Here is a 56454-nt window from a genome sequence, read left to right on the forward strand (position 1 = left end):
AGGTCTATGCCGAGAGCATCCATGCTTACCTGGCTCCGGATCCACTCCCCGACACCGATCGCGTGACAAGCTACCTGCGCGACGGGCACGAGTTGATCGACGTAATGGGCGCAGAGCTGGACGTCCTCGGCAGCGGCCGACACCTCGTCGGCGGGGCGTCGGTCATGACCGACGGCGAATGGATCTGGCGCGACGACCTCTGGTTCTACGTAGCGACCTACCACGTACGCCTCCCGGACGACTTCCTCGCCCACATCAGCGCGAACGACCATCACGTTCCTGACCTTCGGATCGAGGACCTTCGCGCGGCGGGCAAGGAAGCGATGCGCATCCTTAGCTACCGTCGGCCGCCGGCCGCATCGCTCCACTGAACAGCGTTCACCCGTGACCGGTGGTCGACATTCAGGCGATGAAGCGCATCGCCCAGGCGTTTGGGCTTCGGGGCCGGGCGACGGATGGCGTCGGGCAGCCCAGATTCGGAGACCGGGCCACCCGGAACTGGATGGCCGCACGCCCCCTCGACGCGCCGGCCGAAGACCACGGACAGGATGTCCCTGACTATCGGTTGCGCACGTAGCCCGGCCGGGCACGCAGGTCACGATCCTGACCGCTCCAACTGACAGGCACCGCCCCTCCGTCGGCATCGCCAGGCGGGGTGACTGCCTCCCGTCGAATAGGGAGCTGAGTCATATACGACATCACCATGCCCGGTGCGCTCTCGGCGGGGGCGACCACGCCCCAGCCCGGTCCGGTGATCAAGAGAAAAGCGTCAAAGTTGATCTCTACAATGACCCGAATCTCTTGATCACCGGGCCACGCTGGGCCGAGCCGGGCGGGGTTGGAGCCGGGATGGGCGTGGGGTGGCAGGGGCGGCAAGGGTAGCCGGTGATGTCGTAGACGACTCAGCTCCGTAGGGGCCGGTGCACCGCATCAGCCGTCACGGCTCACAGCTCCCGGTTACACCGGTCGCGCCCAGGCCAACCCCGGTCCGACTAGGATCGCGGCAGGAACGGGCTGGGTGACCCGCTCCACGACACGTGCAGCGCCTCCCGGGCGCGGGTGGCCGCGACGAAGAGCAAACAGCGTTCGCGCAACAGGTCACTGTCGTGCTGCACCTGGTCGACCTCGCTGGGCGTGACCTCCTTGGTGAAGGGGACCGCCTTCGCCGTCACCCCCACCACCGCGACGCAGCGGAACTCGAGGCCCTTCATCGCGTGCAGCGTGGCGAGGCGTACGCCGTCGGCGTCCGCGCCGGGCTGGTCGCGTACCCGAACGGCGGGGATGCCGGCGGCGGTCAGCTCGTCGTACACGGTGTTGAGCAGCAGGTTGAACCGCGCGCAGATGGCGATCTCGCCGGGCTGGACGCCCTGGTCGAGCCACTTGCCCACCCGCGTCACCAGCGCCGCGACCTCGGCCTGCTGCGTGTCGTGCCCCTGCGCGTGCGGCCGGGTGCCGTGCAGCAGCGACCGGTAGCCAGCGAGGCTGTCCTCGCCCTCGCCCCCGAGGTCGTCGACCCGCGACCCGACCAGCACGCCGGCGGCCCAGGACAGGATCTCCTCCGTGTTGCGGTAGTTGATGCGCAGCCGGCTGCTGCGCCCCGTGACGGAGATGCCGAGGGCGCTCAGCGACACCCGGGAGTCGTAGATCCGCTGGTGCGGGTCGCCGGTGATGAACAGGTCGTCCGGTCCGGGCGCGACGGCGGCACGCAGCACCCGCCACTGCGCGGGGTGCAGGTCCTGGGCCTCGTCGACCACCACGTGGTCGAAACCGTGGACGCTCAGGTCGGCGCCGTCGAGCAGGTGCGCCGCCCGCGCGCACACCTGCAGGTGCGTCAGGTTGCCGGCGGCCGACAGTTCGGCCAGGAACATCTCGATGGCGTCCCACACCTGGTCGCGTTGCCGGGTGCCCAGCGCCGTCCCGCGGCCCCGCCGGCTGGCCGCGCGGTAGTCGTCACGGCTGCGCACGTCTTGGGCGAGGACGACGTGCCGGAACTCCTGCGCGAGGAACTGCTCGGACCAGGGCAGGTCGAGCCGCCGGCACACCCGCCGCCACACCTGCCGTTCGTCGGCGTCCCCGATCGGTGCCGCGACCCGGCCGGCGAGCGCACGCACGCTGCGGCTGGCGAAGGCGTTCACCGTGGTCACCTCGGCCCGCGCCAACTGCTCGTCGTCGCCGAGGAGCAGCGCCAGGTGCTCCCGCAGGGTCGCGGCCAGGGCATTGGTGTACGTGGTGAGCAGCACGCGGCTGTCGGGCGTACGGGAAAGGAGGTGTTTGACCCGGTGCAGCGCGACCACCGTCTTGCCGGTGCCCGGCCCGCCCGTCACCTGCGCCGGCCCCTTGTAGGACACCCGGTAGGCGACGCGCCGCTGCGACGGGTGCAGGAACACCCGCCAGGCGGCGAACGGCTTGTCGAGGATCTCGGCCAGTTCGTCGGGCCGGGTCACCAGCGTGATCCGGCTGGCGGTGTTGGCGATCGCCATCGCCAGGCTCTCGTTGGGCTCGGTCGGGGCGTCGGCGGGCCGGCGTTCGACGACCAGGTCCCGGTAGACCTCGTCGGGCGAGAAGCCCTCGGCGAGATACTGCAGCACCTCGAACTGGTCCTCGGGCAGTAGCGTGCCGAACGCCTCCAACTGCGGCTTGTCGACGATCGTCCGGACGGCCCGCAGCACCTGGTCGTCGATGCCGAGGTCCCGCAGCACGGTGTCGGAGTGTCGGGCGAACAGCAGGGACGGGGCTCCGGCCGCCGCCTTCTCCAGCGCCGGAGTCAGCTGCTCGATGGCGGTGACGTTGCGGACCTCCAACGCCCGCGTCGCCGTGTTGACGGTGTAGAGGCGCTTCGCCGCCCAGGTGTACGCGTCGTCGTGCGGCACAACGTTGAGCAGCAGGAACGTGTCGCTGCCGTCGTCGGGGGCGAGCACGACCCCGCGCCAGAAGTCGTTGATCCGGATCGTACGCATGCGCGGGTCCCGGGCGTTGTGCACCGACTCCAGGTGCAGGCCCTTGTCGGCACGCAGCTCGGCGATGGTGAGCTGCTGGAACTTCTCCATCGCCTTGCGTACGCCGGCCTTGACCGGCTTCTCCAGGACGTCGAAGCTGTGCCAGAAGCTGTTGGCGAAGGCGAGCTGCGGCACGGACGGGACCTCCGGGGCGGTGGATCGGGTCAGGCGGATCGGCTAGACCAGGGCGACTTCGTCGGGGGCGCTGAGCTGCGCTTGGTCGTAGAACCAGCGCAGGTGGTCGAGCAGGGCCTCGCGGGCGTCGGCGTCGGCGAGGACCGTCAACGGAAAGCCCGGCCGCAAAGTCAGCTTGGCAGCGGCGATCCTGACGCCCGGCAACTGGTTCAACCGCTGCCGCAGCTCCTCCCGCAGGGTCACGTCGTCGAACGGCGTGCGGACGCTGAGGTGCTGGAAGACCACCTCGAACTTTCCGCCCGGGTAGATCACGGCCGGCCAGATGCTGCCCAGTTCGTGTTCCCTGCGCCGGGCCATCAGGAAGCAGGATGTCTCCCCGCCGGTGCCGTAGGACAGGGTCCCGCCCAGCGTGGTCCATTCCTCGAGCAGCACGAGCACGGCGGTGGTGACGGCCGGGCTCTGCCGGGCGGTGAGCTGCTCGATGAACCGGTCGGCGTAGGTCCCGCCCTGGCCCGGCCCGGGTCGGGGGGCACGTTCGGGCAGTTCCTCCGGCGTGATGCCGGCGAGCTGCGCCAACTCCTCGACGGTGATGCGCTGGGCCTGGTCGGCGCGGCCGTGCTGGTCGAACGTCACGCCCTCGGCGCGGAGCACGTCGCGCGGGTCGTCGGTGCGGTCGGGTTCGAGCCACTTGAAGTTGCCCGCGACGATCCCGCCGGCCTGGAGCACCCGGTGGGCGTTCAGGGTCGGATGGTTGGCCAGCCGGTTCCCCACCGGTTGCGCCGCCGTGCCGATCAGGGCGGCCAGGTCACCGTAGGTGGTCCACGAGCCGGCCGGCAGCTCGGCGAGGGCCTTCGCCAGCACGTCCCAGGGCACGTCGGACTGGTTGCCGCTTTCCTCGGTGGGGCCCGGCCAGCTGGTGATGATCCGGTCGGCGAGGGTGTCGGCCCGCGCCAGGATCTCCGAGCGACCCCACCGCTGCCGGTCGGCGATGTCCCGGCTCAGCTGGACACCGCTCTTCGCCAGGGCAGTCCGCTTGGCCGCGAACGGCTTGTTGCTCAACTCCGAGTTGTAGCCGGTGAGGGTCAGGTTGCCCAGGGTGTGCACGAGCGCGTCGTGCGCCTCGCCGGGGGTCTCGTCCGTGTCGAGGTCGGCGGCGAGCATCTGCGCCCACTCGTCGCTGAGGGTCTGCGGCAGCACGTGTTCGATGGTCAGCTTCTCCAGCGCCACCGGCTCCTTGCTGCCGTGGGACTCCTCCAGCCAGCGCAGCACCAGGCTGCGCTGGCTGGCCCGGCCGTTGAGATAGAACGGGATGGTCCGCACCAGGGCACGCAGGCTCGCGTCGGTGGCCCAGTGCTTACGGCCCGTCGACAGGTACTTCCGCACCGCCTCGTGGACCGGCAGGTCCCGGTCCATCTCGGTGACCACGGCGAGCAGGATGCGGTTGATGTTCATCGTGCTCCGGCCGATCAGCAGCCGCCGGACGAAGAAGCTCTCCAGGTACAGCATCGCGGCGGCGATCTGCTCGGAGGTCGCGGTGCCCTGGTCCCGTCGGTCGAGCAGGTGCAGCAGCACCGGGTAGACGGTGGTGGTGCCCCACGCGCTGAGCCGCTCCAGCCGCTGCCGTACGCCCGGGTCGTGTTCCTCGGCGGGGTGCAGGATCACCCGCAGCAGCGCGCCGAGCCGGCTGAACCGCTGCACCTCGGCTTCGACGGCCGCTTCGGTGTGCAGCTTCTCGAGGCGGGCCTGCTGCGTCGAGTACGTGTCGCTCTGCTTGACCTTCGGATCGTGGTGCACCAGGTCGAGCCAGAAGAGCAGGACCAGCTCCGTCGGGGTAAACCGCTGCTGCAGCGGCAGCCAGAGCGACTCGTAGACGGCCTGTCCCCGGTTGGGCAGCCGCATGAAGATGTAGTTGCGCAGCAGGTCGGCCTGGGTGAGCGTCAGCCCGGTGTTGTTCAGCGACTCGAAGATCCGGTAGACGTTGTCGCCGGTTCTGGCGGTGATCGCCACCAACGCCAGGCCGGTGATCACGGCGCTCTCGATCTGCTGGACGGTGATCGGTTCCTCGGCGGCGCCGAGGTTGTCCAGCGCCTTGGCGAAGAACCGGTACGCCCGGCCCACCGCGTTGTCACCGCCGGCCTGCGGCGTGGACTTCACGCAGGCCACGTACGCGTCCCGGTCGGCCTGGGTGGGGACCAGCTTCAACCAGCGCTGTTCCTCGAACGGGTTGGTCAGATACTGCTGGTCGAGCCGGAGCCGGTGCTTCTCGCCCTCGTGCTCGGCCCGGTGGTCGCGGATGGCGCAGAGCAGGATGGTCAGCGTGGTGAGCCGCTGCTGACCATCCACCACGAGGTATTCGGCGACGCCGACCGGCCCCATGGTCGGGCTGGGCGCGAGCACCAGCGAGCCGATGAAGTGGGTGGCGTCCGGGTGGTCGACCCGGTCCCTGGCGAGCTGGCAGACGTCGTCCCAGATCCGTTTGAGTTGAATCTCGGTCCACGAGTAGGTCCGCTGGTAGAGCGGCACGTGATACTGCTTCGCCCCCTCCAGCAGAGCCTGCAACGTGGTTTCCTGCGCCGTGACCATCCCGCACCCGTCCCCTTTGGACCCACCCTTGAGCCGGCAAGACAACCAGATCGATGCAGCCGGGGGCAACACGCACGGCAGGTTGCCGCGTCGGATAGCCGACAGCAGGTGGCGGTCACCCGATCGGGCGGCGCGACGGGCACGATCGACCGCGCCCGTTGACCGAAAGTGCATAGCCGGAAAGGAACACCGACGGGCGTTCCGGCACATCCCGCAGAATGCATTCAATTAGCTCGAATAATTTAGGTATCCGACCATTGCCGCAACTACCGCGACTCCACGAGCCGCAGGCATCCTTTCACGACATGTCGCAGCATTCGCGACGCCGCATGTCTCAACAGCAGAACGATTCCAGGGTGAATATGGCGGCGAATGCATCTGGCCTCGTATTCATAGATCCAGATCATGCCGCCTGAATGCCCCCGGAGGAACGATGTCCACTGAAGCCGACGCGGCGCATTCAGCGCCCGCCCGACCCGCCGGCCCGGAACGGCCGGCGTCACCACCGCCCGTCGGCGGGCCGGACCACGCCGGCCCGCCCGACCGGCCGCGCACCAGGTTCCGTGGCGACATCGAGGGAATCCGCGCGGTCGCCGTGGTGACGGTGATGCTGTTCCACGCCGGCGTGCCGGCGCTCTCCGGCGGCTTCGTCGGCGTCGACGTCTTCTTCGTCATCTCGGGCTATCTCATCACCACCCAACTGCTGTCCGAACAGAGCCGGACCGGCGGGGTCGCGCTGATGGGCTTCTACGCCCGCCGGGCCAAGCGGCTGCTGCCGGCGGCCAACGTGGTGCTGGTGACGGCAGCGGTGTTCGTGTTCCTGATGGTGCCCCGTGGCCGGTGGGGTCAGATCGGCGGCGACATCGTCGCCGGGGCGTCCTACCTGTTGAACTGGCGGCTGGCCGAACGCTTCGCGAACCCCGACCCGACGATGCCGCCGTCCCCCGTACAGCATTTCTGGTCGCTTGCCGTCGAGGAGCAGTACTACCTGATCTGGCCGTTGCTGATCCTGCTGGCGGTGGCGCTGGCCAAGGTGTCCGGCGCCCGACTGAAGCCGGTGCTGGCGACGGCGCTGGGCCTGCTGGCCGCCGGCTCGCTGGCCTGGTCGGTGACCACCACCGTCGGCGCGCAGTCCCCGGCGTTCTTCCAGACCACTAGCCGGATCTGGGAGCTGGCCGTCGGCGCGGGCGTCGCCATGTCGGTCGGGGCGTGGGCCCGGCTGCCCAGGCCGGTCGCGGTCGTGCTGGGCTGGGCCGGGCTGGCGGCGGTGCTGGTGGCCTGCCTGTCCTTCACCCCGATGATGGACTTCCCCGGCTACACGGCCGCCCTGCCGGTGCTGGGCACCGCGGCGGTCATCGCGGCCGGCTGCGCCGCCCCGGCCAGGGGCGGGGTGGGGACCGCGCTCGGGGTCGCGCCGCTGCGCTGGATCGGCGCGCTGTCGTACTCGCTGTATCTGTGGCACTGGCCGATGATCGCGATCGCGGCCGCCTACTGGGGACCGCTGTCGACGTCCACCGGCCTGCTGGTGATCGCGCTGTCGACCGTCCCCGCCTGGCTGACCTTCCACTTCGTGGAGAACCGCATCAGATACTCCCGGCGGGTCTCGCAGTCGCCACGGCTCGCCCTGGGCATCGGGGCCGGTTTCTCCGCGCTGGGCGCGCTGGCCGGCGTCGCGCTGCTGCTGGCGGGCTGACCGGGTCCGGCACCGACCGTCCACCCGGTCGGCGCCGGGCCGACGGCCGCGACGTCAGACCGACGGAAAGTGGTACGGCTCAGAATGTCTGATCCTGGCCCGGTCGCTCGTCGGTAGGACGAATGCCGCCCGGCGGCCTGCCGAGCGGTTCCGGCCATGGAGGTTGACATGACGTACGCCTTTGACGCGGAGCTGGCGCCGTGGGTGCCGATGCTGCCCGTCCTCGATCTTCGTGACCCGGCCGCCGCGCGCGAGGTCGGACGGGCCATCGCCGCCCAGCTTCCCCCGCCCGACCTGACCGGCCTCACCGTGCTCGACCGCACGGTGCCCGGCCCAGCCGGCGCTCCCGCCGTCCCGGTGCGGATCTACACTCCGCAGCCGTTGGCGGCGTCGGCACCGGCCGTCCTGCACCTGCACGGCGGCGGCTTCGTGCTCGGCGACCTGGCGCTCGAACACGCCGACGCGGCCGCGTTCGCCACCGGCATCGGGGCCGTGGTGATCGCCGTCGACTACCGCCTCGCGCCCGAGGCGCCCTTCCCGGCGGCGCTGGAGGACAGCTACGCGGTGCTGTGCTGGCTGGCCGGCAACACCGACGAACTCGGCGTGGACCCCACCCGCCTGGGCCTCTACGGCCGCAGCGCCGGTGGCGGGATCGCCGCCGGCCTCACCCTGCTGACCCGCGACCGTGGCGGCCCACGGCTGGCCATGCAGTATCTCGACGTCCCGGTGCTCGACGACCGGCTCGACAGCGTGTCCATGCTCGCCTACGTCGACACCCCGATCTGGAATCGCCCCAGCGCCGAGCTGGGCTGGGCCCACTACCTCGGGGACGGCGTCAGGCCCGGCGACCCGGGCGTGTCGCCGTACGCCGCCCCGGCCCGCGCGGAGGACCTCGCCGGGCTGCCGCCGGCGTTCGTCTCAGGCTGCCAGTTCGATCCGGTACGCGACGAGGGGATGCGCTATGCGCAGCGGTTGGCCCAGGCCGGCGTGCCGACCGAGGCGCACCTGTACCCGGCCACGTTCCACGGCTCCGCGCTGGTGACCGAGGCGGCGGTGTCGCGGCGGATGCGGCGGGACGCGGTGGCCGCCTTCCGCCGGATGCTCTGACCGCCGCCCACGAAGTCGCGGCGCGGAAGCTATCTCAGGGCAGTACGACGAGCCCGGGAAAGCCGTCGAAATGTCGACGGTTCAATGTCAGCAATGGAGCCTCGTAGCGGATCGCCGTAGCACAGATCCAGAGATCGTTGGTCTGCGCCGTCTGCCCCAGCGCGTGGCCGGCGGACTGGGCCTGCGCCTTGAGCCGTCCCCACAACCGGGCCAACTCCTGATCATAGGGGGCCACCACGTAGCGCCGGACGGCCTCGTCGAGGGCCAGGACACGACGATCGCCCCATCCCGCCTTCGCCGCGCCGTAGTGCAGCTCAGCGACGGTCGCAAAGCTGAGAATGGGCATCGAGCCAATCATCTGCTGAGCGAGGTGGTCATCGGCTCCCTGCCAGATGATCGAGAAGGCATCAGTGTCGACGAGGACCCGCTTCACTGGCCTTCACCCTCACCTCTGGCCGAACGCAGCGCCGCCAGAAAGTCGTCCATGTCGCCTATCGGTGCCCCTCGTAGTTCCTCGACCGAACGGACCGGCGTCACGCCCTGCGCTCTGGCGATGTCGTCCAGGCTTTTCGGCTCGGCAGAGTCAAGCCTTCGCAGGCTCGACAGGTGCAGAATGTGGATTGTCGTGCCGTTGGGTTCGAGCTCGACGACGCCTTCCGCCATCACTACCTGGTCCATCGCGTCCAGCACAGCGTCCCGCAGGTCAGAGTCGAAGTCACAGAGGATACTTCCGGCATAGGTGTCGATCCGGCAGCGCAGGGTCGCGGGCGAGAAATCGCCCATGTGCAGGCGGCCGACGATTGTCGATTCCTGGGCGATCTTTTCAAGAGAAGTCCGTCGGACGGCTCGGTGGAGCGCTTCGTCGATCACGAACCGGGTGCGATCGCCCTGCCACAGCTCCACCCGGGTGACGTTCCTGGCACTGATCCCACCGGTCAGGCTTCTGAGCTGATTGAGCACTTGCGGGCCGAAGTGAGGTGGCAGGACCTCCGGTCGCTCGCGGAGACGGTTCGTGCCTTCCTCCAGCACCGTCAACGCCTGCTCCAACACTCCTTCGTCGAGTGAGAGCTGCCCGGTTCGCGCGATGTCCAGCAGCGCCGAGCCCGTTCGAAATCCGACGAAGTCGAGCCGCACCGCGTCCACGATCTCGCGGGGCCGACGGCCGGGGCCGGTGGCCTTGCCGGCGATGCTCAGGGCCAGCAGCTCCAGGGCCGCCTGCAACCCGCTTGCCAGCCGGGACAGCTCGGCGAGCGGGAGGCGACCACCCTCTGTGGCCGGCCCGACCGCCCGCAGCGTCAGGTCGACAGCCGGCGAATCGTCACCCGCCATCGCCACCTCCTCCACCACCACGCCCACCGGTCCAGACAGGGTACGCGCCCTTCGGCGCAGCAGCGGCCGCGACACTGAGCGACACTCCGAACACTGATCGCTCAGCCGTGGTGCACCTCCTCGCCGATCTTGACGATCAGTCGGCGCGACCCCTCCTCGCCCAGCGCCACCGCGTCGAGGCCGGCCCAGACCTGCTCGTAGGCGGCCCACTCCGCCGGCCGGTCGAGATAGAGCGCCCCGGTCAGCGACTCCTGGTAGACCACCGGCGGGTCGGGGTCGACGCGCAGGCCGAGCGGGAAGTCCAGCAGCACGAACGAGCCCGCGACCGCCCCGTCGCACGCCCCGGCGGCGAGCGGCAGCACCCGGATCGACACGTGCGGCAGCCGGCCCGCCTCCACCAGATGCCGGAGCTGCCCGTCCATGACCTCCGCGCCGCCCACCATCCGCAGCAGCACCGCCTCGGAGAGCACCACCTCGAACCGGGGCGGCGCGGGCAGCCGCCGCCGGAGCAGGCCCTGCCGCAGCAGCCGCGCCTCGACCGGCCGGTCCGCTCCTCGGCGGTCGCGCCGGGCCGGGGCGGGCACGTCGCGGACGCGTACGCCCGGGTCTGCAACAGCGCGGGGACCAGCGCCCCGGCGTGCTCGCGCAGCCGGCACGCGGCGGACTCCAGGCCGCCGTAGAGGTCGAGCCAGTCGGGTACGGGATCGCCGTACGCGTGCCACCAGCCCCTCCCCCGCGTCTCGCCGGCCAGGGCGACCAGCCCGGCGGTCAGCTCGCGCCGCGCGCCGTACAGCTCGCACATGGCCCGCACGTCGACCCCGCGTACCACGCCGAGGCCGCTCTCGATCCGCCACACCTTCTGCCGGCTGCACTCCAGTGCCTCGGCGACGCCTTCAGCGTCATGCACGCCTCGGTGCGCAGCTCCCGCAGCGCCCGCCCGAGCTGCCGACACGGCACCGACCCGCGCCGCTGGGCGGGCAGCTGCGCCCGGTAGCGGTCCGCGCGCTGGTTCGGCCGGCCCGCCGCCCGCCGCCGCTCGGGCCACCCGTGGCCGACCGCGCCGTCGCACCGCGAGGTCGCCACCCCATCGGGTACGACCGCCTCGGCGACCCGCCGCCGCCAGCGCCCCGGCTCGGCGTCTTCGTTGCCGACAACTCGGGACAGCACTCGTAGAGTGTCGCCAGGATCCTGAGGCCATAGCCTCCCGGACTCGCCTCAACCACCCTCAGTCCTTTCGCCGGCGGGATCTCGAATCCGGGAGAACACGACGGCGTCAGCACGCCGGTCGGGAAAGGTCAGGAAGCTGTGCAGCACGCCCTCCTGCTCGAATCCGGCAGCGGTGAGAACCCGTCGGGACGCCTCGTTGTCCGGCTCGACCCACGCCTCCACCCGCGCGATGCCCGCGACATCCAGGGCCCACGAAGTAACCAGCGTCGCCGCTCGCCTGGCATATCCATGCCCCCCGCGCCAAGGGGATGAGCCAGTACCCGAGGCCGGCGACACCCGGCTGTGGTCGCAGCATGAGCACAACCGAACCGACGGCCTGGCCGGTCACCGCATCGGCGACCGCGAGCGAAATCCCCTGACCGCCCTCCACCCGGCTCCACTGTCGACGAACGAACGCACACGTCGCATCCACCGAGAACGCCTGTGGAACCGTGGTGGCCTCGGGAATCCGCGGATCCAGGGCAGCCGCCCGGAGGCAATCCAGATCATCCTCGCGCAACCGCCCCCGCTCGCCCCCGTGATCAAGAGAAAAGCGTCAGAGTTGATCTCGACGGTGACGCAAACCTCTTGATCACCGGCCCGGGACGCGGGGGGCGCCGGGGCCCGGCGCGACAGAGACCGGGGTGGGCACAGGGGCGGGGTGGGTGACGGGGTGATGACGTAGACGACTCAGCTCCATAGGACCCGTCCCCACTACGTCGACCGTCGTCTTCCACAACAACGGGGAGGGACGATGTTCCGCCCCTCCCCGCTTCGTGAACCCGCTTCAGGACAGGAACTTGTCCAGGGCCGCCTCGATGGTGCCGCTGTCCGGCGAGGCGTACGACTTCATGGTGATCTTGTTGTACGAGATGAAGCTCGGGCACCGGTTGGCCGGGGCGTTCACGGTGCCGCCGTCGCCGATCTTCTCCGCGGTCTTCGCCGCGTAGAAGGTCATCGTGTAGCGCGACGAGATGTAGGAGATCGTGACCTGCTTGCCGGAGTTGTCCTTGTAGTCGCACTTCTTGGGCGTGCCCTCGCTGCCCTCGTCGACCTTCAGGCAGGCGACCACCGACACCGACGTGAAGTCGGCCGACTTCGCGTAGTACGGCTTCGCCGAACTGACCGACTTTGTCGACCAGAACGTGGGCCGCTCGATGGAGTTCGCGAAGGTGTACGCCTTCGCGCCGGACGGGCCGCTGTAGGTCGCCGCGTTCAGGATCGGGCTGCCGTCGCAGACCCCGGACAGGTCGCTGGAGTAGCGCGCCGTCAGCGCGTTGTTGTTGTTCGGCTGCTCCTGAGACTCGGCCGGCTCGGGGGCGGCCGAAGTCTCCGTGCCGGGCTGGGGGTTGCCGTTGCTCGGGGCCGCCGTCGCGGGGCCGGACGCGATCGGGGTGGGATCTTCGTCGTCGCCAACGAGGGCGAGCCCGATGCCGGCGCCGCAGATCGCGAGGACGACGACCACGGCACCGGCGGCCAGGCCGATGATCAGACCCCGGTTCGACTTCTGCGGCGGGGGCATGGGGGCACCGAACTGCGGGGGCCCCGGCTGGCCGTACGCGGGCTGGCCGTAGCCCGGCTGGCCGTACGCGGGATACCCGGCGGGCTGCGCGGGGGCGGGCGGCCCACTCCACGGGGTGACGTTCGGATCCGGCTGCCCTCCGTACGGAGGGTGATTGCTGCTCATCTGAAGCCCTTATCGCTATCGGCGGGTGCCACGGCACGGGATCATGAAACAGGGTAGTGAGCGGCGCAAATTGTCGCCCCGCCGATCAGGGCGGGTGACCGACGTCGATCACGCCACGTCAGGAGTCATGACTTTCCGTGTCGGGTGGGCTGCGCTGGCGATTCTCCCCCGACGGGGGAATGGGCCCTTTGGCGGCCGGTTGCGGTTTTCGGGAAAGAGGTCCCGCTGCAGGTGGACGACGGGAGCGGTCCCGCCGGCCGAACGGTTCAACGTGTGACGCAGATTACTCAACTCGCTGTCAGGATCGGGCCCGTGGTGACCCACCGGGACAGCCGTCGGGAGGGGGCGGACACGGGGCCGGGCACCGCCGGCGGGTCGGTGCCCTTCGACGGTGCCCGGCTGGGCCAGCCCTGGTTCGGGCCTACTGGAGGTGGGCGCGGGTCAGGACACCGGCTCCCGGACGTCCATGCGTTCCACCAGGCCGTCCCGGATGGTGTAGAGGTGGTGCACCACCTGGTCGGCCAGCACCTCCCCGTCGAGGGTCCGGACAACCTGGTGGACCTCGACGCAGATCCGGCCGTCGGGTTCCGGGGTGATGGCGCGCGGTTCGACCCGGGGGTCGATCGAGTCGAACTGACGCCGCCAGTACTCGCTCACCGCCACCGGCCCGGTGGCGCGGACACCGTCGATCAGGTTGGGCCAGTCGACCGCCGGGCTGAGAACGGTGACGATGTCGTCGATGTCTCGGGCGTTGAACGAGGCGTAGAGGCGGCGGAGCAGTTCCGTCACCTCCGGTTCCAGATTGGTCGTCATGCCCCGAGTGTGGGCAGCCATGTCGGGCAGATCAGGTGAATCATATTATTCGGTGATTTCACATCTTCGGCGCTGCCTTCGGGGTCGGGGAGCGGGGTTCACCCGATACTTCGGCCGGTGCCGGGCCGGCACGCTCAGTAGGTCCCCGCGACCACGGCGGGCGAACGCCGTCGAAGGAGTGGATGTGTCGAGTCCGACCGCCGGCCCGGCCGGCATCCCCACGGTGCCGGGAAAGCTGCCGGGCATCGGTCACGTGCCCCGGCTGCTCAGGAACCCCCTCGCTTTCATGCGTTCGCTACGCGACACCGGCGACCTCGCCTGGGTGCACCTCGGGCCGCAACGGGTCCTGTCGGTGAACTCCCCGGAGTTGGTGCACCGGATGCTGGTGACCGACGGCCGCAAGTACGACCAGGGAAAGTACTTCGACAAGATCCGTCAGGAGTTCGGCAACGGGCTGCCGGTGTCCAACGGGGCCTTCCACACCCGGCAGCGCCGGCTCATCCAGCCCGCCTTCCACCGCGAGCGCATCGAGGACTACTTCCGGGTGATGGCCGACTCCGCCGCCGCCATGACGTCGCGCTGGCAGCCGGGCGAGGTCGTGCCGCTGAAGGCCCAGGCCCTCCAGCTCATGCTGGGGATGGTGGCGAAGACGCTCTTCTCGGCGGACGTCAGCGGCCGGGTCAACGACGAGGTGCAGCGGTCGTGGACGACCATCGTCAAGGGAGTGGCCTGGCGGACCATGTCACCGGTGGAGTTCCTGGAGAAGGTGCCCACGCCGGGCAACCGGCGCTACGTCCAGGCCAGCCGCCGCATGCGCGCCGCGGTCCGGGAGGCGGTCGTCGAGCAACGCAGGACCGGCGCCGACGACGCCAGCCTGCTCACCATGCTCCTGGCCGCGCGGGACGCCGAGACCGGCGAGAGGATGAGCGACGAGCAGATCATCGCGGAGATCTTCCTGATCCTGTTCGCCGGCACCGAGACGGCGGCCTTCATGACGGTCTGGCTCTTCCACGAGCTGGCCCGCGAGCCGGCGGTGGCCAAGCAGTTATACGCGGAGATCGACTCGGTGCTGGGCGACGGGCCGCCGACGTTCGAGGCCATCGGCAGGTTGACCTACACCCGCCGGGTGCTGACCGAGTGCCTGCGGCTCTACCACCCGGGCTGGATGTTCATGCGCCGGACCAACACCACGGTCGAGCTCGGTGGCCGGGAGCTGCCGCCGGGCACGGAGACCCTCTTCAGCATCTATGCCCAGCACCGCGACCCGCGGTCCTTCCCCGAGCCGCTGCGCTTCGACCCGGACCGCTGGCTGCCCGGAGCGCCGCAGCCGCCCGACGACGCGTACATCCCGTTCCTGGCCGGCAAGCGGCAGTGCATCGGCGACGGCTACGCGTGGGCGCAGATGGTGACGACGATCGCCACCATCGTGTCCCGCTGGCGCCTCGAACCGGTGCCCGGGCATCCGGTGAAGGAGCTGCCCCAGGCGCTGATGGCGCCGAGCGAGCTGCCGGTGGTGGTCAGGCCGCGGCCTTGACCTGGTCGGGGACGGCCCGCCGGACCCGGCGCTGGGCCAGCAGGATGAGCACGAAGGCGGCGAGGTAGAGGGCGCTCTCCCAGCCGAACACCACCCGGTAGCCGTGCATCGTGGCCGCCGCCTCGTCGCTCGGCCTGGTCAGCAGGTAACCCGCGACGGACCCCGCGAAGAGGGTGTTCAGCAGGGCCGTCACCATCGAGGCGCCCATCTGCTGGGTGGTGCTCACGACCGCGCTGGCCACCCCCGCGTCCTTCGGGTCGATGCCCAGCAGGACGACGTTGTTCAGTGGGAACAGCGACATGGCCACGCCCACCCCGATCAGCGCCAGGGGGATCAGCACGGCCGTGGGGTAGGGCGAGTCCACGCCGAGTCGGGTGAGGGTGAACAGCCCGGCCGCGCCGACCAGGGCGCCGACGGACATCACCGGCAGGGGTCCGAACCGCACCACGGCGGGCGCGCTGAACTGGGCGGTGGTGATGATGGCGAGGGCGAACGGAAGGAAGGCCAGGCCGGTCTGGACGGCCCCGTAGCCCCTGGTGTTCTGGAAGTAGAAGGTGAGGAAGAGGAACATCGACAGCTGCGCCCCGTTGGCCAGCACGGCGGCGAGGTAGAGCAGGGCCCGGTGCGGCTCGCTGACGATGCGCAGGGGCAGCAGGGGCTGCCTGCTGCGCGCCTCCACGAGGACGAAGACCCCGAGCAGGAGGACGCCGGCGGCCAGCGAGCCGAGGGTGACCACCGAGATCCACCCGTTGGCCTCGGCGAGGGTGAGGCCGTTGGCCAGGCACACCAGTCCGAGGGTGGCGGTCAGCGCCCCGGCGAGGTCGTAGCGGCGTCCCTTGACCGCCGGCGGGTCCGGCCGCAGCGTGGCGGCGGCCAGCACGACGGTGACGAGCACGATGGGAACGTTGACGAGCAGGCACCAGCGCCAGGAGGCGTACTGGGTGAGGGCGCCGCCGAGCAGGAGCCCGACGGCGGCGCCGCTGCCGGAGACCATGCCGTAGACGGCGAAGGCGCGGGCGCGGTCGGCCTGCTCGGTGAAGGTGACCGAGATGAGCGAGAGCACCGCGGGCGCCACGACGGCCGCGAAGGCGCCCTGCAGGGCCCGGGCCGCGAACAGTTGGACGCCGTTATCGGCCAGACCGCCGAGCGCGGAGGCGATGGCGAAGCCGACGAGCGCGGCCAGAAACATCCGCTTCTGCCCGAGATAGTCGACCAGTCGGCCGCCGAGGAGCAGCAGTCCGCCGAAGGCGATGGCGTAGCCGGAGACGACCCACTGCCGGTCGGCCAGGGAGATCGACAGGTCGGTCTGCATCTGCGGCAGCGCGACGAACACGACCGCGAGGTCGAGCACGATCATGAGTTGCGCGGTGGCGACGACCCCGAGGGCCAGCCAGCGGCGCGAATCGGCTGGAGAAAGATCCTTCGAAGACATGGCAACCTCTCACGCCGCGCGATTGGGAGGGCAGGATGTCCGTCTATTCGCTATCGCGCCGCAACGGTGAACCAGACAAGCATCCTAAGTGGATCGGTGTCAAGATTGAGAATTCGTTATGCCGTCGGCAGAATGTCATCTCACGGGATTTCGACCAATGAGGATCACAGTAGAATGGCTTCGGTATCGTCGTAGCTTCAACCGGAGGTAGCCAGATGACCCGCTCGCCCGAGCGCCTGGGAGCGATGTCACCAGACGCACCACTCGGAATCATCGCTCGCGCCGGCGAGAGCAACCTCAGCTTCGACGGCAACCTCTTCAACCGACTGCTCGAGGAGCGCATTATCTTCCTCGGCTCGGAAGTGAACGCGGAGGTGGCGAATCGCGTCTGCGGGCAGCTCCTGCTGCTGGCCGCCGCAGATCCGGTCCGCGACGTCCACCTCTACATCAACTCCCCCGGCGGTTCCGTGGACGCCGGATTGGCGATCTGCGACACGATGGACTTCATCGAGAACGACGTGTCGACACTGGTCGTCGGGCTCGCCGCGTCGATGGGTCAGGTTCTCTCGTCGGCGGGCACCAAGGGCAAGCGGTTCGCCCTGCCCCACTCGCGGATCATGATGCACCAGCCCCTCGGTGGCATCCAGGGCGTCGCGTCCGACGTGGCCATCCAGGCCGAGCAGATGCTCTACGTCAAGCGGGTGCTGCGCGAGGAGACGGCTCGCCACACGGGCAAGTCGGTGGACGAGATCGAGGCCGACGCCGACCGCGACCGGTGGTTCACCGCCGACGAGGCGGTCAACTACGGGCTGATCGACCGGGTCGTGTCCCGCGCGACGCACGTTCCGGACGGGGCCGGCACGCGGGGCTGAGCGATCCCGGGGTTGAGCAACCCCGGCAGCCAGCGAATGGCCGCCGCCGGTCGGACGACCGGCGGCGGCCATTCCTCTGCGGAGCGAGGCGGCTCCCCTGCGGGGAGTCTCCCTCCGCCCCTGGTGCAGGCATCCGGCCGTCGGCCAGCGGCTCAGGCCCCGTCGGCCAGCGCCTCCAGCGCGGCGTCGCAGCAGGCGACGTCCTGCTCGCCGGCCCCGCCGGTGACCCCCAGCGCGCCCACCACCACTCCCTCCCGCAGGACGGGCACTCCCCCGGGCAGGAACGTCAGGCCCGGCTCGGCCGCCAGCAAAGCCGTCCTGACCGGCTCGGGGAACGCCTCGACGGCGACGTGGGTCGGCACGCGGAAGTTCAGCGCCCCGTACGCCTTCTTGCGCGCCAGCAGCCCCGCGCTCGGGAAGCAACCGTCCATCCGCTGGGCGGCCACGGTGGTGCCGGAGGCGTCGACGACCTCGGCCGCGACGACCGCGCCGATCTTCCCGGCGTGGTCGACCACCGCCCTGAGCAGGGTGAGGGCCTGGTCGAGGGAGATGTCTGACATGGTGGACTCCTTGTCCGTCGGGGGCCCGGCGGGCCCATGGCTGATCGGCGCGGGTCGGTGCCGGGAAAGCTGGCGGAGCCGGGGGACCACCCGCCGGGCGAAGATCGTCATGCTCCGCCGGAGGAGCGGTGTCGGCATCGCGCCCAGGATGCCCCCGCCGCCGACGTGGACGGCCGCGCCCGTGTCCCGGAGATGTTCGTAGAGCCGGTCGCGGACGGTGCCGGGCGAGCCGACGAGGACGTGGCCCTGCGCGACGAGGTCGTCGTAGGACGGCGGCGGGAAACCCGGCCGGTCTCCCGCCCACGGCGTGCCGTCGGGCCCGGGGCCGCCCGGCACGGGCGGCGGGACGGCCGGCGTCGACGCGGCAGCGCGGAGGAGGCGTTCGTACTGCTCCCGCGCCTGCTCGTGGGCGGTCCCGTCGTGCTCGGCGAGGTGGACCGGCACGCAGGTCACGACGTCGGCGGGGGCGCGTCCGGCCGCCGCTGCCGCCTGCCGGTGCCGCCGGCAGACGTCGACGACCCAGGACCGGGGGCCGGTGGGCACCACGAGCGAGTGCCCCCGCCGGCCGGTCTCGGCGACGGTCGGCCGACCGGCCTCGGTCAGCAGCCAGACCGGCGGGCTCGGCGACTGCCGGGGCCGCACCGGGGCGTCGACCCGGGGCCGGTAGTGGTGCCGGCCGTCCCAGCGGAAGGGCCGGTCCTCCGCCCACGACCGCACGATCAGGTCGAGCCCCTCCCAGAACCGCTCCTCCACGGTGGTCGGGTCCAGCCGCGACGAGTGGAGATCGGCCCAGGTGCCCCGCACGAAGCCGGCGTCGAGACGTCCCGCCGACGCGAGGTCGAGCGTCGCCAGTGTCCGCGCCAACAGCAACGGGTCGTCGTGCAGCGGCAGCGCGTTGCCGACGACGGCGATCCTGATCCGCGTGGTCCGCGCGGCGACGACGGCGGCCAGGACGTTCGGGTCGCCGGCCCGGGCGTGCGACGCGAGGTGGTGGGCGCCCAGGCAGACGCCGTCGAAGCCGAGCGCCTCGGCCGCGACGGCCTCGTCGACGTACGCGGGGAGCAGGTCGCGGCCCGCGCCGAGGTCCGTGCGCCCGGGTGGCGGACCGGCCGGCCCCGTGAGGAGGTGGTAGAAGCGCATCACCCGCTGCCGATCCCGTCGAGGAAGCCGCCGACCAGGTCGGCGACGGCGTCGGGCCGCTCGACCACGAGCGCGTGGCCCGCCGCCTCGACCACGGCCAGTCGCGAGTCGGGCAGCAGCCGGTGGTAGCGGCGCGGCACCTCGACCGGCACGTACCGGTCGGCGCCGCCCACCACGACGAGAGCCGGCGCGGTCACCCGCCGCAGCAGGCGGGGCAACCGCCGGCTGTACGGCCGACGCCAGGACAGCCGCGCGTAGGCAGCCTGGTCGGCGTGCAGGCCACGCCGCCGGGCGGCGCGGGGCAGCGCGCCCACGGCGGGCAGATCGTTCATGGTCAGCTCGATCAGTTCCCGGTCCGTGGCGGCGAAGGGGTCGACGGCGACGGGCGGCCCGTCGGGCGGGGCCAGGCCGACCGGCGCGATCAGCACGAGCGCGCGCACCAGGTGGGGATACGTCACCGCGAACTCCGCCGCAACCCAGCCGCCGAAGGAGTATCCGACGAGGTCGAACGGCCGGTGGAGGCCGAGCGTGCGGCGCAGGTCGTCGTAGTGCGTGACCAGGTCGTCGAAGCCGTGCAGCCAGTCCGGCAGGGGCGTGTCGCCGCAGCCGAGCTGGTCGGGCGCGACGACGTCGGCGCGTCGCGCCAGCAGCTCGTGGAACCGCAGCCAGCGACCGGCGAGGCCCGCCCCGTGCAGGAACAGCAGCGCGGGCCCGGCGCCGCGGCGGCGGACCGCCACCGGTGTGCCGTGCACGTCGACGAGGTCGGGCCGCACCGGCGGGGGCAGGCGCAGCCGCCGGTGCGTGGGGACGACCATCCCGGTCAGCTCCCGGCCCGCCGCCGCAGCACCCGCATCCGCAGACCCGGCCGGGGCCGCACGATGATCCGCGCCTGAGGCTGCACCCGCTGGCCGCCCAGTGGTGCGAAGTGCCAGCTCTGGCAGATCGTGGCCAGGGCGATGACCGCCTCCATCTGGGCGAAGACGTTGCCGATGCACTGCCGGGGGCCACCACCGAACGGGAAGTACGCGAACTTGGGACGGTCCGGGCCGAGGGCGGTCCCGGTGAGCGGGTCGTCCTCGCCGGAGGGTTCCAGCCAGCGCTGCGGGGCGAACCGCTCGGGGTCGGCCCAGAGCACGGGGTCGCGGTGCACGACCCAGGGGCTCATCATGACCATCGCGTCCGGGGGCAGGCGGTAGCCGCTGAGGACGCGCTCCTGCAGGGGGCGACGCCCCACGGTCCACACCGGCGGGAAGATCCGCAACGCCTCCTGGAACACGGCCGTGGTCCACTTCAACCGGGGCAGGTCCTCCAGGGTGGCCCGGCGGCCGTCGAGCACCTCGTCGACCTCGCGGTGCAGCCGGGCCAGCGCGGCGGGTTCCCCGACCAGCAGGTGCAGCGCCCACGCCAGGGCGTTGGCGGTGGTGTCGTGCCCGGCCATCAGCAGCGTCAGCGCCTCGTCGCGGACCTGGCGGTCGTCCATCGGCTCGCCCGTGTCGGCGTCGCGCGCCTGCAGCAGCAGCGACAGCAGGTCCGCGCCGTCCGCGCCCTCGTCCCGGCGGCGGGCGATCAGCTCGAACACCACCGAGTCGAGCGCGGCACGGCCCCGCCAGAACCGGATGTTCGACGGCGAGGGCAGCCGGGCCAGCAGGCCACCCATCGGCATCAGGGCGTACCGCAGGGGCCCGTCGTTGCGCGGCATCGCGGTGCGGATGGTCTCCGCCTCCCGGCTGCCGAGGGCGACGTCGAAGACCGTGCGGGCCACGATGGACAGGGTCAGGGTGACCATCTCCCGGAGCATGTCCACCTCGCCCCCGTCCGGCCAGTCCCGCACGTGGCGTTCCGACAGCGCCGCGAAGTCCTCCGCGTACCCGGCGATGCGCTGCCGGTGGAACAGGGGCTGGATCAGCCGTCGCTGCCGGCGGTGCAGGTCACCGTCGCTGGTCAGCAGGCCCTGACCGAGCAGCATCGTCAGGGGCGTCTCCCGGCGGCCGGTGGCGGCGCTGCGCAGGATGTCGTTGCCGTAGAAGCGGTTCGCCGTGACGAGCACCTCCTGGATGGCGTGCGGGTCGCTGACCAGGTAGATGGGTCGCTGCGGCAGGGGCAGCCGAACGAACGGCCCGTGCCGGTCGCGCATCTCGGCGAAGAACAGCGGCGGCTGGTTGGCCAGGGTGCGCAGCGCGCTCAGCGGAATCCGCTTCGGGCCCGGCATCGGCGGGGCCGCGTCGACGCGCGGGGAGGTGGTTCCGGTCATGGTCGCCTCTTCCGATCGCTGTTTGACAGGCGTGGTCAGTCGACGGGGCGACGGACCGGTGCGGTGCGCGACTCGTACACCCCGCGGTAGCCGAGGGCGCGGCCGAGCGGGGCGAGGGTCCGGAAGACCAGGTCCTGCAGCCACAGCGGCGGCCCGGCGAGGTAGAGCTCCCCCCGGAAGTGCGCGCCGCTGACCGCCGCCTGGAGGAGGCCGGGGATGCCGCGTCGGTTGGTGCGGCCGTCGGAGGCGAGCGCCCACATCGTCTGCAGGAGTTCGTCGGAGAGCATCGCCGGCCGCAGGGTGCTGTAGAGATGCGCCGAGGCCGAGGTGTGGTTGACGATCCGGTGGGCGACCCCCGGGGGCACGACGTACGTCCGGCCGGGCTCGGCGAGGATCTCCCGGCCCCCGATGCGGATCCGGACCCTGCCCTCCAGGACCTCGAAGGTCTCCTCCTGGCGGGGGTGGACGTGCGCCGCCGCCACGTACCCGCCGGCGGTGAGGTGGTAGTCCGCCTCCAGCAGCTTGCCGTCAGTCTCGTGACGGGTCGAGCGGAACACCGCCCGCTCCCCGGTCATCGTGTTCTCGATCATGTCGCCGGCCCGGGGCATCGGGCACCTCCTGGATCGTGTCGACGTACCTGGTGATGGCATCGGTCCGGTCGGCGGGGCAGAGCAGGGCGACGTAGCGGTCCGGACGGACCACGACCGCCGTCGGCCGCCGCACCCGCAGCGCCTGCGCCACCTCAGGCTGCGGCAGCCGCAGCACCGGCAGCGCGGGCGCAAGCCCGTGCGGGGCCGGCCCGGCCGGGCCGACGAGGAGCACGCAGAAGCCGTCGGGGAGCAGGTCCCACAGCCGGGCGTCGCCGACCGTCACGTTCGGCAGGCGCCCGCCGGGGCCGGGCGCGAAGGGCAGGAGGGGTCGGCGTCCCGGGCTGACCGCCGACTTCCGGTAGCGCTGCGTCAACCCGGCCATCGCCGGCGCCGCGTACCGGTCGACCACGCCCAGCCGCATCGCCGCCCGCCACAGTCCGTCGCGGGCCCCGACGGCCACCGGGGACCGCAGGGTCCCGGCCCGGGTCGCCCGGTCGGTCGCCGCGACGACGGCCGCCGCGGCGGGCCTGCGCTCCAGGTCGTAGCTGGTCAGCAGCTCGGCGGGGCTGCTGCCCCGGCACACCCTGGCGAGCTTCCAGCCGAGGTTGGCCGCGTCCTGCAGCCCCGAGTTGATGCCCTGCGCCCCGGCGGGGCTGTGCACGTGGGCGGCGTCGCCGGCGACCAGGACCCGGCCCAGCCGGAACCGGGTGGCGAGCCCCTGGCGCACCCGGAAGCCGGTCACCCATTCCGTCTCGTGCACCCGGACGGGGACGGCGGCGCGGCGCGCGGCCTCCGCCGCGAGGCGCTCCAGCGGCCAGTCGGCGGGGTCGGGCCGGGTCTTCCCGACGTTCATCGTGATGCGCCACGTCGGGGTGCCGCCGCCCACGCGCAGCGGCACGACGTGCAGCACCTCCCCGGCGGAGAGGAAGTAGTTGACCCGCGTCGGTTCGAGTGCGGTGCTCAGCCGCACGTCCGCGCCGATCCACCCCTCGGGCTCCAGCCGCTGACGCATGGCGATGCCGGCGGCGGCCCGGACGACGCTATCGGAGCCGTCGCAGCCGACGACCCAGCCGACCCGGCGTTCCTCGGTGCCGCCGGGATGCTGCAGGACGACGGTGACGCCGAGCGGGTCGGCGCGCACCGCCACGCACGCGACGCCGCGTTCGACCTCGCCGCCGAGCGCGGCGAGCCGGCGCTCCAGGATCTCCTCGGTCTCGTACTGGGGCAGCACCAGGCCGAACGGGAAGCGGCTGGGCAGGTCGTGGAGGCCGAAGGAGAGCGTCGGGCGGCCGTGCGACCAGGCCGTGGCGCCGGCGAGCCGGATGCCCCGGTCGACCGCCTCGTCGGCGGCGCCGAGGTCGGCCAGGATCTCCAGGACGCGGGGCCAGATCGCGATCGCCTTGCTCCGGTCGCCCCGCCGGACGCGGGCCTCCACCACCGCGCAGGGCACGCCGCGTCGGCGCAGCTCGCAGGCGAGTGCGAGGCCGGTGGGCCCGGCGCCGACCACGAGCACGGAGTTGTCGCCGGCCATCAGACGATCCGGTAGATCTCGTACTCGAGGCCGAGTCCGGGCAGGAACCGGCCCTGGCCGACGAAGAGGGCCTGGTTGACCCACTCGTATCCCTCGCCGCCCGTCTCCAGGCGGGGGGTGATGCGGAAGTAGTGGTCGGTGAACTCGGTGGGGGTGCCCTCGGCGAGCGCCCGGACGGTGGCGTCGTTCATCTCGATCAGGCCGTGGTACTGCGCGTAGAGGACGGCCCCGTCCTCTGTCTCGAACTGGGCGCGGACGTCCATCCGGGCCCAGTTGTCCGAGCCGACCAGGACCCAGTCGGCCCCCGCGCCGACCACCCTGGCCTTGATCCGGGGCCCGCTGAGCTCGCCCTCGACCACCTGGAAGACCATCCGGATCCCCAGCGGACCGGCGCCGACCATGAGGGGCGACTTGAGCTGGGCGGTGCAGCGTGCTTCGAATTCGAGATCCATGCTCACTCCTCGGGTTGGTGGCGGCGGAACACGAGCGAGGCGTTGTGGCCACCGAAGGCGAACGAGTTCGACAGGGCGGCGCGGACCTGCCGGGAGCGGCCGACGTTGGGCACGTAGTCCAGGTCGCACTCGGGATCGGGGACCTGGTGGTTGACCGTGGGCGGGATCCACTGGTGCCGCAGGGCCAGCGCGCAGATCGCGGCCTCCAGGGCCCCGGCGGCACCGAGCAGGTGGCCCGTCATCGACTTGGTCGAGCTGACCGGCAGCGCTGCGGCGTACGCGCCGAACGCCCGCCGGATGGCCACCGTCTCGGCGATGTCGGCCATCTTCGTCGACGTCGCGTGGGCGTTGACGTAGTCGACGTGGCCGGCGGGGAGGCCGGCGTCGGCCAGCGCCGCGGTCATGGCGGCCGCGGCGCCCCGGCCGGTGGGGTCGGGGGCCGTCATGTGGTGCGCGTCGTTGCTCTGCCCGAACCCGCTGACCTCGGCGTAGACGCGCGCGCCCCGGCGCAGGGCCGCCTCGACCGGTTCGAGCACCAGCATCGCCGCGCCCTCGGCGAGCACGAAGCCGTCCCGGCGGGCGTCGAACGGCCGTGAGGCCCCCGTGGGGTCGTCGTTGCGCACGGACAGGGCGCGCATGTTCGCGAAGCCGGCGACGATCGGCGACACGAGGCAGGACTCGGCGCCGCCGGCCACCGCGGCGTCGGCGTACCCGTCCCGGACCAGCCGCATCGCCTGCCCGACCGCGTCGGTCGACGCCGCGCACGCGGTGACCGGCGCCGAGCTGGGCCCGCGCAGGCCGAACCGGTGGGCGACGAACGCGGCCGGCATGTTCGCGATCGAGTTCGGCACGAAGAAGGGCGACACCATCCGGGGCCGGTCGATGTCGACGTGCACGCCCCGCTCGATGCTCGCGGCGCCGCCGATCGCGCTGCCCACGACGGTGGCCGTGCTGTCCGGGTCAGCGAGGCCGCCCGCGTCGTCGACGGCCTGCTGCGCCGCCGCCAGTGCGAAGTGCAGCACCCGGTCGAGGCGGATGCAGTCCTTGCGGGACACCCAGTCGTGCGGGTCGAAGTCGACGACCTCGCCGGCGATCTGCACGGGCAGCCGGGTCGCGTCGAACCGCGAGATGGGCCGGATCCCGGACGAGCCGCGCCGCAGCCCGTCCCACACCGCGTCCACGCCGACGCCGAGCGGGGTGACCAGGCCGATCCCGGTGACCGCCACCCGGCGACGGGTCGGTGTCATCGCGGCCCGTCGCCGTCGAGGCCGAACATGCGTTCCATCCGCATGGCGAGCTGCACGTCGCCCTGCACCCGCAGCTGCCCGTGCAGCATCAGGTCGACGCCGCGCCGGGCGCCGCTGGCCATCTCGACGAAGGCGGCGCTGTCGAAGACGAGCGTCACCGCGGCGGCACGGTCGGCGGCGACGGGCCGCACCTCGCACCCGTGCGGCCCGAGCGCCAGGTCGTACTCGATCGGTTCGGCCGGCGGCCGGCGCACCCGCCAGCGGGCCACCGTCTCCTCGCCGAGGAGGTTGCGGACGAAGAAGTCCGGCATCCGCCGGAACGCGTCGTGCAGCACCTCGGCGCCCGCCGGGGTGCGCAGCCAGGCCACGAGCTGGGCGCGGGTCAGGTCGGCCAGGGCGGCGCGGACGGCCGCCCGTTCCCCGGAGCGCAGGCCGGCCTCGGTCGCCGGCGCCAGGGCCTCCGGGCGCTCGGTCTCGGTCATCGGATTCCCGCCCTTCCGACGGTCGTCGCCGACAGTCCCGCGGCGGCCGTCAACGCCGCCGCCAGTTCCCGCTCCGGGTCCTCGCCGGGCAGCCGGTCGGCCACGTGCCCGTCGGGCCGGACCAGCACCGCCTCCCGTGGGGCCAGCCGGTAGGCGTCGGCGAAGGCCCCGGTGGTGTCGGCGACGGTGTCCGCCGACTCCGGTGCGTCGGCGTCCGTCACGGCGACGAGCACCACCGGCACGGGGCCCGGCCAGGCCCGTACGGCGTGCCGCCACCGGTCGGCGGGCCCGGCCGTGAACAGCGCGAAGCCGGTCGCGGTCCAGTCCTCCACGGCGGCGCGGCGGGTGGCGGAGTCGAGCCAGGCGTGCGGCGCGCGCGCCCCGGGCACGGCCTCCGGCTGGTAGCGCACGACGTCGCGTACCACCTCGGCGGGTGCGTCGGCGGCCCGGTCCGCCGCCGACGGGTACCGGAAGCCGAGGGCCTGCCCGGCGAAGTCGAAGTGGGGCCGGTGCTGTTCCAGCATCGGCGCGAGCGCCGCGACGGCGTCCCGGGCGTCGTCGCCGGCACGGGCCAGGGCCGTGGCGTAGGGGGCGGCGTCGTGCTCCAGGAAGTCCCGCATGAGCAGCGCGTTGTGCTCGCTCTGCCGGGCGTTGAAGTCGGCCACCGGGCGGCGCTCCCGCTCGTAGTCGTCGAGCAGTCCCGCCCCGCCCCAGCCCCGCAGCACCGCCGCCAGCCGCCAGGCCAGGTGGTGGGCGTCCTGGATGCCGGTGTTCATGCCGAAGCCGCCGGTGGGCGGGAAGGTGTGGGCCGCGTCCCCGGCGACGAACACCCGCCCGGAACCGTCCCGCCACCGGTGCGCGGCGGTGGTGCCCATGGTCCAGGTCCGGACCGAGCGGACCTCGACCCGGACCGACGCGCCGACCGCCTCGGCGACGAGGGCCGCGTGGTCCCGGTCGGGGGCGAACAGCGTCTCGTCGGCGTCGTCGCCGAGCGCGGGCACCTCCAGCAGCCACTCTCTGCGCTGCGGGTCCACGGCGATGATCACCCCGTTCACCCGGGGGTTGACGATCCAGTACAGGGCGCTCTCCCGGCCCCGGATCCAGGGGGTGAGGTCGCCGACGAAGTGCACGTCCAGCAGGCGGCCCAGCGGCGGCTGGTGCCGCACCTCCAGCCCGGCCCTGCTGCGGATCCGGCCGTGCAGACCCTCGGCGAGCACGGCGTACCGGGCCTCGACGTGCCCGACCACGCCGTCGGGGCCGCGGTGGGTGAGGCGGACGCCGACGTCCGGGTCGGCGACGAGGTCGGTCACCGTCGTGCCCGTCCGAAGCTCCACGCCGGGGTTCGCGCGCAGCGCGTCCGCGAGGATCCGTTCGAGCCGGTGCTGCGGGCAGATGGTCGGCAGCACGGGGCTCTGCGCCATCATCCGCATCAGCGTGGCGGCGTCGGAGACCAGCTCGATCGAGCCGAGGTGGACGCCCGCAAGGGAACGGACGAACGACACCCGGGGCATGTCCTCGATGGGCACCCCGGCCTGCCGGACGGCCTCCGCGAGCCCGAACCGGCGCAGGATCTCCATCGTCCGGGCGTTGACCATGGTGGCCCTCGGGTGCCGGGCGGGGGTGGCGCGCGCCTCGACGACCGTCGAGCGGATGCCGTGGGCCGCCAGAGCGTGTGCGGCGGCGAGGCCGACGGGGCCGCCGCCGACGATCGCCACCTCGGTACGGGAGTCCGTCACCGTGGGCCTGCCGACACGGTCGGTCCTGCGGCGGCGACGAGCGCCGGCGCCAGGCGGCGGTGCACCGCCCTGGACAGCGCCCCCCGGTTCACGGCGTGGGCCGCGACGAGCACCGGCAGACCGAGCAGGATCGCCCCGGCCAGGGTGCCGACGAAGGCGCCGGTCAGCAGCGCCCGCCCGCCGGCGGTCCGGCGCTGTCGGATCCGGCGCCCCCACCACCCGAACGCGACCCCGGCGAGCAGGTCCCCGGCGGCGATCGGCACCTCCACCGGTGCCGCGTCCCGGCGGTGCAGCAGGTCGCCGACGCGGTGGGCGAGGGGCGCGGCGGCCGGCGTGGTGAGCACGGCGGCGAGTTCCTCGCCCAGGTCGCGCACCCGCGTCAGCTCCCGCTCGTTCACGCCGGCCGCGGGGAACCGCCAGAAGGGGCCCCGGCGGCCGGCCAGCAGCCACCGCAGCGTGGTGACGAAGGTGACCCCGGCCGGCGCGGTGTCGATGGCGGCCACGGTGCCCACCAGCCGCCCGCCCGCCGCCTCCACCAGCCGCCGGAACTCCAGCGCCGCCGAATACCACATGTTGCGGCACGCGACCACGCCGAGCACGTCCCGCCCGGCGAGGTGACCGCTGTCCAGCAGGGACCGGACGGGGATCGACGGGGCGAGGTACCAGACCTGGTAGCCGAGCACCACGAGGTCGCCCGGGGACGCGGTGGGAGGATCCAGGGTGTACGGCACCCGCGCCGCCGGGTCGACCGCCTCGCCGAAGATGCCGAAGAAGCGGCGCACCGGCCACGGGAAGGGGTACGGGGTGACCGGCCGGACCGTGACGGTGTCGACCTCGACGCCCGCCTTCGCCAGCGGGGCCGTCAGGGCACCCAGGACCTCGTCGAGTTGGCCGGTCTGGCTGTAGGAGTAGACGGTCACGGTCGGCGGGGCCGAGGCGGCGTCCGGCACCCGTCAGCCCTCCCCGTCGGCGGTCACCGCGGTCAGGTGCATGAACGAGACGGAGAACCGGCCCGACTCGGGCACCATGCACAGCATGGTGTCGCCGGGGTTGACCAGCCCCTGGGAGAGGATCTCCTCCAGGATCACGTAGATGCTGGCGCACCCGATGTTGCCCACCTGCGGCAGGTTGCTGTACCACACGTCGACGGGCGGGCCGGGGGTGCCGCGGCGGGCCATCTCGCGCAGCACCATCTGCTTCATCCGCTCGCTGGAGTAGTGCGCGGGAAGCCACCGCAGGGTGTGTGGGTCGAACCGGCCGGCCGCGAGCAGCCGCTCGTATTCGTCGATGCCGACCTTCACCAGGTGCGGCAGCAGCGCGAGGTTCTGCCGCAGGGACAGGGCGCCGTCGGCGAGGGCGTCGGCCGGGGTGTCGTAGTCCCACCACGCCTTGGTGGAGGTGTTGTTCGGCAGGCCGAAGTACATGCAGGTGTCGCCGGTGTTCGCATACGACGTCAGGGTGAGCCAGTCGATGCGCAGGCTGACCCCGGCGGAGGCGGGCCGGTCCTGGACGAGCGCCGCGCCGGCGCCGTCGGAGAGCATGTAGCGCAGGAAGGCCATCTCCAGCGCCAGGGAGCCCTCCTCGTCCACCGGGCGGACGTCGCTGTTCCGGATGCTCTTGAAGCTGCGGGTCGGGTTCTCGCAGGCCACGGCGATCGCGTTGCGCTTCTCGCCGACGTTGATCTGGAGGTAGGCGTTCTTCAGGGCCATCATCCCGGAGTTGCACACGCCGTGCGTCGAGACGATCTCGCACGGCGCGTTGCCCAGCTCGCCGTGCACCATGCTGGCCATTCCCGGTGCGATCAGGTCCGGGATGGTGCTGCCGGCGGCGATCAGGTCGATGTCGTCGAGCTGGATCTCCGACCGGGCGACGGCGGCGCGCACGGCCTCGGCCGCCATCCGGGTGTTCGAGTACCGGGTCTGCTGGTTCTTGTCGATCGCGTAGTACCGCGTCTTGATGCCGGCGTTGGCGAGGGTCTGCTCCCGCAGGTTGGACGTCGCCCGGCCGATGACGCCGATGTAGTCCTCGACCTCCTCGTTGGGCACCGGCTCGCCAGGCAGGAAGCGGCCCATCGCGGTGATGTAGGCGGGCATGTGTCACCTCTCCAGGACGGTCGATTCGCCGGCGCCGGCGCCGGCCACGCGGTCCGACATGCGTCGGCGGACGAAGGCGACGACGTCGCCGACGGTCCGGATCTCGGCGATGCCCTCGTTGTCGAGGGCCACCGAGTACTTGCTCTGCAGCGCCTGCGCCATCCCGATCAGGTCCAGCGAGTCGAGACCCAGCTCGTCGAAGAGCTGCGTGGTCGGCCCCACCCGGGCCGGGTCGACGGCGCAGTGGTTCGCCAACAGCGTCGTGACGTCGTCGTACAACTCGTCATCGAGCGTCATGCGCAACCTCCCCCGGTCGACGGCGGTGAGCCGTCGACGTCGTCGTCGTGCGGGCGGGGCCGTGACGCCCCGCGGCACGGGATACAGACTGTCGGCCGGCACCCCGGCCGACCATCCGGAGAACCCCGCTCGGGCACCCCGAATCAGCCGGCGCGGCGTCGGGCGGGGGTTCGGGGTGCCGACCACGCGTCGGGGCGGCCCGTCGCCCGGGTGGCGGGGCGCCGGATGCGTTCCCGCTCCACGGCTCGCGCGAGCAGGGCCCGCGAGGTGATGCCGAGCTTGCCGAAGATGCGGGTCAGGTGGGTCTCCACCGTCTTGGCGCTCAGCAGCAGGGTCGCGGCGATCTGCCGGTTGGTGCGGCCCGCCGCCACCAGCTCGGCGATCTGCCACTCCCGGTCCGACAGCGGCAGGCGCTGGTCGGCCACCGTCGGCACCGGGCCCAGCGGGGTGCGCCGGCCGAGCCGGCGCAGTTCCCTGGCGGCCTCCCGTTCGTAGCGCACCGCGCCGCAGTCCCGGAACTCGTCGAGCGCCACCCGCAGCACGGTCGCCGCGCCGGCCCGGTTGCCGCCCAGGGCCAGCGCCGCGGCCTCGGTGAGCATGTCCCGGGCCGCCTCGACGCGCGCGCCGGCCGCGGCGGCGGACCGGGCGGCGGCGCGGGCGCACTCCGCCGCCGCAGCCGCGTCCCGTCGGGCGAGGTGCACCATCGCCCGGGCCCGTCGGGCGTGGACCGTGGCCATCGGCAGCCCCGTGGCCCGGGCGACGTCCTCGGCGGCGCGGGCCTGCTCGTCGGCCTCGTCGAAGCGGTTCTCGCCGAGCGCCGCCGCAGCGGCGCAGCAGCGCCACGCCCCGTCGCTGACGGGGTCGACGGGTGCCACCCGCCGCAGCGCCACGACCGTCTCCAGGTCGGCGACGACGTCGCCCACGTCGATCCGGACGATGGTCGCCCACTGCTCGGCCAGCGCCCGCGAGGTGTCGTCGTCGCCGGTCGCGGCGACGGCCTCCAGCGCCAGCCGAACCGCGCCGTCGTCGTCGTCGGCCAGCGTACGGAGCTCGGCGGCGGTCAGCAGCGCCCAGGGCAGCACGGCCCGCGCCTGCCCGTCCTCGGCGAGTTCGACGGCGGCCTCGACGAGTTCCGCCGCCTCCGCCGGCTCCCCGAGGGCGAGTCGGGCCCGGGCGGCGATCCAGAGCGCCGGGGCGCGCCACCAGGCGGCCGGGGCGGGCCGCCGGTAGGACAGCAGCCGGTCGACGAGCACGATGGCCTCGGCGTAGCCGCCCATCAACAGTTCGAGCAGCGCCGGGACGAGCAGCGCCTCGGGGTGCGCCGGCAGCTCCCGGTCGCAGACCAGGGCCAGCTCCCGCCGGGCCGCGACGCGGGCCGCCAGCGCCTGGTTCATGGCGTGCTGCTGGAGCTGGCCGAGGCCGACGAGACCGTTGGCCAGGGCACGGGCGGGGGGCGTGCGGGCGTGCTGGAGCGACTCGGCGGCCAGCCGCTGCAGCTCCGCGGAGTCGCCCGCCTGGGCGGCGGCGCAGGCCCCGAGCGCCGACAGCAGCGCCACGGCCTCCGTGTCGGCGCTGTCCGCCTCCGCGCGCAGCGCCCGGACCCGCTCCCGCGTCCTGGTGTGGTGTCCGGTCAGGAGCTCCACCATGGCCAGCCGGCGGGCCAGTTCGAGCCGGCCGTCGGGGCGTCGGCCGGGCTCGTGCGACCAGGCCCGGTCGTATGCGGCGCGGGCCTGCTGCAGCAACCCGGCCGCCGCGGCGGCGTCGCCCTGGCCCAGGAGCGCCTCGTGCCGGGCCACCGGGTCCCGTTCCAGGGCGCGGGCGGTCCGGAACCACTCGGCGGCCCGTGCCGGGTCCACGTCCATGGTCTCCCGCGCGGCCTCGGTCAGGGTGGCCGCCGCCTCCGGGTCCGGCGGGGTGGCGAACGCCGCCAGGTGCACGGCACGCCGCCGGGCGGGAGCGCCGCGCAGCGCCTCGGCGGCCCGTCGGTGGCCGGACACCCGGCGGCCCGGCGAGGCGAGCTGGTAGACCCCGTGGCGGACGATCGGCTGCCGGAAGGCGAACTCACGCGGTACGTCGGTCTCCCTGATCAGCCCGGAGGAGACCAGCTCGTCCGCCGCCAGGAGGGTCTGTTCGTCGGTGGTGCCGTTGACGGCCCGCACGAGTTCCAGGTGGAAGGTCTCCCCCACGATCGCCGCGGACGTGAGCAGGTGCCGCGCGGGCTCGCTGAGGCGGCCGAGTTCCCAGCGCAGCACGGTGACGATCCGGTCGGGAAGGCGGTCGACGGGCCGGCCGCCCTGCTCGGCCAGGGCCCGCAGGTAGCAGGGGTTGCCGCCGCAGAGGCGCAGCAGCTCGGCCCGGCGGCGCGGGCCGCGTACGGCGGTCAGGAACGCCTCGGCCTCCCGGTCGGGCAGCGGCTCCAGCTCGACGGCGACGCCGGGCTGTTCGGTGCACAGGCACAGGCCGACCAGCGGCCCCTCGCATGGCCCGCTGCGCCAGGCGGCGAGCAGCAGCAGCCGGCCCTTGGGCTGCCGTTCGAGCAGGTGGGCGAGGAAGGCCACGGATTCCCGGTCGGCCCACTGCAGGTCGTCGAGGACGAGGACGAGGCCCGACGGCTCGGCGAGCCGCTCCACGAGCGCCCGCATCGCCCGGTGGGCGCGGTAGTTGTTGTCCTGGGCCGCCTGCGGGCAGGTCTGGTCCCGGCCGCTCAGCGAGGGGAAGACCCGCGCGAGGTCGGCCACCCGGTTGTCGCCCAACCCGGCCAGCAGGTCGCCGCCCAGGCCGTCGAGGTAGTCGTCCAGCGCGTGCACCAGCAGGCTGAACGGCACGTGTCGCTCGTATTCGCTGCCCCGGCCCCGGAGCACCAGGAAGCCCTCCCCGGCGGCCTCCTCGGCGACCGCGTTGAGCAGCCAGGTCTTGCCGGTGCCGGGATCGCCCCGGACGAAGGCCCAGGCCGTGCCGGACCCCGCCAGGTCGAACACCGTACGCAGTTGGTCGAGTTCACGACGCCGCGGCGTCGCGGCGGTGTTGTCGATGAATGGCATTGCTCTCCCCCGTCTGGACGACCTCGGTGATGACGTTCGCCGGTGGCGGGGACCGCGCCGCCGGCCGGACGCCGGGACTCACGGCACCTGGACGACCTGGGCGGCGTAGGCCAGCCCGGCACCGAAGCCGACCAGCAGCGCCCAGTCGCCGCGGTGGGCGCGCCCGGCCTGCCGGAGCTGCTCCAGGGCCAGCGGGATGGACGCCGCGGAGGTGTTTCCGGCGTTGATGATGTCGTCGGCGACCGGGGTGTCGGCCGACAGGCCGAGCCGTTCGGCGGCCCGCTCGATGATGCGCAGGTTGGCCTGGTGCGGCACGAACGCCCTGACCTGGGCCATCTCCAGGCCCGCTGCCTCCACCGCGCGCCGGCCGAGCTCCGGAACGGTGTCGATGGCCCAGCGGAACACCTCACGCCCCGCCATCTGCATGGTCGGCCAGGGCTGCTCCGGTCGGTCCCGGTAGTCCCGCCAGCTCGCCCCGTGGGCGATGAGCTCGCGACGGGCGCCGTCGGCGCCCCACACCGTCGGCCCGATCCCCATCGTGTCGCCGGGGCCGATGACCACGGCCCCGGCGCCGTCGGCGAACAGCAGCGCGGCGCTGCCCTCGCGGGAGACCAGGTCGGTCATCCGGTCGACGCCGATCAGCAGCACGTGCCGGACGGTCCCGGCGCGGACCAGCGCGTCGGCCATGCCCACCCCGTAGCTGAACCCGGCGCAGGCGGCGTCGATGTCGAGTGCCGCCGCCCGCCGGGCCCCCAGCCTGAAGGCGATCTCGGGGGCCGCCGCCGGGGTCTGCCGGAGGTCCGACATGGAGGCGACGAGCACCATGTCGACGGCGTCGGCGGAGATGCCGGCGGCGGCCAGCGCCCGGCTGCCGGCCCGGCTGGCCATTTCCGTGATGGTCTCGTCCGCGGCGGCGTGTCCACGTCGTACGACGCCGGTGCGGCGCCTGACCCAGTCGTCCGTATAGGTCGTGCCCCGCACCAGATCATCGTTACATACAATTGTCCGTGGTCGATATGTGCCGATGCCGATCATCCTCGCGCCAGAAGTCGCCAAGGCCACCTACACCACCAATCGCACGTTCTCGGCAAACGGGAATGTGAATCGCCCACGACTTAGCGCCGAATCGAATCGCCCGCTCTGCGGGAGCCCACGATCCGGCTCACCCAGCAAGGAACAACAAAGGGGAAGCGCGGCCTCCGATGGCCACACATGTCAGACAGGACAGCTCAGATTCCCCCCGAAGCTGCACTCAACCTTCGCCAAGTTACTGCCAGCAACCCGGCACTTACGGTGCCGGATGCAAATTTTTCACGATGTGAAATCTGTTCACGCTCTGATAACATCGAAGCCACTGAGGACGGACGCGACGCGCCAAGCCAGGGAATCGACACCTATAACCGTTCAAAATGGCCCGACGGGCCGTCGGATACGCCGTCACGACCAATCATTGACGGAAACCGGACAGTTTCCGCTCACCCGTCGGCCACGCCCTCCGCGCCCATCGGCGTCAACTCGGCCACGGTCGCGCGCACCAACTCGGCGACACCTCCGGGGCCGACGACGATCCGCCCCTCCAGCAGGAGCGAGGCGAGGCCGTGCACGAGCGACCAGGTGGCGAGCAGCGCCGCGGGCCGCCGCCCGGCCGGCACCTCTCGCGCCAGCCGGCCCTCGATGACCGCCATGCACCTCGCGGCCGCGGCGAGCGCCTCGGCGTTCGACCGTCCACACGGGTAGGCGTACATCAGCCGGAACAGCCCCGGGCGGTCCAGGGCGAACCGCACGTACGCCTCAGCCATGGCGGGGATCGCCTCCGCCGCGCCGCCCGCGCCGTCGGCGGCCGAGAGGCACTCGGCGAGGGCGTCGTATCCGCGCACCGCCAGGGCGGTGAGCAGCGCGTCCTTGTCCGCGTAGTGCCGGTACGGGGCGTTCGCGGAGACCCCGGCGCGGCGCGCCACCTCCCGCAGCGACAGCGCCCCTGGCTCACCGGAGGCCAGCAGCAGCTCCATCCCCGCGTCGAGCAGGGCGTGCGGCAGATTGCCGTGGTGGAAGGGACCCGACCGCGATGTTGACACTGCACACACCCTCTCCTACGCTGGCATCCGCCCGTGACATCCGAGCACCGCCCCCCGCACCGCGCGCAACCAGCCTTCCTGACCACTCCCTGAGCGGAGCGCGTAGTCATGACCGTGCGGCACGTGGACGTCGTCATCGTCGGGGCCGGCCTGTCCGGCATCGGCGCAGCCTACCGACTACAGACCAGAAGACCGGGCACCTCCTTCCTCGTCCTCGAGGCGCGCGACGCCCTCGGCGGCACCTGGGACCTCTTCCGCTACCCCGGCGTCCGCTCGGACTCCGACATGTTCACCCTCGGTTACCCGTTCCGCCCCTGGACCGGCGAGCGGTCCATCGCCGACGGGGCGGGCGTCCTGGACTACATCCGCCGCACGGCCGTCGACGCCGGCCTCGACCGGCACATCCGGCTCCACCACCGGGTGGTGCGGGCGTCCTGGTCCTCGGCGCACGCCCGGTGGACCGTGGAGGCCGAGGTCGGCCCGCAGCGGCAGCCGGCCAGCTGGTCGTGCCGGTTCCTCTACCTGTGCAGCGGCTACTTCAGCTACACCGGCGGCCACGAGATCGACCTGCCCGGGCGGGAGACCTTCCGGGGCCGGGTGGTGCACCCGCAGGACTGGCCCGAAGACCTCGACCACGCCGACCGGCGGATCGCCGTGATCGGCAGCGGCGCCACCGCGATCACCCTCGTGCCGGCGCTGGCCGAACGGGCGGCGCACGTCACCATGGTGCAACGGTCGCCGACGTACGTCGTCGCACAGCCCACCCGGGACCGGATGGTCGCCGCCCTGCGGGCGGTGCTGCCGGCGGCGGCCGTGCACCGGGCCGCCCGGGTCAAGAACGTCGCGGTCACGACCCTCGCCTACCACCTCATGCGGCGCTGGCCGGCCCGCGCCGCGGCCCTGTTGCGGGCGGGCGTGGCCCGGGAACTCGCCGGCGCGCTGCCGCTCGACCCGCACTTCCGCCCCCGCTACGACCCGTGGGACGAGCGCCTCTGCCTCAGCGCCGACGGGGACTTCTTCCGGGCCATCAGGCAACGGCGCGCCAGCGTGGTCACCGGCGAGGTCACCGCGCTGGTCCCCGACGGGCTGCGGATGGCCTCCGGCGAGACGGTGCCCGCCGACATCGTCGTCACCGCCACCGGCCTGCGCATGGTCGCGCTGGGCGAGATCGCCCTCGACGTCGACGGCACGCCGGTCGACCCGGGCCGGACGCTGATGTACAAGGGCATGATGCTGTCCGGCGTGCCGAACCTCGCCTGGTGCGTCGGCTACGCGAACGCGTCGTGGACGCTGCGCGCCGACCTCACCTCGCAGTACGTGTGCCGGCTGCTCGCACACCTGGACCGCCGCGGGCTCGCGTGGGCCGCGCCCCACGTCGACGGCCGGGCCGAAGCCGTCCGCCCCCTGGTCGGCCTCACGTCGGGATACGTGCGCCGGGCCGCCGCGAGCCTGCCCAAGCAGGGCGAACGGCCACCCTGGCGGGTCCGCCGCAACTATCCGTCCGACCTCGTCGCCCTGCGCTACGGGCGGATCGCGGACGGCGCCATGCGCTTCGGCGTGCGGGGCACGCCGGTGCGCCCCCGCAGCGGCGAGGAGTCGCTCGTGTGAACCCGGCACCACCTCGGGCCCGCGTCACCACCGCCAGGCGATCCCCGAGGCGAGCCCGCCGTAGCAGTGGTGGAAGGTCATCGAGACCAGGCCCGCGTCGTTGGGCACGATGCGCACCCCCTCGTCCGGCTCTCCCGGCCGGGCGATCCGGCTCAGCTTGTCGTATCCCCACACGGCGTCCGGCCGGTCCCCGACGAAGCGGACCCCGACCCGGTAGGTGAGGGTCGGTGCCTCGAAGGTCTGCCCGGACAGGTCGACCGCCGGGGCCTCGGCGGACCGGTGCGCGGCGGGCACCCGCTCCCGGAAGCTGAACTCGTGGGCCGCGCCCACCCCCACCGGCCGCGGGAAGCGCAGGTCGTGCAGGGTGCCTCCGGGCAGCTGCCGGGTGGTCGCCTCGGCGCCGGACACGTCGGACAGCTCGGTCGGGCTGTAGGTGCCGTACTGGAAGGTCTCCGCCGCGTCGACCAGGGAGATGACGACCCGACGCTGCCGTGACTCGACGAACCTGCGGTCCTCGATGAGGCAGACCACGTCGAGGTCGCGGATCAGCAGGCCGCCGTGCGGGACCGGGAAGTCCCCGGGGGTGGGCGCGCCCGCGTAGAAGCGGGACACCAGCCGCAACGCCAGCACGTCGACGGCCTCGTCCTCCCACATCCGGACGGCGTCCGGCTTGCGGCCGACCGACCGGCCGTACGCGGCCCGCCGGCCCTCCAGGCTGCCGCCGGCCTCGCCGGTCAGGTCGTACGCGGCCCACAGCGCCGGCCCCTGGGGAATGTCCCCGAGCGACATGACCGCCGACCGGAAGCGCTCGAAGCTGGTCTCCACCGGCAGCCCGCGGCCCCCCACGGCGTCGACCACGGCGCCGGCGCCGGCGAAACGCTTCGGCGTGCAGCCCGCGCCCTTGCGCAGGTATCTGAGATCCTTGACGAGGTCGGATTCGTCGTCGCCCACCGGTCCCCCATGATCGACTTTCCGGTTCCGTTCCACTTTCCACCGTACAAGTTGGAGCGGTGTTCGGATCGACTCAGCCCGCCGCACGTGCGGCGGCCGAGTCGAGGAGCGTGAGCGACATGTCCGGCACCCCTTCCGCCATGCGGCCCACCACCGTCCCGCGTACGCCGCTGGCGACGGAGGTCGTCGCGCCGCGCCCCCGCCCCGGACGCCCGCTGGCCGACCTGCTGCCGGCCGCCGAGCGCCGCGCCGACTGGCGGCACGTGCGGGGGCTGCACCGCCAGCACGTCCAGTTCGCCGACGGCGGGGGCGCGCGCGTGCCCGCCGTGCTCCGGGAGGCGCTCGCCGACGCGATCCTGGACGTCTCGTCGAGCTACGCCGGGCACGAGGACGAGCTGGTCGAGCACGGCCTCGCGGTGCTCGCCGACGTCGAGGGCCACGAGATCGTCGACGAGGAGCTGTTCCGGGCGTACTACGAGGACGACCGCTTCACCCCGGGCGGCGGCGACGATCCGACCGGCCGCCGGCAGCCGGGGCTGTTCGAGGCCCTCGTCGAGACGTGCCGGCGGCGGCGCGACGCCCGGGGGCTGCGCGACGCCCTGCGCGGCACGGGCACCTCGGGTCTGCTCATCGGCTCCACCAGCTACGGCCGCTTCCACAACGTCCGGGGGAACCGGAACGGGACGGCCGCCTCGGACCTCGACTTCGTGGTCGTCGTCGACGATCCGGCGATCCTGGGCTGCGTGGACGGGCTCCTGGCGACGGCGCTGCCCGGCGTCCCGGCGGCGGACCTCGACCGGATGCGGCACCGGGCCGAGGTGTTCACCGGCGGCCTCGACGACGGCCGGACGGTGTTCAGCCACAAGCTGCGGCTGTGGGCGGACGGCGCCCCGGACCCGATGCTGCCCGCCGGGGTGGCGGCGTCCGACTACCTGGTGAGCCTGCACTTCCTGACCCGGCCCGTGCTGGACTACGTCCTCGTGGCCTCCACGCCGCGGCTGCGCCGGGACGCCGCCGGGGCCCGCCGGACGGTGCACGACTACCGGGAGGCGCCGGTCACCCGGCGGGACCACCACCGCACCTTCGCCGGGCGCAGCTACCAGTTGCCGCTCGACACGGTCGCGACGGAGGGCGGCCACCTCACCTCGCCCCGGGTCTACTACATCGACGACTTCGACTCCTACTGCCCGGGCTTCTTCCAGACGATGCTGCTGCCCCGCCCGGACGTCCTCTGGGACGGGCTCGACGTGGCGCCCGCGCTCGACCAGTTCCAGCGCAAGATCTCCGAGCGCGTGCGGTACGAGGCCGACCGCCCGCCGCACGCCATGGTGCGGCAGAGCTTCGCCCACGTGCGACGGGACGCCTTCGCTCCACGGGTCATCCGGCTTCTGGACGGGTGACCCGCGCGCCGGGGGTGGTCCAGGCCGCCAGCGGTGATGCGGCGGCCCGCGCCGCGTCACCGCCCGGCCGGTCGCCGATCTCGAAGTCACCGGCCATGCCCAGCTCCCGCCGGGCCACGAGCACGAACTCGCGCTCGGCGACCCAGAGCCCCTCGAACCGCTCCGGCGGGACGGCGTCGACGTCGTGCGCGGCCCGGTCGGCGGCGAGCAGCCGGGCGTGCCGGACCATCGCGTTGACGGCCCGGACGGTGTCCGGGCCGTCGGCGACCAGCCGCACCGCCGTCTTGGTGGCCTCCAGGCGCTCCCGGTAGGCGCTGCCCTCGTCGTCGAAGAACGGCATCGGGTCGTGCGGCGGTCGCGGCCGGGGCACCGCGACGACCCGCGCGTCCGGGCGGAGCACGTACGCGACGTACTCCCGGAACGCGGTCAGGAAGTCACGGTAGGCGGCGAGCCGGATGTCCCGCCACTGCCGCTGCTGGTCCCGTCGCCACAACCGGTCCTGGGCGCGGACGGTCAGCCAGCCCCCGAGCACGACGGCCACCAGGGTGGTCGCCGCGGTGATCCCCAACTCGGCCAGGTTCACGTGCACCTCGCAGACTCGCCGGCACCCACCGTCGACGTCATTGTCACATTCGGTCGCCAGCCCCCGGGCGGGTCACATCGGGTTCCAGCCGTCGGAGCCCGCGAGGTACTTCTGCGGCGTGTAGTTGGCCGCCTGCGAGTCGCTGAGCTGCGGACGGTTGCTGTTGACGCCCGCACCGGCCCCGGTGTTGCGGTATTCCAGGAACCGGGCGTTCTGCCAGACGTTGCCGGACATGTCGGTCCAGGGTTGCGCCGTCTTGATGGTCCCGCTGAGCGACGACTCCCGGTACAGCACCTGGGCGGTCGGGCCCCACGGCCGGCCGAGGGTGGTGGTGTTGCTGGTCGCGCCGGTGATGGTCGAACGGTAGATCAGCATCCCGTACGTCTTGTTGGCGGGCGTGCGGGCGGCGGTGATCGGCCCGCCGGTGGACCGCTTCTCGTAGATCGAGGCCCGGTCGAGCACGACGGTGCCGCCGCCGAAGATGAAGTCGACGGTGCCCTCCACGTAGGAGTCGACCACGTAGGCGCGGGTGTTGTCGTTGACCAGGAAGGTGTCCTGGTCGCCGAGCAGCCGGACGTTGCGCAGCACCGCCCGGTCGGCGTTGAGGTGCAGGGCGACCGCCTGCTGGTCGCTGTTGTTCCAGTTCTCGACGTAGTCGTTGGAGATCGTCAGGTTCTCGGCGACGAAGTTGGCCCCGTAGACGAACATGCTGGCGCTGTTGAAGGTGCCGTGGGTGGCGGCGTAGTTGTTGTAGACGAGCACGGTGTTCGACGGCGACGAGCCCAGGCCCCGCAGGGTGATGTGGGGCTTGTTGGCCGGCACCGTGACGACCTCGCGGTAGGTGCCCGGCTTGATGGTGATGGTGACCCGCGAGCTGTTGTTCGTCGGCACCGCGTTGATCGCGGCCTGCACGGTGCGGTACGTGCCGGTGCCGTCGGCCGCCACGGTCGGCGTCCCGGCCGGCGGCGGGGTCGTCGCGGGCGGGGTCGTCGGCGGCGGAGTGGTCGGGGGCGCAGTGGTCGGCGGCGGGGTCGTCGGCGGGGCGGTGGTGGGCGCGGTCGTGCCCGTGCAGGCGGTCCCGTTGAGGGTGAAGACGGTCGGCGCGGGGTTGCTGGAGTTGTTCCAGGACCCGTTGAAGCCGACCTCCACCGCGCCGTTGGTCGGGATGGACGCGGTGTAGTCCACGTTCGTCGCGACCACGTTGCCGCTGGCCGGGCTCGCGGTGAAGCCCCACGACTGGATCACGGCCTGACCGGCGGTGAACGTCCAGCCCAGGCGCCATCCGGTGACGGCGTCCCCCAGATTCTTGATCCTGATGGTGGCGCTGAAGCCGCCGTCCCACTGGCTGGCCACCGCGTAGGTGACCTGGCAGCCGGCCGCGGCCTGCGCGGAGCCGGTGGTCGCGACGCCCGCGACGACCGTGGTGGCGGTGGTGAGGGCGGCGGCGGCCACCGACAGGACTCGCCGCCGCCTCGACAGAACGTTCACGCTGACTCTCCCAGGGGTCCTGGCCTGCGGATGGGCCAGCCATCGAGATGTGCCTATATTACGGGGCCATATCGTGGCACGGCGCGGACGAGCTGTAAAGCGCTTTCCCAGCATCCTCGAGGTGACCGTGACCTGGTTCGAGTACGGGCAGCGCCACGGATCGACCCAGACCGTCACGGCCGTCCAGCGGGTTGCGGGCAGGTCGTCGGGGAGGATGATGGGGGCTTGGACATCGAGCCGGTCGACCCCGCCCCCGTCCGGGCGTTCCCCCGGGCGAGCCTGCGGCAACGCTGGACGGACCTGACCTTCGTGCACTGGGCGGTCGCGCCGGAACTCGTCGCGCCGCTGCTGCCCGCCGGCACCCGCCCCGACACCCTCGACGGGGCGGCCCACGTCGGCCTCGTCGGCTTCCGGATGGTCGGGCTGGGCCTCGGCCGGGGGCCGGGGGTGCCCTACCTCGGCACCTTCTGGGAGACCAACGTCCGGCTCTACTCCGTCGACGACGCCGGGCGGCGGGCCGTGGTGTTCCGGTCACTCGACGCGTCCCGGCTGGTTCCCGTGCTCGTCGCCCGGGCGAGCCTGCGGCTGCCGTACCTGTGGTCGAGGATGCGGCTGGACCGCGACGGCGACACCCTCACGTACCGCTGCCGGCGCCGCTGGCCCGGCCCGGCCGGCGCGGCGAGCCGCATGGTGGTCCGGGTCGGCGACCCGATCGCCGACCCGACGCCCCTGGAACACTTCCTCACCGCCCGCTGGGGGCTGCACACCCGGGCGTACGGGCGCACGCTGCACCTGCCGAACTGGCATCCCCGCTGGCCGTTGCACCGGGCCGAGCTGCTGAGCCTGGACGACGAGCTGGTCGCCGCCGCCGGGCTGCCCGCGCCCACCGAGGCGCCGGTGAGCGTGCTCTACTCCCCCGGCGTGCCGGTCGTGTTCGGCCTGCCCACCCTCGCGCGCCGGCCCGGCTGACGGGCCGGCAGGGGCCCGCCGCCGGACCGGCGCGCGACGAGATGCGGTGGGGTCAGAACCGGCCCCAGTCGTCGGCGGCCGGCCGCCACACGTCGATGTTGCGGGGGTCCACCGACATGCGGCGGGCCCGGTGGGTCTCGTGCTCCTCGGGCGTGAAGACCCGGTGCCGGTCGCACAGCTCGTAGCGCGGCCCGTGCACCGGGTCGTGCATGTAGAAGGCGATCGACGTCGACGCGGAGTGGTTGACCAGGTCCGAGGCGATGGGCACCTGCTTGTACTGGGCCCGCGCCCGGCCGCGCATCACGTGGTCGAAGCTCTTCATCATGAAGCACAGGTGCGCGACGTAGAACTCCTTGTTGCGCTGGATCGCCAGGCTGTGGTGGTAGCGGTCCTCGCTGCGCAGGAAGGCCGTCACGTCGCCGACGTAGTCGGAGACGAGGAAGCCGAGCACCTCGGTGTAGAAGCGCAGGGTCTCCTCGTACTTCTCGGTGGCGAGGAACGGGTGCACCAGGTCCAGCGGGCGCAGCTCGATCAGCGGCGGCTCGGCGTACTCGGCGAACTCGGTGAACAGCTCGACGATCAGGCCGTTGGGGTCCTTGACGGCGAAGCCGCGCTGGACGAGGCCCTTGACCCGGTCGGCCAGCTCGAGCACCTCGTGCCCGGCCGCGGTGACCCGCTCCCGCAGGTCGTCGAGGACCGCGTCGGACTCGACGCTGAACCCGACCGCCGTGGTCCAGGAGACCTCCCGCTGCGGTGCGGCGACCAGCTCGATGCTGTGGTGCTCGATGTCGGCGCGCAGGAAGGCGTACTCGTCGTCGTGCTGCTCCAGCTGCAGGCCGACGTGGTACTGGAGGAACTCGATGGAGGCGGCCAGGTCCGGCACCTCGATCCGGGCGTACTCCATGCCGTACGGCCCGCGGCGGCGGGCGGCGGCCTCGGTGGTCATCTGCTACCCCTCTCGGTGTGCTGGTGGTCCCCGGCGGTGGGGAAGCTGACGATGGCCTGGCGCTCGACGACCGGACGCCAGCGTTCCCGGACGAACCGCTCGTGCGAGTCGCTGTGCAGGTAGTCGAGCAGGTCCTGCTCGGTGGGGAACTCCACGACGAAGCCGTGGCTCATGGTGTCGTCGCGGGTGCTGACGTTGGCCCCGCTGCGCCAGTTGCGCATCGCCGGATACTGCGACGGGAACGTCTCCAGCTCGGCCAGGACGGACTCGGCCGCGCCGGGCGGCAGGTCGTCGCGGAAGCGGAACACGAGCATGTGGGTGATCATGGCGGCCGGCTCAGAGGATGAAGCTGAGTCGGGCGCCGGGGTCCATGGACTCCATCACCGGCACGGCCCGCCGCACCCGGAACCGCAGCCCGTCGGCCTCGACCTTGAGCACGTGCTCGTAGCGGCCCACGTAGGTGTAGGCGCCGCCGTCGCGGTAGCGGTGGATGACGAAGTTCGCGGTGATCCAGACGGTCTCGGCGCCGGCCTCCAGCAGGATCACGTTGGACACCATGCGGTGGGTGCGCGAGTGCGGGTTCTCCGCGTGGGCCTTGCGGCTCTTGAGCCGCTTGACCCGGGCCCGGATCAGCTCGTAGTCGTCGGCGACGAAGTATCCGGCGGTGGTGGCGTCCCAGCCGGCCCAGTCGGTGGTCGGCACCTCCAGCCGGCCGCCGGGCTCGAAGAGGGTCAACCACTCGTCGAGGCGCCACTCGTCGAGCAGCTGGGCCTCGCGGTAGAGGAACTCCTCCACCTCGGCGCGGGTGACCTCGCGCGACTCCACACTCACCACTCCCCCACGGCTGCCGTTGGTCGACGTCACGGCGCTCACTCCCCCGCCCTGGCGGCGGCCGGGCCGCTCGCCGGGGCACCGGCCGGCGGCGCGCCGGCCACGCTGGTGGACGCGCCGACGACGTGCGCCCAGTGCCGCCAGAAGCTGCGCATCGCGCCCTCGTCGATCGAGCGCCCCTGGTTGCCCTGCTTCTCGTTGGCCATGCCGCGCGACATGTCGCTCCAGTCGTGGGCGGGGTCGGCCGCGTCGGCGGTGGCGATGATGCCGCGCTGCACCGCCTCGTACGCCTCGATGTCGTCGGGGGTGGCCAGGCCGCCCGGCCCGACGAAGCTGACCATCGTCTTGATGCGCAGCGCGCGCACCGACTCGGGCTCGCCGACCTCGACGAACTGCCACGCCCGCACGTCGGTGCGGTCGGCGGCGACCGGTTCGAGCTGCCGGATGGTCAGCGCCTCCAGGTCGAACAGCAGCAGGTTGGGGAAGACGAACAGGATGCGGCTGGCGTCGGCCACCTCGGCGGCGAGCTCGGGCCCGAGGCGGGCCTCCAGCTCGCGCCGCTTGACGACGGTGCGCTCCTTCTCCTCCTCGCCGAAGCGGGGCTCCCAGACCATGCCGATGCGGCCGTTGTGTCCGGTGAGGACGAGCAGGCCGTGGCCGCCGCCGAGGTCGTAGGCGTACTGGTCGTCGTCGGTGACGGCGAAGCCGGTCTCGCGCAGGTAGCCGACGAACGTGTTGTGCGTCGGGGCGAAGTGGTAGCCGTCCATCGCGTTCTCGACGGCCAGCTTCCAGTTGCCCTTGACGCTGTAGAGCTGCACCCCGGGCAGGGTGGTCATGCCGCGCTCGCCGATCTTGGCCGTGAGCGACATGTAGTGCGCCGCCGGGCCGAGGTGGGTCAGCAGGTCGGGCACGTCGGGGTCGAAGGCGATGAAGACGAAGCCCTCGTGGATCTGCAGGCGGGGCACCTGACGCAGCGCCATCGACGCCCGGAAGGCCGGGTCGTCGGGGTACGCGTCGTCGCCGGGCAGCGCGGCCAGTTCCCCGGAGTTGCTGAACGCCCAGGCGTGGTAGAAGCACTGGAAGAACTTGGTGTTGCCCTCGCTGTGCCGGCACAGCACGGTGCCCCGGTGGGTGCAGGAGTTGAAGAACACCCGCACCTCGCCGTCGGCGTCGCGGCAGAAGATCAGCGGACGCCCGCCCAGCGTGCGGGTCTTGAAGTCGCCCGCCTTCGGGATCTCCGTCTCGTGACCGAGGTAGAGCCAGGTGTGCCCCCAGATCCGCGCGATCTCCTCGGCGAACACCTCCGGCTCGCGGTACGCCGAGCGGTGCACGCGGAACCGCAGCGCCTCCCAGTCCTCGTCGATCATCGCGCCGTCACCGGGTGCACCGAGCGGGCGTACCGGCGTCTGCTGCGCCATCACCTCACCGCCTTCTACGTCATGCGAGACAGCGTCTCGCACCACGATGCTGCTATCCGGGCCCGCCACCTGTCAAGAGCAGGAGATACTCCGGCACCGGGTTACTCGCTGTTAATACGGGCGCAACACGCAACGGCGGTTTCGTTGGCCACGATGCCGAACGTCGACAGGGCGCGGCCACGCCGCTGCACCGCGAGCACGGGCCCCCTGCGCCGCACGCCGCCCATCGCACCGCCAGCCGGTGTCACCCCTCCCGGAGGATCCCATGCTCCAGCCGCACGAAGGCCCGATCGCTGGAACCCACTACCTGCCCAGCACACCCGACACCTGCCTGTGGGGGCGGCTGCCCGCCCGGCGGCACGAACCCGTCCTGCGGATCCGCTCCGGCGAGACGGTGACGATCGACACGCTCAGCCACGAGGGGATCCTGGAGGACCAGGGCCGCGACCCGGTCGCGTACCTCAAGCAGTTCGACGTACCCGCCGACGGGGTCCTCGCCGACGCCCGCGACCTGGCCGCCTCCGACGTCGCCCACGACTACGACGCCGACGGGCCGCACGTGGTCACCGGGCCCATCGCGGTCGACGGGGCCGAACCGGGCGACGTGCTCCGCGTCGAGGTTCTCGACCTGCTCATCCGGGCCCCGTACGGCTTCGTCAGCAGCCGCCACGGCTATGGCGCGCTGCCCGGCGAGTTCCCGCTAACCCCGACCGACACCGGCGCGGGCGGTGACGTCCCCCGCGAGTACGGCAGCGTCTGCCACTTCACCGAGGTGGTCAGCAGCGGCGGCCGGCTGTACGGGACGCTGCCGTACGGCGACGGGCGCGCCGCCCGCTTCCCCCTCGCCCCGTTCCTCGGCCTGATGGGCGTGGCGGTGGACACCGACGACCCGGTGCACTCCGTGCCACCCGGCGCGTTCGGCGGCAACCTCGACATCAACGAGCTCCAGATCGGCTCCGCCCTCTACCTGCCCGTGCAGCTGCCCGGGGCCGGCTTCTACGCCGGCGACCCGCACTACGCCCAGGGCGACGGCGAGGTGGCGCTGACCGCCCTGGAGGCGCCGCTGCGGGCCACGTTGCGGCTGTCGGTCGTCCCGCAGGCGCAGGCGGGGGCGCTGGGCGTCGCCGACGGCCCCTTCGCCGAGACCGCCACCCACTGGCTGCCCGTCGGCCTGCACAGCGACCTCGACGAGGCGATGCGCCGGGCCGTACGCGCCGCCGTCGCCTTCCTCGCCCGCACCCAGGGCATGCCGCCGCAGACCGCCCTGGCCTACCTGAGCGCCGCCGCCGACTTCGAGGTCAGCCAGGTCGTCGACGGGGTGAAGGGCATCCACTGCCTGATCCGCAAGGCGGACTTCCCGGCCCACGTCTGAGCCGTTCGCCCGGCCGCCTCCCGGCAGCGCCGCCGGGGCGGGCGGGCGGGTGGGTGGGCCCGCAGAGCCGCCCGGCAGGTGACGTACCGTCACGCGCCGCCGCCCTGCGGCCACGAGTCCCCCGGCGCCCTTTGCTCTGCACCCGGATACGCAACGGTTGACCCGCCGTGACGGGCCGCTTCACCCCCGGACATCGGCGTCCGAGATTCCGCCTGGTGGGTGGGGTGCTGCGTGGGTGGGTGCAGAGCAAAGCGAGCGCGCGACGTTGTCCGGGGTCGAAGGAGCGCCACGGAGCGTGAAGGCGGCGACCCCACCGGCAGACGGCACCAGCATGCACACGCACCGTGGCCGGCACCGGTGGGCGAGCCGGGGTGGGCTCCACCCCCGGTGCCCGCTGCGGCCCCTACGAGGCCGCCGGCACCTCGGCGCGACGGGGCGCGGCGGCCATCGCGCCCGGCCGGGTCACGGTCACCGCCGCCACCCGGCTCGCCCAACGGGCCGCCTCGTCGATCGCCGCGCCGTCGAGCAGCGCGTCGGCCAGCGCCGCGCAGAAGGTGTCCCCCGCGCCGGTGGCGTCCACCGCGTCGACGCGCTCGGCCGGCACCAGCCACTCCCGGTCGGCGGTGACCACCAGCGCGCCGTCCGCGCCGAGGGTCACCACCACCGGCCCCCGCGTCCCCAACGACCGGGCCAGCGCGGGCAGCTCCGCCGGGCCGGGTGGGGACGCCGCGGCCGGAGCCCCGGCCAGGGCCGCCAGCTCGCCCCGGTTCGGCACCAGGATGTCGACCCGGGCCAGGGTCGCCGCGTCCACCGGCCGGGCCGGGGCCGGGTTGAGCACCACCAGGCCACCCGCCGCGGCCACCGCGGCGGCGACCACCTCGGCGCCGACCTCCTGCTGCAACAGCACCGCGCGGGCCGAGGCGATCAGGTCGTACGACGGCGCGAGGTGCTCGGGTGCGAGCCACATGTTGGCCCCGGAGCTGACCGCGATGGTGCTGTCGCCGTCGGCGGTGACCAGCACGATCGCCTGACCGGTCGGGCGGGGCGCGCGCAGCACCCCGGTCGTGTCCACGCCCTCGGCGGCGAGCAGGCCGGTGAGCCACTCCCCCTCCGGGTCGTCGCCGACCGCGCCGACCATGGCGACGCGGCGGCCCAGCCGGGCGGCGGCGACCGCCTGGTTGGCGCCCTTGCCGCCACCGGCACGCCGGTGGTCGGCGGTGCCGAGCACGGTCTGTCCGGGCGCGGGCAGCTCGGCCAGGGGCACCACCACGTCGACGTTGAGGCTGCCCACCACCACGATGTCGGTCACGGCGGCCTCAGTCCTGCCCGGGACGCCAGGCGTGCGCCAGGAAGTCCGCCCGGGGCGGCGCGAAGACGTCCAGGTTGATGCAGGGGCCCTCGGTCGGCTCTACGTAGTGCTCCGCGCCGCGCGGCACGAGCAGCATCGAGCCCGCCCCCATCGGGTTCGCCACCCCGTCGACGTAGTAGTTGCACCGGCCGCCGAGGATCAGCACGAGCTGGTCGAAGTCGTCGTGGTGGTGCGGGTTGAGCGTCATGCCCACGCTCAGTTCGTGCCAGGCCAGCACGACCTCGTCGGTGGCGTACACCTTGCGGCGCACCCCGGGCCGCACGTCGGTGGCCGGGATGTCGTCCCAGTTCACCGCGATGCCGTAGAGCTGCGGGTTGAGCATGTCAGCGCTCCCTTTCCGGGTGGGGGTCAGCCGGCGAGCCGGCGCAGGCCGGCGCCGAGCAGTTGCAGGTCCGAGCCGACCACCAGGTAGCCGGCGTCGGTGAGGCCGTACCGGCCCAGGGCCTCGGCCGTGCGGTCGGCCGCCCAGCCGCCCAGCGCGGCCCCGGTCCCCCGGGCCGCCTCGGCGACGTCGCCGGTGCGCCGCAGCAGCGGCGTCGGGTCGTCGGTGCTGGCGAGGCCGAGGCTGACCGCCAGGTCGGTGGTGCCGACGAACCCGACATCCACGCCGGCCAGCAGGTCGGGCAGGGGATCGTCGGTGGTCGCCGTCTCGATCTGGGCGACCAGCAGCGGCGGGTCGGCGGCCTCCGCCGCCAGGTACCGGTCGAGGCCGCCGACGCCGTAGCCAGCCGCCGGGTGGGCGAGGCTGATGCTGCGTCGCCCGTGCGGGGCGTACCGGCTGGCCGCGCGCAGCGCCTCCACCTCGGCCCGGCTGCGGACGGTGGAGAGCTGGACCCCGACGGCGCCGGCCTCCAGCAGCCGGTTGACCTGGCCCGGGTCGACCGCCGGCACCCGGACCAGCGCCGGCAGGCCGAGCGCGGCGGCGAACCGGAGCTGGTCGGCGGCGGCGCGCTCGTCCAGCGCGGAGTGCTCCAGGTCGACCACGACGAAGTCGAGCCCCGCCTGGGTGGCCAGGGCCACCACGTCGGGGCCGGGCAGCTTGAGGAACGTGCCGACGAGCCGCCCGCCACCGCGCAGCGCCGCCCGCAGTCGCCTGCGGGAGCGGTGCACGCCGACGGGCGGCTCGGCATCGGTGGCGGGCATCAGCGGTTCAGGCCCCGCCACGGCACGGTCGGCACCTGCTCGCCGGCGAGCAGCACCAGGCTCGGCTCCAGCCGCGGCGCGACGATCCGGTTGCCGGCGGCGTCGGGCAGCTCGGCCTCCTCGGCGTCGGCGAGGACCGTGACGTGGGCCGGGCCGCCCTCGACGAGGCTGCCGTAGCCCTCGGCGTCGAGGCCGGTCAGGCGGGCCGGGGCGGACGTCACCCGGGGCACGATCTGCTCCATGGTCATGCCCATGGCCCGCAGCTTGGCCATGCTGGTGACCAGGTCGAACACCGGGCCGCGCCAGTTGCGGCCGCTGGTGTCGGAGGTGATCACGTCGGGCAGGAAGCCCTGCTCGATGGCCGGGCGGGCCACGGCGAAGCTCAGGTTGCTCTTGCCGTGGGCCGACTCGAACAGCACGCCGCGCTCGCGGGCGGCGTACACCTCGGGCAGGACCTTGCCGTCGCCGAGGATGCCGTACGGCTTGCCGGTGTAGCAGTGGGCCACGACGTCGCCGGGGCGCAGCAGGTCGAGGATCACCGGCAGCGGCTCCGGGGTCTCCCCGATGTGGATCATCAGCGGGAGCCCGGCCTCGGCCGACAGCGCCAGGGAGCGCTTGAGCAGCGTCCGCCACTCCAGCCCCACGACGTCCTCGGAGAGGCGGATCTTGAAGCCACGGACCCGGTGCGGATTGGCGGCGGCGATCTCCAGGGCGTCCTCCGGCACCAGCGTGCCCGGGTTGAGCAACTCGCCGAACCGGAAGTCGATCAGGCCGAGGACCGAGACGTTGAGGAAGTTGACCAGCCGCATCCGGGCCGGGGCGGCGACGAAGCGCTCGAACGCGGCGAAGGTGGACGCGCCGACGGTGCCGGCGTCGCAGGCCGCGACGACGCCCCGGTGCAGGTGCGCCTCGTCCGGCGGCGCGCCGACCTTGGAGACCTCGGCGAAGATGTGGGTGTGCGCCTCGACCAGGCCGGGCAGCACGTACTGCCCGGAGCAGTCGACCACCTGCCGGCCCTGCGCGGCGAGGCCGGGGGCGATCCGGGCCACCCGGTCGCCGGTCACCGCGACGTCGGTCACCTGGCTGGCGCCGGTGGCGGCGTCGAACACCTCGCCGCCGGCCAGCACCAGGTCGTAGCGCGGGGAACTGTCAGTCATGGCATCAGACTCTCTGTACGAAGCGGCAGCGACGGGCGGGCGTCGCCGGGAAGGGGGTCGGGCTCGGCCGCTGGGGCCGGGGTCCCGGCTGCCGGGGCCGGGGTGTCGGCGCGGAACCGGGTGCGTAGCGGCAGCACCCCGGCGACGGTGACCTCGACCAGGTCGCCGGGGCTCAGGAAGCAGCCCCGGTCCTGGCCGGTGCCGGTGGGGGTGCCGGTGAGCACCACATCGCCGGGCTCCAGCACCACGTACCGGGAGATCCAGGCGAGCAGGTCGGGCACCGGGAAGATGAGGTCGGCGGTGCTGGCCTGCTGGCGCAGCTCCCCGTTGACCGTGGTCCGTACGCCGATGGCGTCGCGGTCGGCGACGGCGTCCAGGCCGAGGACCGAGGCGCCGAGCGCGCCGAAGCCGGGGAAGCTCTTGGCCAGGGTGGGGCTGCCGGAGGCGACCATCACGTCGCGGCAGGTCAGGTCGTTGGCGGCGGTGATCCCGGCGACGTGCGCCCAGGCCCGCTCGGCGGGCGTATGGTGCATTCGCGCGCCGATGACCAGGGCGACCTCGCCCTCGTAGTCGGACTGCGCGCTGACCGAGGTGGGCAGCGGCACGGTGTCGTCGGGGCCGGAGCCGGCGTTGGGCGACTTGAGGTAGAGCACCGGCTGGGTGGGCAGGGGCCGCCCGGTGGTGCGCGCCTTGCAGTGGTAGTTGAGGCCCACCCCCCACACGGCCGGCGTCCCGCCCAGCGGGGCGACGACGTCGCCCGCGAGGGCGTCCAGCGGCAGCCGGCGGCGCACGGCCGCGGCGCGGGCCGGGGCGAGCCCGGCGCCCGCGCGCAGCAGCGCGGCCACGTCGGCGTACGGCAGGTCGAGCAGCTCGACGTCGCCGTCGCCGGTGAACCGGCCCAGCCCGTGCCGGGTGGCGACCAGGTGCGTGCCGTCGCCGGCGGTGTGCCGGGCGTCGTCGCGGGGGGCGGTCATGCCGCGTCCGAGGAGTGTCCGGGCACCGTGCCCAGCGCCGGGTTGACCAGCGGGGCCAGGTTGTTGACGGCGGCGGCGGCCTCGCCGAAGCCGACGGAGATCAGCCGCACCTTGCCCTCGTAGTCGGTGATGTCGCCGGCGGCGAAGACGCGCGGCAGGTTGGTGCGCATCGACCGGTCGACGGCGACGTAGCGCCGGTGCATCTCCAGGCCCCAGCGTTCCATGGCGCTGAGGTCGGCGATGAAGCCGAGGGCGGCCACCACCGCCTGCGCGGGCAGCTCCTCGCGGCCCTCGCCGCGCACCTCGGCGATCGTCACGGACGTGACGTTCTGCTCCCCGGCGATGCCGCACACCTCGTACGGGGTGACCACGCGCACGGTGGACGCCTCCAGTTGGGCGACGCTGTGCTCGTGGGCGCGGAACTGCGGCCGGCGGTGCACGAGGGTGACGCTGCGGGCGTGCGGCTCCAGCGCGAGGGCCCAGTCGACGGCGGAGTCGCCGCCGCCGACCACGACGACCTCCTGGCCGGCGAGTTCGTCGAGGCGGGGCACGAAGTAGCGCAGGCCCCGGCCGAGGTAGTCGCTGCCGACGGGCAGCTCCCGGGGGGTGAAGGTGCCGATGCCGGCGGTGAGCAGGACGGCCTTGGCGCGCACCTGGGTGCCGGCGTCGGTGCCGATGAGCACGTGGTCCTCGGCGGTCGTCAGGTCGACGGCGCTCTCGCCGAGCAGGAACGTCGGCTTGGCGGTGGCGGCCTGGGTGAGCAGGGCGTCGACGAGTTCCTGGCCGCGCACCGAGGGCAGGCCGGCGATGTCGTAGATGGCCTTCTCGGGGTAGAGGGCGGCGATCTGGCCGCCGGGTTCGGGCAGCGAGTCGATCACCGCCACGCTCATCCCGCGGAAGCCGGCGTAGTAGGTGGCGTACAGGCCGGCGGGGCCGGCGCCGACGATCGCGAGGTCGACTTCGTGCAGCTCGCCCATCAGGTGGCGCTCCCCGCGACGGCCGGGTGGTCGCGGCCGACCCGACCGATCTTGCGGGCCCCGCCGGGGCTGCCGATCTCGCCGAAGAACTCGGCGTTGATCGGGCCGAAGTGGGCCCGGTCGGCCGGCAGGTCCTCCAGGTGGAAGATCGACGTGACGGGGCAGACCGGCTCGCAGCGCCCGCAGTCGACGCACTCGTCCGGGTTGATGTACATCATCCGGTCGCCCTCGTAGATGCAGTCCACGGGGCACTCCTCGACGCAGGACCGATCCTGCACGTCCACACACTCGTCGGTGACCACGTAGGTCATCGGTCCTCCAGCGGTTGGGTCGGCCGTCCGCATCCGCACCGCTGACCGTCGCGCTGACGTCGCCGGATGCGGGGCGATGTCGTTGATGTCAGGTCACGCTAGAGAAGCCATCCCGAGTATGTCAACATACGAGACGTCATCTTGAATGAAGTCACGGCGGCGGGAGCGCGGGGATGGACGACGAGGTGCCGGCGGCACTGCGACGGGCGGCCGAGGAGGCCATCGACGAGGCGGGCGTCCTCGACGCGCTGGCCGCGCTGGGGGCGGAGCACAGCCCGTACGGCCGGGAACGGGCCACGGCCCACCGGCTCGCCGACTGGGCCGCCGCGCGCTGGCCGGAGCTGTCCTGGCGGGTCGACCCCCTGGACCCGACGGCGGCGCTGCCCGACAGCGCCAACCTGGTCGGCTCCTCCGCCCTCGGCACCGCGCCGGAGCTGCTCCTCTACTCGCACCTGGACACGTCGCTGACCGGCGGGGCCGAGTTCGACGCGCCGATCACCGGCCTGGACGCCCCCGCGCCCGAGCTGATCAGGCCGGCCGGGACGGGCGCCGAGCGGGTGGTCAGCGGCTTCGGCCTCGGGGTGGCCCGCGCGGCGACCGCCGCCGCCCTGGTCGGCTTCGCCGCGGCGGCCGGCGCGTGCCGGGCCGCCGGCCGGCCGCACCGGCTGACCCTGCTGCTCGCCGCCGCCGGCACCCACCGCACCGACCCCGACGCCGGCCCCACCGCCGGCGGGGTGGTCCACCACCTGGACCGGCACCCGCTGCCGGCCGCCGCCGTGGTGGCCAAGAGCGGCCCGCCGGGCGTGCTCACCGCCGAGCCGGGGGCCATGTTCGTCCGGGTACGGCTGACCAGCCGGTTCCATCCGGCGTTGTTCCGCGACGCCGCCGTCCCGCCGGGGGGCCTGCTGGCGCACCTCGGCCGGGTGGTCGCGGCGCTGGAGGCGTTCCGCGCCGCGCACCTGGCCAGTCGCGCCGGGCGCGGCGGCCAGGTCGGGGCGGAGGTGGGCATCGGCGCGGTGCGGGCCGGCCAACCGGGCAAGCCCGACCTGCTGCCCGGGCGGCTCGACTTCCACCTCTACCTGGTGACGGTCCCCGGCGACGAGCCGGCGGAGATCGCCGACGCCTTGGCCGCGACGCTGGCCGAAAGGCTGCGCGGCACCCCGCTGGGCGACTGCGGGGTGAGCGTGACCGGCTGGCCCGTCCACCCGGCCGCCGCCACCGATCCCGACGCCCCGATCTGCCACTGGGCCGACGCCGCCTGGCGGGCCGCGCACGGCCACGCGCCCCAGCCGATCCGGGGCTGGACGGGGTCGACCGACGGGGTGGTGCTGCGCGGGCGGGGGGTGCCGACCGTCCGGCTGGGCCCGCCGTCGCTGCCGGCGGACCCGAGCGACCCTCGGCGGGACCGCTACGCGGTGGCCGAGCTGACGCGTTTCGCCCGGATTTATGCCGACATCGCGCTACGAAGCCGGCAGATATCGACAGCCTGATGTGCCATATGCCATGATACTGTCTCACTTCACGCAACGAGGGATCCAGATGGCGGACGACAGCCCCTCGCCGGGGAAGAACGCGGACCAGAGCGCCCCGGCGATCCAGACCGTGCAGCGCGCGGCGGTCATCCTCAACGCGTTCACCGCAGCGCGCCCACGACTCAGCCTCAACGAACTGACCGCCAGCCTCGGCACCAGCAAGGCGACGGCCCACCGCTACACCAAGGCGCTGCGCGAGAGCAACCTGCTGCGCTACGACGAGCGGGAGGGACTCTACTCGCTCGGCCCGCAGATCCTGACCCTCTCCGCCGCCGCGCGTGCCGCGATGCCGGTGATCAGCATCGCCGGCCCGCACATGCAGCAGCTCGTCCGCGAGATCGACGAGACCGTGGTGCTCAGCGTCTGGGACGGCGACACGGCAGTGGTCGTCCGCGCCGACGACAACACCGACCGGGTCATCCGCGTCAGCGTCCGCACCGGCTCCCGGCTCTCGCGCACCGAGTCCGCCCAGGGCCGGGTCTTCTGCGCCTTCCTGCCCGAGGACGACGTGGTCGGGCTGGCCGACGAGCTGGCCGCCTCGGCCGAGCTGCGCCGGGAGGTCGACAAGATCCGCCGCACCGGCATCTCGGCGAACACGCCGTCGGCCAACGGCGTGCGCAGCATCGCCGCGCCCATCTTCCGCGGCAGCACGCTGATCGCCGCGATGGCCATCGTCGGCACCACCACCTCCGTGCCGGAGGGCACCGACACCCCGCTCGCCATCGCCCTGCAGCGCGTCGCCGCCCTGGTCACCGCCGAGCTGGGCAGCACCGGCACCGGCCACCACCCCGCGCCGGAGAACGGCAACGGCCACCGTTCCCGTCCCCCGGCGGCACGCGGGAGCGCCGGCCGGGTCAGCTGACGGCCGCGCCGAGCCCCTCGGACAACTCGCGCGCGATGCGCAGCAGGGTGTCCGCCGCCGCGGCCTCCGCCGCACCGGAGAGCACCGCGTCCGTGCCGAGCACGCCCAACGCGGCCACCACCTGGGTACGCTCGAACACCGGGGCGGCCAGCACCCGCACCCCGAAGTCCTCCGGCGAGTTGACGGCGAACCCGTCGCGGCGCACCTGCTCGACCACCGCCCGCAGCCCGGCCGACAGGCGCAGCTGGCGGGCCACCACGGGGGCCTCGGCGGGCGGCAGGTACGCGCAGAACACCCGGCCCTGCGCCGAGCGCACCAGGTCCAGCGGCGATCCCGTACGCACGCTCAGCCGCACGTCGCCGCTGACGTTGTCCATGCAGCGGACCACGATCGGGCTCTCGCCGTTCCACACGCTGAGCACCGAGGTCTGGTTGGTGAGCCGGGTCAGCCGGTCCAGGTAGGGCTCGGCGGCGGTGACGATGGGCAGCGCCGCGCGGGCGGCGGCCTCCATCGCCAGCACCTGCGGGCCCAGCGTGTACGTGGCGGTGGCCGTGTCGAAGCGCAGCAGGTTGGCCGCGCGCAGCGCGCGGGCGTACCGGTGGGCGGTGGCCCGGCTGATCGCGAGGTCGGCGGTCAGCTCGGCCAGCGTGAGCCGGGGCCGCTCGGCGGAGAACGCCTTCAGGATGGTGGCGGCCCGCTGCACGGTCTGGATCGCCGGCGCGTCGCCGTGATGTTCCTCCACCCCGACCCCGACCGCCATCGCGTCACCTCGCGCATCCCCGTCGTCTCCGCAGGATGCGCACTCTACCCAGCGCGACGGGAAGTGCGCGAACGTGGCGGAGGGGCGGCGTGGCCGCCGCCCCTCCGCCACACCCTCCGACTACGGTGCGTGATATAGGGGTGCCAGGCCGCCGGGGCCCGGCCGGCGCTGACGCTGCGTCACGCCCCGCGAGACCGGACCACGCACCCCGCACCCTTTGCTCTGCACCCACCGAGGCAACACGGCCGTCACGCTGCAATTCTGCGGAGTGCCACCAACAGCCACCGGCGGCGGTCAACTACTCTCAGCGACCGCTGCGTCCGTGGGTGCAGAGCAAAGGGGGTCAGCCGGCGACATCGGCCCAGGCGCGGCGACCACGCCCAGTCACTGCTCGACGGCGAGCTGCCGGTGCACCTCGCCGCTGTCCCAGTAGTCGACCCGGTGCGCGACCAGGCCGTCGGCGTCGACCCGGAACCGGAACATCCCGCGCACGCGCACCGGGGCCCGGCCCGCGGAGACCAGCCGGAACGACATCCGGTACGCCAGCGCGGCCCGGTCCCCCTCGACGATCAGCTCCTCCACCTCGTAGCGGAGGTCGGCGAACTCGGCCAGGAAGCCGTCGAGCCGCTCCCGGTAGCCGGCCCGGCCGACCACCCCGCGACCGAGCCCGGCGGTGTGCTCGTTGACGAAGCCGACGCTGACGCAGGCGGCGACGGCGTCGGCGTCGTGGGCGTTCAACGCGGCCAGGTAGCGCAGCACCGCGGCCCGGGTCCCCGCCGCGGTCAGTTCCCCCACAGCCGCCGTACGGTGTCGAACACCTGCTGGTCGTGGGAGATCTCGATGACGTTGCCGTCGGGGTCCTTCAGCGCGCAGATGTAGCCGACCGGCGGCGGCATCTGGCGGGGCTCCCAGTGCAGGCAG

At 73.1% G+C, this 56454-nt stretch carries 50 protein-coding genes and 2 pseudogenes (1 of these 52 only partly in view); 11 read left to right on the top strand and 41 right to left on the bottom strand.

The window, feature by feature from the left end; translation table 11 throughout:
• A pseudogene (locus ACVMYR_RS19910) lies at positions 1-371 on the top strand (hypothetical protein); the annotation flags it as partial.
• Between the two features lie 621 nt (positions 372-992).
• On the opposite strand, the gene ACVMYR_RS19915 reads toward ACVMYR_RS19910, so the two are convergent.
• Together ACVMYR_RS19915 and ACVMYR_RS19920 are read right to left on the bottom strand one after the other, a co-directional pair.
• Positions 993-3131 (bottom strand): UvrD-helicase domain-containing protein, encoded by a 2139-nt coding sequence (locus tag ACVMYR_RS19915; protein WP_457122401.1) that lies wholly within the window; start codon positions 3129-3131, stop codon positions 993-995.
• 42 nt (positions 3132-3173) lie between these two features.
• On the bottom strand, positions 3174-5714 hold the full coding sequence (locus ACVMYR_RS19920) for a GmrSD restriction endonuclease domain-containing protein (protein ID WP_457122402.1): 2541 nt from the start codon (positions 5712-5714) through the stop codon (positions 3174-3176).
• A 433-nt stretch (positions 5715-6147) separates the two neighbouring features.
• On the opposite strand from ACVMYR_RS19920, the gene ACVMYR_RS19925 reads away from it, so the two are divergent.
• Positions 6148-7407, top strand: a complete 1260-nt coding sequence (locus tag ACVMYR_RS19925) for an acyltransferase family protein (RefSeq protein WP_457122403.1) — start codon at positions 6148-6150, stop codon at positions 7405-7407.
• Between the two features lie 168 nt (positions 7408-7575).
• Positions 7576-8514 (top strand): alpha/beta hydrolase, encoded by a 939-nt coding sequence (locus ACVMYR_RS19930; protein WP_457122404.1) that lies wholly within the window; start codon positions 7576-7578, stop codon positions 8512-8514.
• A gap of 34 nt (positions 8515-8548) precedes the next feature.
• Here ACVMYR_RS19930 and ACVMYR_RS19935 read toward each other — a convergent pair whose 3' ends face one another.
• The 6 genes and pseudogenes from ACVMYR_RS19935 to ACVMYR_RS19960 form a co-directional block, all read right to left on the bottom strand.
• The gene (locus ACVMYR_RS19935; protein WP_457122405.1) at positions 8549-8947 is read right to left on the bottom strand and encodes a PIN domain-containing protein; all 399 of its coding nucleotides are present in this window, start codon (positions 8945-8947) and stop codon (positions 8549-8551) included.
• Positions 8944-9870, bottom strand: coding sequence for a hypothetical protein (locus ACVMYR_RS19940; protein WP_457122406.1), 927 nt, complete (start codon positions 9868-9870; stop codon positions 8944-8946). Before ACVMYR_RS19940 ends, ACVMYR_RS19935 begins: the two co-directional genes overlap by 4 nt.
• Before the next feature lie 74 nt (positions 9871-9944).
• Positions 9945-11041: pseudogene (locus tag ACVMYR_RS19945) on the bottom strand (helix-turn-helix domain-containing protein).
• 17 nt (positions 11042-11058) lie between these two features.
• The gene (locus ACVMYR_RS19950) at positions 11059-11346 is read right to left on the bottom strand and encodes a GNAT family N-acetyltransferase (RefSeq protein ID WP_457122407.1); all 288 of its coding nucleotides are present in this window, start codon (positions 11344-11346) and stop codon (positions 11059-11061) included.
• Positions 11347-11836: 490 nt separating this feature from the next.
• Entirely contained in the window at positions 11837-12736 is a 900-nt protein-coding gene (locus ACVMYR_RS19955; RefSeq protein ID WP_396790081.1) for a hypothetical protein, read from the bottom strand.
• Between the two features lie 441 nt (positions 12737-13177).
• Positions 13178-13549: a nuclear transport factor 2 family protein gene (locus ACVMYR_RS19960; RefSeq protein WP_353898391.1), complete on the bottom strand. Its 372-nt coding sequence runs from the start codon at positions 13547-13549 to the stop codon at positions 13178-13180.
• Positions 13550-13733: 184 nt separating this feature from the next.
• Between ACVMYR_RS19960 and ACVMYR_RS19965 the strand changes: the two genes are divergently transcribed.
• Positions 13734-15083, top strand: coding sequence for a cytochrome P450 (locus tag ACVMYR_RS19965; protein ID WP_457122408.1), 1350 nt, complete (start codon positions 13734-13736; stop codon positions 15081-15083).
• Here ACVMYR_RS19965 and ACVMYR_RS19970 read toward each other — a convergent pair.
• Positions 15067-16515, bottom strand: coding sequence for an MFS transporter (locus tag ACVMYR_RS19970; RefSeq protein WP_457122409.1), 1449 nt, complete (start codon positions 16513-16515; stop codon positions 15067-15069). The genes ACVMYR_RS19965 and ACVMYR_RS19970 overlap by 17 nt on opposite strands.
• A 245-nt stretch (positions 16516-16760) precedes the next feature.
• On the opposite strand from ACVMYR_RS19970, the gene ACVMYR_RS19975 reads away from it, so the two are divergent.
• Positions 16761-17387 carry an ATP-dependent Clp protease proteolytic subunit gene (locus ACVMYR_RS19975; RefSeq protein WP_043963218.1) on the top strand — a complete coding sequence of 209 codons (627 nt, stop codon included), beginning with the start codon at positions 16761-16763 and terminating at the stop codon, positions 17385-17387.
• 152 nt (positions 17388-17539) lie between these two features.
• On the opposite strand, the gene ACVMYR_RS19980 is transcribed toward ACVMYR_RS19975, so the two are convergent.
• From ACVMYR_RS19980 to ACVMYR_RS20050, 15 genes are all read right to left on the bottom strand, one after another.
• Complete coding sequence (locus ACVMYR_RS19980; RefSeq protein WP_457122410.1) at positions 17540-19087, bottom strand: LLM class flavin-dependent oxidoreductase; 1548 nt, start codon at positions 19085-19087, stop codon at positions 17540-17542.
• Positions 19087-19902, bottom strand: a complete 816-nt coding sequence (locus ACVMYR_RS19985) for an alpha/beta fold hydrolase (protein WP_457122411.1) — start codon at positions 19900-19902, stop codon at positions 19087-19089. Before ACVMYR_RS19985 ends, ACVMYR_RS19980 begins: the two co-directional genes overlap by 1 nt.
• A gap of 5 nt (positions 19903-19907) precedes the next feature.
• Positions 19908-21338, bottom strand: coding sequence for a cytochrome P450 (locus ACVMYR_RS19990; protein ID WP_457122412.1), 1431 nt, complete (start codon positions 21336-21338; stop codon positions 19908-19910).
• A gap of 35 nt (positions 21339-21373) precedes the next feature.
• Positions 21374-21946 (bottom strand): cupin domain-containing protein, encoded by a 573-nt coding sequence (locus tag ACVMYR_RS19995; RefSeq protein WP_396790093.1) that lies wholly within the window; start codon positions 21944-21946, stop codon positions 21374-21376.
• Positions 21867-23459 carry an FAD-dependent monooxygenase gene (locus ACVMYR_RS20000; RefSeq protein WP_457122413.1) on the bottom strand — a complete coding sequence of 531 codons (1593 nt, stop codon included), beginning with the start codon at positions 23457-23459 and terminating at the stop codon, positions 21867-21869. Before ACVMYR_RS20000 ends, ACVMYR_RS19995 begins: the two co-directional genes overlap by 80 nt.
• Complete coding sequence (locus ACVMYR_RS20005) at positions 23459-23911, bottom strand: DUF3237 domain-containing protein (RefSeq protein WP_077937536.1); 453 nt, start codon at positions 23909-23911, stop codon at positions 23459-23461. The genes ACVMYR_RS20000 and ACVMYR_RS20005 overlap by 1 nt, the downstream gene beginning before the upstream one ends.
• A gap of 2 nt (positions 23912-23913) precedes the next feature.
• Positions 23914-25158 carry a beta-ketoacyl-ACP synthase II gene (gene fabF / locus ACVMYR_RS20010; protein ID WP_457122414.1) on the bottom strand — a complete coding sequence of 415 codons (1245 nt, stop codon included), beginning with the start codon at positions 25156-25158 and terminating at the stop codon, positions 23914-23916.
• Positions 25155-25640, bottom strand: a complete 486-nt coding sequence (locus tag ACVMYR_RS20015) for an SCP2 sterol-binding domain-containing protein (RefSeq protein WP_396790099.1) — start codon at positions 25638-25640, stop codon at positions 25155-25157. Before ACVMYR_RS20015 ends, fabF begins: the two co-directional genes overlap by 4 nt.
• Positions 25637-27376, bottom strand: coding sequence for an FAD-dependent monooxygenase (locus tag ACVMYR_RS20020; RefSeq protein ID WP_457122415.1), 1740 nt, complete (start codon positions 27374-27376; stop codon positions 25637-25639). The genes ACVMYR_RS20015 and ACVMYR_RS20020 overlap by 4 nt, the downstream gene beginning before the upstream one ends.
• Positions 27373-28326, bottom strand: a complete 954-nt coding sequence (locus ACVMYR_RS20025) for a hypothetical protein (protein WP_457122416.1) — start codon at positions 28324-28326, stop codon at positions 27373-27375. Before ACVMYR_RS20025 ends, ACVMYR_RS20020 begins: the two co-directional genes overlap by 4 nt.
• A gap of 3 nt (positions 28327-28329) precedes the next feature.
• Positions 28330-29469, bottom strand: coding sequence for a hypothetical protein (locus tag ACVMYR_RS20030; protein ID WP_457122417.1), 1140 nt, complete (start codon positions 29467-29469; stop codon positions 28330-28332).
• Positions 29470-29472: 3 nt separating this feature from the next.
• Entirely contained in the window at positions 29473-29766 is a 294-nt protein-coding gene (locus ACVMYR_RS20035) for an acyl carrier protein (protein ID WP_043963208.1), read from the bottom strand.
• A 143-nt stretch (positions 29767-29909) separates the two neighbouring features.
• On the bottom strand, positions 29910-32807 hold the full coding sequence (locus ACVMYR_RS20040; RefSeq protein WP_457122418.1) for an ATP-binding protein: 2898 nt from the start codon (positions 32805-32807) through the stop codon (positions 29910-29912).
• Between the two features lie 78 nt (positions 32808-32885).
• Positions 32886-33842, bottom strand: coding sequence for a beta-ketoacyl-ACP synthase 3 (locus ACVMYR_RS20045; RefSeq protein WP_077937530.1), 957 nt, complete (start codon positions 33840-33842; stop codon positions 32886-32888).
• A 440-nt stretch (positions 33843-34282) separates the two neighbouring features.
• A complete protein-coding gene (locus ACVMYR_RS20050; protein ID WP_457122419.1) occupies positions 34283-34882 on the bottom strand; it encodes a TetR/AcrR family transcriptional regulator in 600 nt (199 codons plus the stop codon).
• Positions 34883-34990: 108 nt separating this feature from the next.
• Between ACVMYR_RS20050 and ACVMYR_RS20055 the strand changes: the two genes are divergently transcribed.
• Positions 34991-36490, top strand: a complete 1500-nt coding sequence (locus ACVMYR_RS20055; protein WP_457122420.1) for a flavin-containing monooxygenase — start codon at positions 34991-34993, stop codon at positions 36488-36490.
• A 24-nt stretch (positions 36491-36514) separates the two neighbouring features.
• Here the strand turns inward: ACVMYR_RS20055 and ACVMYR_RS20060 are convergent, their stop codons facing one another.
• A complete protein-coding gene (locus ACVMYR_RS20060) occupies positions 36515-37441 on the bottom strand; it encodes a hypothetical protein (protein WP_077937527.1) in 927 nt (308 codons plus the stop codon).
• 119 nt (positions 37442-37560) lie between these two features.
• Here ACVMYR_RS20060 and ACVMYR_RS20065 point away from each other — a divergent pair, with 119 nt between their 5' ends.
• Positions 37561-38841 carry a hypothetical protein gene (locus tag ACVMYR_RS20065; protein ID WP_144082629.1) on the top strand — a complete coding sequence of 427 codons (1281 nt, stop codon included), beginning with the start codon at positions 37561-37563 and terminating at the stop codon, positions 38839-38841.
• On the opposite strand, the gene ACVMYR_RS20070 is transcribed toward ACVMYR_RS20065, so the two are convergent.
• On the bottom strand, positions 38819-39430 hold the full coding sequence (locus tag ACVMYR_RS20070; RefSeq protein WP_457122421.1) for a hypothetical protein: 612 nt from the start codon (positions 39428-39430) through the stop codon (positions 38819-38821). The genes ACVMYR_RS20065 and ACVMYR_RS20070 overlap by 23 nt on opposite strands.
• A gap of 66 nt (positions 39431-39496) precedes the next feature.
• Positions 39497-40912 carry a pectinesterase family protein gene (locus tag ACVMYR_RS20075; RefSeq protein WP_228986519.1) on the bottom strand — a complete coding sequence of 472 codons (1416 nt, stop codon included), beginning with the start codon at positions 40910-40912 and terminating at the stop codon, positions 39497-39499.
• 225 nt (positions 40913-41137) lie between these two features.
• Here ACVMYR_RS20075 and ACVMYR_RS20080 point away from each other — a divergent pair, with 225 nt between their 5' ends.
• Entirely contained in the window at positions 41138-41881 is a 744-nt protein-coding gene (locus tag ACVMYR_RS20080) for a YqjF family protein (protein WP_396790115.1), read from the top strand.
• Positions 41882-41933: 52 nt separating this feature from the next.
• On the opposite strand, the gene ACVMYR_RS20085 is transcribed toward ACVMYR_RS20080, so the two are convergent.
• Genes ACVMYR_RS20085 through ACVMYR_RS20100 form a run of 4 tightly spaced genes read right to left on the bottom strand, consistent with a single transcriptional unit; the run spans position 41934 to position 45076 of the window.
• Positions 41934-42827 carry a VOC family protein gene (locus tag ACVMYR_RS20085; protein ID WP_077937516.1) on the bottom strand — a complete coding sequence of 298 codons (894 nt, stop codon included), beginning with the start codon at positions 42825-42827 and terminating at the stop codon, positions 41934-41936.
• On the bottom strand, positions 42824-43141 hold the full coding sequence (locus ACVMYR_RS20090) for a Dabb family protein (RefSeq protein WP_158229418.1): 318 nt from the start codon (positions 43139-43141) through the stop codon (positions 42824-42826). Before ACVMYR_RS20090 ends, ACVMYR_RS20085 begins: the two co-directional genes overlap by 4 nt.
• A gap of 22 nt (positions 43142-43163) precedes the next feature.
• Entirely contained in the window at positions 43164-43691 is a 528-nt protein-coding gene (locus tag ACVMYR_RS20095; protein ID WP_199486027.1) for an aromatic-ring-hydroxylating dioxygenase subunit beta, read from the bottom strand.
• Positions 43692-43696: 5 nt separating this feature from the next.
• Complete coding sequence (locus ACVMYR_RS20100; RefSeq protein WP_043963181.1) at positions 43697-45076, bottom strand: aromatic ring-hydroxylating oxygenase subunit alpha; 1380 nt, start codon at positions 45074-45076, stop codon at positions 43697-43699.
• Positions 45077-45341: 265 nt separating this feature from the next.
• On the opposite strand from ACVMYR_RS20100, the gene ACVMYR_RS20105 reads away from it, so the two are divergent.
• Complete coding sequence (locus ACVMYR_RS20105) at positions 45342-46448, top strand: acetamidase/formamidase family protein (protein WP_043963180.1); 1107 nt, start codon at positions 45342-45344, stop codon at positions 46446-46448.
• Positions 46449-46851: 403 nt separating this feature from the next.
• On the opposite strand, the gene ACVMYR_RS20110 is transcribed toward ACVMYR_RS20105, so the two are convergent.
• From ACVMYR_RS20110 to fdxA, 7 genes are read right to left on the bottom strand one after another with little or no spacing between them, the layout of a single operon-like run.
• A complete protein-coding gene (locus ACVMYR_RS20110) occupies positions 46852-47757 on the bottom strand; it encodes a ribokinase (protein WP_396790118.1) in 906 nt (301 codons plus the stop codon).
• 7 nt (positions 47758-47764) lie between these two features.
• On the bottom strand, positions 47765-48139 hold the full coding sequence (locus tag ACVMYR_RS20115; RefSeq protein WP_077937513.1) for a cupin domain-containing protein: 375 nt from the start codon (positions 48137-48139) through the stop codon (positions 47765-47767).
• A 26-nt stretch (positions 48140-48165) separates the two neighbouring features.
• Positions 48166-48960 carry an HpcH/HpaI aldolase family protein gene (locus ACVMYR_RS20120; RefSeq protein ID WP_457122422.1) on the bottom strand — a complete coding sequence of 265 codons (795 nt, stop codon included), beginning with the start codon at positions 48958-48960 and terminating at the stop codon, positions 48166-48168.
• Entirely contained in the window at positions 48960-50117 is a 1158-nt protein-coding gene (locus ACVMYR_RS20125) for an amidohydrolase/deacetylase family metallohydrolase (RefSeq protein ID WP_144082628.1), read from the bottom strand. The genes ACVMYR_RS20120 and ACVMYR_RS20125 overlap by 1 nt, the downstream gene beginning before the upstream one ends.
• Positions 50114-51091: a fumarylacetoacetate hydrolase family protein gene (locus ACVMYR_RS20130; protein WP_457122423.1), complete on the bottom strand. Its 978-nt coding sequence runs from the start codon at positions 51089-51091 to the stop codon at positions 50114-50116. The genes ACVMYR_RS20125 and ACVMYR_RS20130 overlap by 4 nt, the downstream gene beginning before the upstream one ends.
• Complete coding sequence (locus ACVMYR_RS20135; protein ID WP_198956540.1) at positions 51088-52059, bottom strand: NAD(P)/FAD-dependent oxidoreductase; 972 nt, start codon at positions 52057-52059, stop codon at positions 51088-51090. Before ACVMYR_RS20135 ends, ACVMYR_RS20130 begins: the two co-directional genes overlap by 4 nt.
• An 8-nt stretch (positions 52060-52067) precedes the next feature.
• Entirely contained in the window at positions 52068-52379 is a 312-nt protein-coding gene (fdxA, locus tag ACVMYR_RS20140) for a ferredoxin (protein WP_077937509.1), read from the bottom strand.
• 173 nt (positions 52380-52552) lie between these two features.
• Here fdxA and ACVMYR_RS20145 point away from each other — a divergent pair, with 173 nt between their 5' ends.
• Together ACVMYR_RS20145 and ACVMYR_RS20150 are read left to right on the top strand one after the other, a co-directional pair.
• Positions 52553-53869: a hypothetical protein gene (locus tag ACVMYR_RS20145; RefSeq protein WP_457122424.1), complete on the top strand. Its 1317-nt coding sequence runs from the start codon at positions 52553-52555 to the stop codon at positions 53867-53869.
• Positions 53870-53918: 49 nt separating this feature from the next.
• Entirely contained in the window at positions 53919-54773 is an 855-nt protein-coding gene (locus ACVMYR_RS20150; protein WP_158229416.1) for an IclR family transcriptional regulator, read from the top strand.
• Here the strand turns inward: ACVMYR_RS20150 and ACVMYR_RS20155 are convergent.
• The 3 genes from ACVMYR_RS20155 to ACVMYR_RS20165 form a co-directional block, all read right to left on the bottom strand.
• Positions 54766-55533 carry an IclR family transcriptional regulator gene (locus ACVMYR_RS20155; protein WP_077937506.1) on the bottom strand — a complete coding sequence of 256 codons (768 nt, stop codon included), beginning with the start codon at positions 55531-55533 and terminating at the stop codon, positions 54766-54768. The two genes, ACVMYR_RS20150 and ACVMYR_RS20155, sit on opposite strands and share 8 nt — an antisense overlap.
• 384 nt (positions 55534-55917) lie before the next feature.
• Positions 55918-56328 carry an ester cyclase gene (locus tag ACVMYR_RS20160; RefSeq protein ID WP_256092024.1) on the bottom strand — a complete coding sequence of 137 codons (411 nt, stop codon included), beginning with the start codon at positions 56326-56328 and terminating at the stop codon, positions 55918-55920.
• On the bottom strand, positions 56316-56454 hold the end of the coding sequence (locus ACVMYR_RS20165) for a VOC family protein (protein ID WP_228986516.1). Its footprint extends 275 nt past the window's final position; only the last 139 of its 414 coding nucleotides appear in the window; the start codon falls outside the window, past its right edge — the gene reads right to left on this strand; it ends in the stop codon at positions 56316-56318. The genes ACVMYR_RS20160 and ACVMYR_RS20165 overlap by 13 nt, the downstream gene beginning before the upstream one ends.

This window comes from Micromonospora sp. PTRAS2 (genome assembly GCF_054052245.1).

Coding starts and splice junctions, on each gene's coding strand:
- ACVMYR_RS19920 (WP_457122402.1), bottom strand. CDS start 5,714: ATGGTCACGGCGCAGGAAACCACGTTGCAGGCTCTGCTGGAGGGGGCG.
- ACVMYR_RS19925 (WP_457122403.1), top strand. CDS start 6,148: ATGTCCACTGAAGCCGACGCGGCGCATTCAGCGCCCGCCCGACCCGCC.
- ACVMYR_RS19930 (WP_457122404.1), top strand. CDS start 7,576: ATGACGTACGCCTTTGACGCGGAGCTGGCGCCGTGGGTGCCGATGCTG.
- ACVMYR_RS19955 (WP_396790081.1), bottom strand. CDS start 12,736: ATGAGCAGCAATCACCCTCCGTACGGAGGGCAGCCGGATCCGAACGTC.
- ACVMYR_RS19960 (WP_353898391.1), bottom strand. CDS start 13,549: ATGACGACCAATCTGGAACCGGAGGTGACGGAACTGCTCCGCCGCCTC.
- ACVMYR_RS19970 (WP_457122409.1), bottom strand. CDS start 16,515: ATGTCTTCGAAGGATCTTTCTCCAGCCGATTCGCGCCGCTGGCTGGCC.
- ACVMYR_RS19975 (WP_043963218.1), top strand. CDS start 16,761: ATGTCACCAGACGCACCACTCGGAATCATCGCTCGCGCCGGCGAGAGC.
- ACVMYR_RS19980 (WP_457122410.1), bottom strand. CDS start 19,087: ATGCGCTTCTACCACCTCCTCACGGGGCCGGCCGGTCCGCCACCCGGG.
- ACVMYR_RS19985 (WP_457122411.1), bottom strand. CDS start 19,902: ATGGTCGTCCCCACGCACCGGCGGCTGCGCCTGCCCCCGCCGGTGCGG.
- ACVMYR_RS19990 (WP_457122412.1), bottom strand. CDS start 21,338: ATGACCGGAACCACCTCCCCGCGCGTCGACGCGGCCCCGCCGATGCCG.
- ACVMYR_RS19995 (WP_396790093.1), bottom strand. CDS start 21,946: ATGCCCCGGGCCGGCGACATGATCGAGAACACGATGACCGGGGAGCGG.
- ACVMYR_RS20000 (WP_457122413.1), bottom strand. CDS start 23,459: ATGGCCGGCGACAACTCCGTGCTCGTGGTCGGCGCCGGGCCCACCGGC.
- ACVMYR_RS20005 (WP_077937536.1), bottom strand. CDS start 23,911: ATGGATCTCGAATTCGAAGCACGCTGCACCGCCCAGCTCAAGTCGCCC.
- fabF (WP_457122414.1), bottom strand. CDS start 25,158: ATGACACCGACCCGTCGCCGGGTGGCGGTCACCGGGATCGGCCTGGTC.
- ACVMYR_RS20015 (WP_396790099.1), bottom strand. CDS start 25,640: ATGACCGAGACCGAGCGCCCGGAGGCCCTGGCGCCGGCGACCGAGGCC.
- ACVMYR_RS20030 (WP_457122417.1), bottom strand. CDS start 29,469: ATGCCCGCCTACATCACCGCGATGGGCCGCTTCCTGCCTGGCGAGCCG.
- ACVMYR_RS20035 (WP_043963208.1), bottom strand. CDS start 29,766: ATGACGCTCGATGACGAGTTGTACGACGACGTCACGACGCTGTTGGCG.
- ACVMYR_RS20040 (WP_457122418.1), bottom strand. CDS start 32,807: ATGCCATTCATCGACAACACCGCCGCGACGCCGCGGCGTCGTGAACTC.
- ACVMYR_RS20045 (WP_077937530.1), bottom strand. CDS start 33,842: ATGATCGGCATCGGCACATATCGACCACGGACAATTGTATGTAACGAT.
- ACVMYR_RS20055 (WP_457122420.1), top strand. CDS start 34,991: ATGACCGTGCGGCACGTGGACGTCGTCATCGTCGGGGCCGGCCTGTCC.
- ACVMYR_RS20065 (WP_144082629.1), top strand. CDS start 37,561: ATGTCCGGCACCCCTTCCGCCATGCGGCCCACCACCGTCCCGCGTACG.
- ACVMYR_RS20085 (WP_077937516.1), bottom strand. CDS start 42,827: ATGACCACCGAGGCCGCCGCCCGCCGCCGCGGGCCGTACGGCATGGAG.
- ACVMYR_RS20090 (WP_158229418.1), bottom strand. CDS start 43,141: ATGCTCGTGTTCCGCTTCCGCGACGACCTGCCGCCCGGCGCGGCCGAG.
- ACVMYR_RS20100 (WP_043963181.1), bottom strand. CDS start 45,076: ATGGCGCAGCAGACGCCGGTACGCCCGCTCGGTGCACCCGGTGACGGC.
- ACVMYR_RS20105 (WP_043963180.1), top strand. CDS start 45,342: ATGCTCCAGCCGCACGAAGGCCCGATCGCTGGAACCCACTACCTGCCC.
- ACVMYR_RS20115 (WP_077937513.1), bottom strand. CDS start 48,139: ATGCTCAACCCGCAGCTCTACGGCATCGCGGTGAACTGGGACGACATC.
- ACVMYR_RS20120 (WP_457122422.1), bottom strand. CDS start 48,960: ATGCCCGCCACCGATGCCGAGCCGCCCGTCGGCGTGCACCGCTCCCGC.
- ACVMYR_RS20125 (WP_144082628.1), bottom strand. CDS start 50,117: ATGACTGACAGTTCCCCGCGCTACGACCTGGTGCTGGCCGGCGGCGAG.
- ACVMYR_RS20130 (WP_457122423.1), bottom strand. CDS start 51,091: ATGACCGCCCCCCGCGACGACGCCCGGCACACCGCCGGCGACGGCACG.
- fdxA (WP_077937509.1), bottom strand. CDS start 52,379: ATGACCTACGTGGTCACCGACGAGTGTGTGGACGTGCAGGATCGGTCC.
- ACVMYR_RS20145 (WP_457122424.1), top strand. CDS start 52,553: ATGGACGACGAGGTGCCGGCGGCACTGCGACGGGCGGCCGAGGAGGCC.
- ACVMYR_RS20150 (WP_158229416.1), top strand. CDS start 53,919: ATGGCGGACGACAGCCCCTCGCCGGGGAAGAACGCGGACCAGAGCGCC.
- ACVMYR_RS20155 (WP_077937506.1), bottom strand. CDS start 55,533: ATGGCGGTCGGGGTCGGGGTGGAGGAACATCACGGCGACGCGCCGGCG.